The sequence below is a fragment of the Pseudomonadota bacterium genome (genome assembly GCA_016719885.1).
Lineage (GTDB): Bacteria > Pseudomonadota > Gammaproteobacteria.
On the sequence record JADJYF010000006.1, the window covers coordinates 57229 to 114899 of the forward strand.

The following is a 57671-nucleotide window of genomic DNA, read 5'->3' on the forward strand; positions in this document are numbered from 1 at the left end:
TTGTCGGTGATGTCCAGGCCACGCTGCAGGTTGCGGTCGTGGGTGGTGATGCCGGTCGGGCAGGTGTTCTTGTTGCATTGAAGCGCCTGGATGCAGCCGAGCGCGAACATGAAGCCGCGCGCCGAGGTCACGAAATCGGCGCCCATGCAGATGGCCCACGCCACTTCACTGGGCGTGACCAGCTTGCCGCTGGCAATGATCTTGGTGCGTTCGCGCAGGCCATAGCCCTGCAGCTTGTCGACCACCAGCGGCAGGCTTTCCCTGAGCGGCAGGCCGACATTGTCGATGAGGCTCATGGGCGCGGCGCCGGTGCCGCCGTCACCGCTGTCGACGGTGATGAAATCCGGTGCGCTGTCGAGACCGCGCCGCCAAATCTCCTTGAAGAGTTTTTCCAGCCAGCGATCCGAACCGAATACCGCCTTGAAACCGGTCGGCTTGCCGGTCACGCGCCGCACGTGGGCAATCATGTCGAGCAGCGCGCCTTCGTTGACTATTTCCGGATGACGATTGGGACTCAGCGACGGCTCGCCGACTTCGATGCCGCGGATCATCGCGATCTCCGGCGTCACTTTCACGCCCGGCAATATGCCGCCCTTGCCGGGCTTGGCGCCCTGGCTCATCTTGATCTCGAACATGCGCACTTGTTCATGGGCGGCGATGGCGCGCAGGCGCTCGTCGCTCAAATGACCTTCGGCGTCGCGCACGCCGTACTTGGCGGTACCGATTTGGAACACGATGTCGGCGCCGCCTTCGAGGTGATAAGGCGACAGCCCGCCTTCGCCGGTGTTCATCCACACCCCGGCCTTGCGCGCGCCCTGCGACAGGGCCAGCACCGCGGGCCGCGAGATGGCGCCGTAGCTCATGCCGGAAATATTGAAAATGGAACTCGTGTGATACGGCGTGCGGCAGCCGGGCCCGATGGTCACGCTGCAGGGCGTGGCGGCATCTTCTTCGAGTGTCGGGTAGGGCGTGTTGACGAAAATGACGGTGCCGACGGTGCGCAGATCGCGCGTCGAGCCAAAGGCCACGGTACTGTCCACGCCCTTGGCCGAGCGATAGACCCAGGAGCGTTCCGCGCGATTGAAGGGCATCTCCTCCCTGTCCATGGCGAAGAAATACTGGCGGAAGAATTCACCAAGCGACTCGAACACGTAGCGCAGTCGTCCGATGACCGGGTAGTTGCGCCGCACCGCGTGGGTGGTCTGGGTGACGTCGATGACGTAGAGCGCCGCGACGGTAACCACGCCGAGGCCGAGACACAGCACGAACAGCGCGGCGAGGCCGTTGACGACCGTGAGCAGGGTAGACGAATCCATGGCAGCAGCCCTCGCAGGCGAAGTGCGACCGGCGCGGCCGTGAGGTCGCGCGCCCCGGGTGAGCGCGGCGTGCAGATGCGGCCGAGGGACCAACCAGCGCAGCGCTACCCGAGTCGATAACGACCGCGCGGAGGAAAAGCTTGAATGCGAGGGCGGGAGGCCCGCGTCACGGCACGCGGGCTGGCGGTCTGCGCGGGCGGGCGGCGCGCCGCGATGGGCGTCACCCGACCACGGCGATGAAGCTACTTGCCGGCCGGGGGCGCGGCCTTCTGCGCATCGGCGGCCTTGGCCTGGGCTTCGTCCTTGCTGGCGTCGGCCTTGCCGGTGTCCATGTTGGCGCCGCACTTCATTTCACCGCCGCTGGCGCCGCAGCCTTTCTCCGCCTGGTCGGCGGCGAGGCGCATGCTGCCCTGGTACTCGACGAGCGCAAAGGGATTGTCGTTGGCCTCGGCAAGCGGTGCGGCGGCGAGCGTCGCGGCAAACGCGGTGGCGGCGGCGGTGAAAGGAAGCTTCTTGTCCATGCGTGTCTCCAGACGTGGCGTAGGGGTGCGATGCGGTGAAGTATGCGATTGGCGCAATGCCGTCGCAAGCGCGCCTAGGCGCGCGGCCGCATGTGCGGGAACAGCAGCACGTCGCGTATCGACGGCGAATCGGTCAACAGCATCACCAGGCGATCGATGCCTATGCCCTCGCCGGCGGTCGGCGGCATGCCGTACTCGAGCGCCGTGACATAGTCTTCGTCGTAAGGCATCGCTTCCTGGTCGCCCGAGGCCTTGGCCGCGACCTGCGCGCGAAAGCGCTCGGCCTGGTCGTCGGGATCGTTCAACTCCGAGAAGCCGTTGGCTATCTCGCGCCCCGCGACGAAGAATTCGAAACGGTCGGTGACGAACGGGTCGTCGTCGTTGCACCGCGCCAAGGGCGAAACCTCGGCCGGGTACTGGGTGATGAACAAGGGTCCGTCGAGCTTGGGCTCGGCGGTCTTCTCGAAGATCTCCACCAGCACCTTGCCGCGGCCATAGCCCGCTTCGAGCGGCACGTTGAGGCGCGCGGCAACGGCGCGCGCGCCTGCATCGGTCGCGAGTTCCGCGGCATCGACCTCGGGATTGAAGGCCAGGATTGCCTCCATCACCGTCATGCGCGGGAACGGCTGGCCGAAGTCGTAAGTCTTGCCCTGGTACTCGACCACGCTGCTGCCCAACACCGCCAGCGTCAGTTCGCGCAGCATCTGTTCGGTGAGATCGATCAGATCCCGGTAGTCGGCATAGGCCGCGTAGAACTCGAGCATGGTGAACTCGGGATTGTGGCGCGGCGACAAGCCCTCGTTGCGGAAATTGCGGTTGATCTCGAACACGCGTTCGATGCCGCCCACCACCAGGCGTTTCAAATACAGCTCTGGCGCGATGCGCAGGAACAAGTCCATGTCGAGACTGTTGTGGTGGGTGATGAAGGGCCGCGCCGCGGCGCCACCCGCCATCACCTGCATCATCGGCGTCTCGACTTCGAGATAGCCACGCTCGGAGAGAAAGCGGCGGATGAATTCCACCACCGCACTGCGTATGCGGAACACGCGGCGCGTGTCGTCGTTCATGATGAGGTCGAGATAACGCTGGCGATAGCGCGCCTCGAGATCGGTCAGGCCATGCCACTTGTCCGGCAAAGGCCGCAGCGACTTGGTCAACAGGCGCAGGCCGTCGACCATCACCGACAGCTCGCCTTTCTGGGTGCGGAACACCACGCCCTCGGCGCCGACGATGTCACCGAGATCCCATTTCTTGAACTCGTCGTAGACGCCTTCCGGCAGCGCATCGCGCTTGACGAACAGTTGTATCGAGCCGCTCATGTCCTTGACGTGGGCGAACGAGGTCTTCCCCTGCACGCGCTGCGTCATCATGCGCCCGGCAATCGTGACCCGGTGCGCCTGCGCTTCCAACTCGGCCGCGCTGGCCTCGGCAAAACGCGCGTGCAGTTCGCCGGCCAGCGCATCGCGGCGGAAATCGTTGCGATAGGCGTTGCCGCTGGCACGCAACTGCTCGAGCTTGGCGCGGCGCTGAGCGATGAGCGCCGCTTCGGTACCGGATTCTTCGTGGTCGGACATCTAGTGTGCTGCCCCGTGATGAACTTCGATGATTGGCGCGGCTATCGAGCCGTCAGGCAAGGCGCGCGGAGGAGTAATAGCGGCGCTATTGCGACGACAAGTAACGCCGCATGGCGGTTCGAAAGCAAGCCAATCGCGAAGATTCATTGCGGGACAGCGCACTGGCCTTACAGTCCCATTTTCAGACTTGCTTCGATGAACATGTCGAGGTTGCCGTCCAACACCGCCTGCGGGTTGCCGGTCTCGACGTCGGTGCGCAGATCCTTGATGCGCGATTGATCGAGCACGTAGGAGCGGATCTGGTGGCCCCAGCCGATGTCGGACTTGCTGTCCTCGATGGCCTGCTGCGCTTCCTGGCGCTTGAGCAGTTCCTGCTCGTAGAGTTTGGCGCGCAGCATCTTCATGGCCTGGTCGCGGTTCTTGTGCTGCGAACGTTCGTTCTGACACTGCACCACGGTGTTGGTCGGAATGTGCGTGATGCGCACCGCCGAATCGGTCTTGTTGACGTGCTGACCACCGGCGCCGCTGGCACGGTAGGTATCGGTGCGCAGATCCGCCGGGTTGATGTCGATTTCGATGTTGTCATCGATTTCCGGCGACACGAACACCGATGAGAACGAGGTGTGCCGGCGGTTGCCCGAATCGAACGGCGACTTGCGCACCAGGCGATGCACGCCGGTCTCGGTGCGCAGCCAGCCGAAGGCATATTCGCCGGTGAACTTCACGGTCGCGCTCTTGATGCCGGCCACTTCGCCGGACGAGACTTCCAGCAGTTCCGGATTGAAGCCGCGCCGCTCACCCCAGCGCAAGTACATGCGCAGCAGCATCTCGGCCCAGTCCTGCGCCTCGGTGCCACCGGAGCCGGCCTGGATGTCGAGGAAGGCGTTGTTGGGATCCATTTCGCCGGCGAACATGCGCCGGAATTCGAGATCGGCGAGCTGCGCCTCGGCCTCGGCCACGTCCTTCTGCACCGAGGTGACGGTCTCGAGGTCGTCTTCCTCGGCCGCGAGATCGAGCAGGTCGGTGGCGTCGACCAGGCGCTTGGAGAGCTTGTCGAGCGTCACCACCACGCGTTCCAGGGCCACGCGTTCGCGCCCCAGTTCCTGCGCGTGCTCGGGGTTGTCCCAGACCTTGGGTTCGGCCAGCAGGCGCTCGACTTCTACCAGGCGTTCCGCTTTTTCAGCGTAGTCAAAGATACCCCCGTAACGCTTCGATGCGGGACTGCATGTCTTTGATGGCGTTATAGGTGGGATTGAGTTCCATGACGACCTTGGGTAGCTGTTGAAAGGAGCGCGCGATTGTACCGGCTGGGCCGCGCAAAGCCCAAGCGCCCTCACACCGCGCTGGCGTAATCGACCACCAGCTGCACGGTTTCGATGCCGCCGTAATCGTTGACGTCGAGCTTGTAGACCGCGTGGATGTGCTCGGCCTTGGCGAACCACGGCTCGCCGGCCGCGCCGAAGGCGATGGCCGCCACCGTGCCGCGCGCGCCGCGCGGCGACAGCACCAGGCGCGCGTGCTTGCCGCCGACCACGCGCCGGTCCTCGACGCGGAACACGCCCTCGAAGCGCGGCTCGGGAAAACCCTGGCCCCAAGGTGCGACGGACGCCAGCTCCTTGGCCAGCGCCAGGGTGAATTCGCCCGCCGCCAGCTCGCCGTCGGTATCGATGCGCCGCTCGCGGGTTTCGGCGTCCAGCAATTCGTTGACCTGCGCGGTGAAAGCAGCGCGGAAGGCCGGCAGCGCGTCACGCGACAGCGACAGGCCGGCGGCCATCGCATGGCCGCCGAACTTGCTCAGCAAGTCAGGATGGCGCGCGGCGACCGCATCCAGCGCATCGCGGATGTGCACGCCGGGGATCGAGCGCGCCGAGCCCTTCAGCGTGTCGGCGTCGGCCGGCGCGAAGGCGATGGTCGGGCGATGGAAACGATCCTTGACGCGCGCGGCGACGATGCCGATCACGCCCTGGTGCCAGTCTTCGTCGAACACGCAGAACGCGGCCGGCAGGGCCTGGCCGAGCGCGCGCTTGAGTTCAGCCTCGATGCTGTCGAACGCGGTCTCGCGCATCACGTCCTCGAGTTCGCGCCGTTCGCGGTTGAGCGCATCGAGTTGCTCGGCGATGGCGGCGCAGCGATCCGCATCGTCACTCAGCAGGCATTCGATGCCGAGCGACATGTCCGACAGTCGGCCGGCCGCATTCAGGCGCGGGCCGACCGCGAAGCCGAGATCGCTGGGCGTGAGGCGCGCGCGGTTGCGGCCGCCGACCGCGATCAAGGCGCTGATGCCGGCCTGGCATTGGCCGGCGCGGATGCGCGCCAGGCCTTGCGCCACCAGGCGGCGGTTGTTTTCGTCCAGCGGCACCACGTCGGCCACCGTGCCGAGCGCAACCAGGTCGAGCAAGCTCGCGAGATTGGGTTCGGCGATGCCGCGCGCGGCGAACCAGCCCTGTTCACGCAGATGGGCGCGCAACGCCGTCATCACGTAGAAGATGACGCCGACGCCGGCCAGCGCCTTGCTCGGGAAGGCGTCCTCGGGCAGGTTGGGATTGACCAGCGCGTCGGCCAGCGGCCGCGCGGCGCCGGGCAGATGATGATCGGTGATCAGCACCTTGATGCCGTGCTCGCGCGCGCGCGCCACGCCGTCGAAACTGGAGATGCCGTTGTCGACGGTGATGATCAACTCGGGCTGCTGACGCGCGGCGAGTTCGACGATTTCGGCGGTGAGCCCGTAGCCGTATTCGAAGCGGTTCGGCACCAGGTAAGCGACATCGGCCGCGCCCATCGCGCGCAAGGCACGCAAGGCCAGCGCGGTGCTGGTGGCGCCGTCGGCGTCGAAATCGCCCACCACCAGCATGCGCCCGCCGCGCTGCATGACCTCGGCGATGAGGCGCACGGCAGCGCCGGTGCCGCCGAGTTCGGTGGCCGGCAACAGGCCTTTCAAGGACGTATCGAGCAGGGCCGGCGAGGTGATGCCGCGCGCGGCCAGCACACGGCGCGTGACGGTGTGCAACTCCGCCGGCAGGAACGCATCGGCCGCCACCGCGCGCGTGACGATACGCGGGCGCGGCAAGGCGCCGCCCGACGCCGCATCAGTTCGCGGAGCGCTCATCCTGCCCGCAGCACTTCTTGAATTTCTTGCCGCTGCCGCAGGCGCACAGCGCATTGCGCGGCGTCTTGGCGTCGGCGTTCACCAGCGGCGTGGGCGCCGCGAAATCGACCGCACGTGGATCGGGCCCGGCCTCGCGCTCGGCACGGAAATGCATGTCTATCGCCTGCACCGCCACCATCACCGCATCGAGCGCTGCGTCGAGATCCGGGAATTCCTCCTCGATGTCCTCGTCATCGCCCATGCCCAGCACCTGCAGCGGCACGAACCATTCGGGCTGTTCTTCCATCAAGGCCGCCCAGGTGTCGCGATCGAAGGACGTGCCGAGCAGGAAACCCGCGCACCATTCCGACACGCCCCACTGCGCGCCGCGCAGGAACACCGGCAACAGCGCCGGCGTGGGCTTGGTGATTTCGTCGGCAAGGTGATGGTAGTGGCGGGTGATGAGCGACAGGATCTGGCTCGACTGCGCGTCGTCGGCATAGCGCGGCTTCCTGCGCGCGTTCTCCATGTCCCAGATGCGCGCCAGCCACATCGATGGTTTCACCAGCCGCGGAGACAACAGGAGGGCGGTGAGGTAGCCGTCGAGCACGCCGACGTCCATCGATGTCTCTTCCAGCGCCGGCATGGCGAGAAATTCATCGAGCGTGTCGAGCTCGATACTGGTCAGGGGCTGGGGTGCTGGATGCATGTCATGGAACTCGATTCGTAAGCGGGGCGTGTTGAGCGGGCGACTTCACTTGTGGCTTCCCTTGTGAGGCTGAAGCCTGACCCACAAGCAGGAGGACAAATTCCGCCATCTGTCCAATGTGGGTCAGACTTAGTCGCATTGCACACGCGCACCACAAAAAAATTGTTCAGCGCCAATCGAGTGCAAGGCTTGCTGCGCGCGACACGCAAAGTGCTGTCCCCTACCGCGCCTCGCCCTCGCGCATGCGGCGCAGCGCATCGAGGAACACCGTGGCGCGACGCCACAGGCGCCATCGCGCGCCGCGCGTCAGCGACAGTTCAGCGCCCTCGGCATGGATGACGACCTCGGCGAGGCGGCCGCGTGACAAGGCCGCGCTCGCCGGCGCCAGGATTTCGTCGGCAAAGCGCGCCACGTCGCACTGCTCGAACCCGGTGTGATCGAGCAGCAGCACATCGCCGCAAGCGTCGTGCAGCACTTCTTCGAGGCCCTTGGCCGCACGCTGATGGGTGAGGCCCGCGCGGTGCGCGAGCGCGGCCAGGAAATCATCGTCGCCGAGCACCGCGCCGCGCGTGCCGCGCGCGATGGCCGGCGCGCTACCGCCGCCCCAGAACCACACGCTGTTGATCGGCGCGCGTCCCGCCGCGCCGCGCGCGTCGTTGGCCGGTGCGCCGTACAGCACCATCTGCGCTTCGGTCATGACGCGGTTCAGCGCGCCGGCACGACGCAGGGCGCTCAAGCTGTCCTCCACCGCCGAACCGCGCAATGCGCGCGGCGAGGCGAGTTCCAGCGCTTGCGGCGCCGCCGCGCGCAGGTACCAGCGCGACGGCGAGTGGCCACGTTCGAATCGCAGCGCCTGCCCGGCAAAGCCGGCATTGAGATGGGCCAGCAGCGCATCGCTCTCGTCGGCGGCGAGGCCGACACTGTCGGTGTCGAACAGGGTGACGCGGGTGGCGTCGGCGCGCAGGTGTACAGGATCGGCGCGCAGCCAGTGCGCATCGCCGTCATGCGCGGCGAAGTCTAGCGCGGCGCTGATGTCGGCCAGTCCTTCGAAGGACGACAGCCCGAACCACGCCAGCATGGCGGTGTCGACATCGGTGCGCGGCATCGCACGCAGTTCGCCGCGCGCCAGCACGCTTGAGACGGCCTGCGTCGGTGCGTCTTCGGGCGCGCGCAGCAGGTGTTCGATGAGATGGGGAGCGAGGATGTCGAGACGCGCACTCATGGCATCGGCCCGGCAACGCCGGCAGCGCGCCTGCGCGCCGTGCCGGTCATTGCGCTGGACAGCGGCCCGCGCAACGGGCGCGCGGTCTCACAGGTGGTCGAGGATGGCGCGCTTGACCGCGTCGCTCTCGGCCGGGATCTCGATGACGCCGCCGGCGCTCTGCTTGATGGCGGTGTCGGGATCCTTCAAGCCATGACCGGTCAGCGTACAGGTCACGACGCTGCCTTCCCTGATGCGGCCGCTTTCGATGTCGCGCAAGGCGCCGCCCAGCGCAATCGCCGATGCGGGCTCGCAGAAGATGCCTTCCTGCTCGGCGAGCTCACGCTGGATCTTGAGGATCTCTTCGTCGGTCATGCTCTTGAATTCGCCGCCCGACTCACGCGCCGCGGCCCACGCCAGGTCCCAGGACTGCGGGTTGCCGATGCGGATGGCGGTGGCGACCGTTTCCGGCAGTTCAATGGGATGACCGGCGATGAACGGCGCCGAGCCGGCCGCCTGGTAACCGAGCATCACCGGCCGGCTGTCGGTCACGGCCGGACGTTCGAACTTGCACTGGTCATCGCACCACGCGCAGGCGGCGGTGGCCGGTTTGACGCCGGCGTATTCGGAAAAGCCCGTCCAGTAGGCGCTGATGTTGCCGGCGTTGCCGACCGGAATGCAGTGGTAGTCCGGTGCGCGACCGAGCGCGTCGACGATTTCGAAGGCGGCGGTCTTCTGGCCCTGCAGGCGATAGGGATTGATGGAGTTGACGATGGTCACCGGCGCGACATCGGCCATTTCCTTGACGATGCGCATGCCGTCATCAAAGTTGCCCTTGATCTGGATGACCACCGAGCCCTGGATCATGGCCTGCGCCAGCTTGCCGAGCGCAATCTTGCCTTCCGGAATCAGCACGAAGCAGCGAATGCCGGCGCGCGCCGCATAGGCCGCCGCCGACGCCGAGGTGTTGCCGGTCGAGGCGCAGATGATGGCCTGCGCGCCTTCGCTGACCGCCTGGGTCACGGCCATGGTCATGCCGCGATCCTTGAACGAACCGGTCGGGTTCAGGCCTTCGAACTTGACGTAGATCTCGCAGCCGCGGCCACGCTTGTTCGAAATGTTCTCGAGCTTGATGAGCGGCGTGTTGCCTTCGCACAGGCTGATGACGCGGGTGGACGGGGTGACCGGCAGGCGGTCGCGATAGCGTTCGATGAGACCCGAGTAACGCGCGCTCACGCGAATTCCTCCATGCGGATGCGGGTGATGTTGGCACCGATGCCGGGCAGGCGCGCGATGCGCTCGACCGCCGCGTTCATGGCGGCCTCGCCGACCCGGTGCGTGAGAATGATGATCGGGACCGTGGCGTCGCCATCGGCGGCCTCGGGCTGACGTATCGCTTCGATGCTGATGCGCAAGTCCGCGAGTATGCGCGTGATGTCGGCCAGCACGCCCGGTTGATCGATCGCCGCCAGGCGCAGGTAGTAGGCGCTCTCGATGTCCGCCATCGGCAATATCGGCGCGGCGGACAGGCTGTCGGCGCGGAACGCGAGATGCGGCACGCGATTGTTGGGGTCGACCGTCAGCGCGCGCACCACGTCGACGATGTCGGCCACCACCGACGAGGCGGTCGGATCGGCGCCGGCGCCGGCGCCGGACAACAGCATGGGTCCGACCGCGTCGCCGCGGATGAGGATGCCGTTCATCACGCCGTTGACGTGCGCCAGCATCACGCGGCGCGGCACCAGCGTCGGATGCACGCGCAGTTCTATGCCCTCGGCGGCGCGCTTGGCGAAGCCCAGGTGCTTGATGCGGTAGCCCAAGGCCTCGGCGTAGCGCACGTCATCGAGCGTGACGTTGCGTATGCCCTCGATATGGATCTTGTCGAACTGCAGCGGGATGCCGAAGGCGATGGACGCGAGGATGGTGAGCTTGTGGGCGGCATCGACGCCATCGATGTCGAAGGACGGATCGGCTTCCGCGTAACCCAGCGCCTGCGCCTCCGCCAGCACCTCGGCGAAATCCGCCGAGCGCTCGCTCATGGCGGTCAGCATGTAGTTGCAGGTGCCGTTGATGATGCCGGCCAGCCACTCGACGGTGTTGCCGGCCAAGGCTTCGCGCAGGGTCTTGATGACCGGGATGCCGCCGGCCACCGCCGCTTCGAAAGCCACCGTCAGGCCCTGGGCCTGCGCGCGTGCGAATACTTCGTTGCCGTGCAGGGCGATCAGCGCCTTGTTGGCGGTGACCACGTCCTTGCCGTTGTCCAGCGCACGCATCACCAGCTCGCGCGCCGGATCGGTGCCGCCGATCAGTTCGACCACGATCTCTATGCTCGGATCGTCGACCACCGAAAACGGATCGGTGGTCAGGCGTATGCCCTGCGTGTCTATCGGCCGCTGCTTGTCGAGGTCACGCGCCGAGGCCGCCACCACTTCGATGTTGCGGCCGGCGCGGCGCGCGATCTCGTCGCGGTTGCGCGCCAGCACGTTGAGCGTGCCGCAGCCGACGGTGCCGAGTCCCAGCACACCGATCTTGACCGGCGGTAATTGCACACGACGTCGCGCCATGACTCAGCCTCCCACACCCACGCCGTTGCGCAGCATGTCCTTGATGCCCCGGATCGCCTGGCGCGAGCGATGGGCGTTTTCAATGAGCGCGAAACGCACATGGTCGTCGCCGTATTCACCGAAGCCGATGCCCGGCGAGACCGCGACCTTGGCTTCGGCCAGCAGCAGCTTGGAAAACTCCAGCGAGCCCATGGCGCGCCACGGTTCCGGGATCTGCGCCCACACGAACATCGTGCCGCGCGGTTTCTCCACGTCCCACCCGGCCGACTGCAAACCTTCGCACAGCACGTCGCGGCGCTGCTGGTACATGTCGCGGATCTCGCTCACGCAGTCCTGCGGGCCTTCGAGCGCGGCGATGGCGGCGACCTGGATGGGCGTGAACATGCCGTAGTCGAGATAGGACTTCAGGCGCGCGAGGGCGTAGACGAGATCGGGATTGCCGACCATGAAACCGATGCGCCAGCCCGGCATGTTGTAGCTCTTGGACAGCGTGAAGAATTCCACGCACACGTCCTTGGCGCCCGGCACCTGCATGATGGACGGCGCCTTGTAGCCGTCGAACACGAGGTCGGCATAGGCCAGATCGTGCACCACGTAGATGTTGTGCTCGCGCGCCACCGCCACCACGTGCTCGAAGAATTCGAGATCGACGCACTGCGCGGTCGGGTTGCTCGGAAAATTGAGCAACAGCATCTTGGGCTTGGGCCAGGAATTCTTGATGGCGCTGTCGAGTTCGTGAAAGAAATCCACGCCCGGGCCGATCGGCACGTGGCGGATGTCGGCGCCGGCGATCACGAAGCCGTAGGGGTGGATCGGGTAGGCCGGATTCGGCACCAGCACCGCATCGCCGCGATCGACCGTCGCCATGGCGAGATGAGCAAGGCCTTCCTTGGAACCGATGGTGACGATGGCTTCCTTGTCGGGGTCGATGTCGACGTCGTAGCGCGTCTTGTACCAGTTGCAGATCGCAAGCCGCAGGCGCGGAATGCCACGCGACACCGAGTAGCGATGGGTGTCGCCGCGCTGCGCCGCTTCGACCATCTTGTCGACGATGTGCTTGGGCGTGGGCTGGTCGGGATTGCCCATGCTGAAGTCGATGATGTCTTCGCCCCGGCGGCGTGCCGCCATCTTCAGATCGCCCACGACATTGAAGACATAGGGCGGCAGGCGGTCGATGCGGGAAAATCCAGTGCTCACGGCGGTATTCGCTGACATGCGGTGGGATTGCAAGAGCCGGCAAAGCTAACTGCTTGACCGGACAGTGTCAAACGGATTACACCGCGCCTCGATAGGGAAATTTGTGTAAGAGTCCGCGTTCGCCGGTGACGGCGGCTGCGCCGGGTCGAGGTCCTGCGCTACCATGCCTCGCTCGTTACGCCGTCACTCTATTAGAACGGGAGAACCCGCAAGGCGATGGAAATGCCCTGCCCCGCCCATCGCCCCCTGGCCGGGCCCCGCCGAGCGGGGCCGACATGCTGATGCCGATGTCTATCCTCCGCGCGCGAGAGCGCGCTCCGCATCGACGCGAGGATGTCGACGAAGCCGTTGTCGAACTGCTGTTCGCCAATGCCCGTAACGGCGAAATCATCACCGCCACGGTCGCCACCCTGCTCGCCGCGAGCCAATGGACCAGCCTTGGCGGCGCGCGCGCCGGCGGTTGGCTGGTGACCATGCTCCTGATCGTGCTGGCACGCGGCGCCCTGCGACGCGCCTACCAGGCACGCGCGGTTCAGCCCGGCGACGACCAGGCCTGGGGGCGCGCCTTCACCCTCGGCGCGCTGGCGACCGGCATCGTGTGGGGCATGGCCGGACAGCTGCTGATGTTTTCGCCCGCGCTCGAGCACTCGTTCCTCATCATCCTCGTGATCGCCGGCATGACCTCGGCCGGCGTGCCCTATCTCGCGCCCTTGCCGCTGGCCTTCCACCTGTACGCGGCCGCCGCGATCCTGCCGACGGCGCTGCGCTTCCTCATGGGCGGCACGCCGCTGTACCTCAGCATCGGCGTGTTGATGCTGGTATACCTGCTCGGCATCCAGCGCAGCGCGCACCTGTTCGGCCGCTGGCTGCGCGAAGCGCGGCGCCTCGCCCGCGACCAGGCGAGCAAGGCCCAGGAACTGGAAATCATGGCGCGCGAACTGGCCGCGGCCCACGACCGCGCCCAGGCGGAAACCGCGCGCCGCCTGGAACTGGAACGCGGCCGTGCCGATCACGAAGCGCAAATCAACGCCTCGCTGGCGACGGTGGTCGACGAACGCACCGCCGAGCTGCGCGAAACCCTGGCCGCCATGACCGCCACCCGCGAGCAGCTCGACAGCGCGCTGGTGGCGGGGCGCATGGCGTTGTTCGAGGTCGACACCCGCACGCGCGCGGTGACGCTGTCGGATCACTGGTCGCAGATGCTCGGCGGCCCGCCGCGCGCCACCGCGACCAGCATGCAAGAGCTCATGCAACTCACGCATCCCGACGATCGTCCGGCCATCCGCCGCGCCTATCGCGACGCGCTGCGCGGCGCGAGCAGCGGCTACGTGGTCGATCACCGGGTGCGCGATCTGTTCGGCCGCTGGCTGTGGATAGAGAGCCGCGCGCGGGTGGTGTCGCGCAGCGACAGCGGGCGCGGCCTGGCGCTGGTCGGCACCAATTGCGACATCTCGGCGCGCAAGGAACATGAAAGCCGCCTGCGTCACCAGGCCTACCACGATCCCCTCACCGGCCTCGCCAACCGCGCCTTCCTGCGCGAACGCCTGCAGGAAATGATCTACCGCGCCGAGCGCAACAACCACGTGCTGGCGGTGCTGTGCCTGGACCTCGATCATTTCAAGGTCATCAACGATTCCAACGGTCACGCGGCCGGCGATCAACTGCTGCGCGCGGCGGCCGCGCGCCTTTCCAACTCGGTGCGCCAGGGCGACGTGGTGGTGAGACTCGGCGGCGACGAATTCGCGGTGCTGCTGGAAGGCCCGCTGCACACCGATGCCATCGCCGCCATCGCGCGCAAGATCCTGGCGCGCATCAGCAGCCCGATCACGGTCGACGACAACGAACACACCCTGTCCACCAGCATCGGCGTGAGCTGCTTCCCGACCGACGGACGCACACCCGACGAACTGCTGACGCGCGCGGATCTGGCGATGTACAGCGCCAAGGAATCCGGCCGCAACGATTTCCGCTTCTTCACCGCCGAACTGCACGATCAAATCCAGGAGAAGGCGCAGCTGATGGCGGGCCTGCAGGGCCCTTACCTGACGCACCAGCTGTGGCTGGCCTACCAGCCGCGCGTCGATTCGGTGGGTGGCGAGGTGCTGGGCGTGGAAGCGCTGTTGCGCTGGTCGCACCCGGAGCTCGGCGAGATCTCGCCCGAGCGCTTCGTGCCGCTGGCCGAACAGACCGGCATCATCGTGCAGCTCGGCGAATGGGCGCTGCGCACCGCTTGCGCGCAGTTTCGCGCCTGGCTCGACGAAGGGTTCGCGCTCGAGCGCGTGGCGGTGAACCTGTCCATGCGCCAATTGCTCGAGCCGGACCTGGTCGAGCGGATCATCGCCATACTCGGCGAGTTCCGCCTCGACCCCGCGCATCTCGAACTCGAGATCACCGAGAGCATGGCGATGCAGCATCCCGATGCGGTGCTGGAAACGCTGTCGCGCCTCGACCAGCGCGGTGTGCGCATCGGGCTCGATGATTTTGGCACGGGCTATTCGTCGCTCGCCTATCTCAAGCGCTTCCCCATCGACGATCTCAAGATCGACCGGGCCTTCGTGCGCGGCGTGCCGCATGACGCCGAGGACGTCGCCATCGCCCGCGCGATCCTGGCGCTGGCGCGCAGCCTCGACCTCACGCCGGTCGCCGAAGGCGTGGAGACCGCCGAACAACGCGATTTCCTCAAGGCCGAGGGTTGCCGCGAAATGCAGGGTTACCTGTACGGCGAACCGCAGTCGGCGCTGACGCTGAATTTGCGCAGGAGCAAGGGCGCGGCCTCGGCCGCTTAGACAGCGTCAACGACACGCTCCCTACCGAAGCGCCAGCCGCGTTTATACTGGCGCGGACCACACCTGAGTGCCGCCCATGACCGACCACGCCCTCGCGCTTGCCCGGCAGCAATTGCTGACCCCCACCGGCGTCGAAATCCCCGATCTGGAACGGGTGCTGGCGGACCTCTGCGGCCGCCAGGTCGACCTGGCCGACGTCTACCTGGAATTCACGCGCAGCGAGTCGTGGAGTCTCGAGGACGGCATCGTCAAGGAGGGCGTGCACAGCATTCGGCAGGGCGCGGGCGTACGCGCCGTCAGCGGCGAACAGACCGGCTTTGCGTACTCGGACGATCTCACCGTGCCGGCGCTGCTCGAGGCCGCACGCACCGCGCGCGCCATCACGCGCCAGGGCCAGGCACGCGACGTGCGCGTCGCGACCCGCGACAACGCACCGGCGCTGTATGCCGCGCTCGACCCGCTGCTCGAGGTGGAGGCGGCCGACAAGCTGGCGCTGATGCGCAGCCTCGACGCGCGTTTGCGCGCCGCCGACCCGTGCGTGCGCGAAGTGATGGTCAGCCTGTCGGGGCAATACAGCGCGATGATGGTGGCGACCTCGGACGGCACGCTGGCCGCCGACCTGCGGCCGTTGGTCAGGCTCAACGTCACGGTCATCGTCGAACGCAACGGCCGGCGCGAGACCGCCAGCCACGGCGGCGGCGGCCGCACCGGTTACCTCGCCCTGTTCGGCGACGGCCGCCCCGAACACATCGCCGACGAAGCCTTGCGCCAGGCGCTGGTCAGTCTCGACGCCGTCGACGCGCCGGCCGGTGAAATGACGGTGGTGCTGGGCTCGGGATGGCCCGGCATCCTGCTGCACGAAGCCATCGGTCACGGCCTCGAAGGCGATTTCAATCGCAAGGGCACCTCGGCATTCGCGAACCGCATCGGCGCCGCGGTCGCCTCGCCGCTATGTACGGTGGTCGACGATGCCACCTTGCCGCTGCGCCGCGGTTCACTGAATGTCGATGACGAAGGCGTGCCGGGGCAACGCACGGTGCTGATCGAGAACGGACGCCTGTGCGGCTACATGCAGGACCGCCACAACGCCGGCCTCATGCAAGTCCCGACCACCGGCAACGGCCGCCGCCAGTCCTACGCGCACCGGCCCATGCCGCGCATGACCAACACCTACATGCTGGCCGGCGAGAGCGCGCCGGCCGACATCATCAAGAGCGTCAAGCGCGGCCTGTATGCCGTGAGTTTCGGCGGCGGCCAGGTCGACATCACCAACGGCAAGTTCGTGTTCAGCGCCGCCGAGGCCTATCTCATCGAGGACGGCAAGGTGACCGCGCCGGTCAAGGGCGCGACCCTGATCGGCAATGGTCCCGACGTGCTGACGCGGGTGTCGATGGTCGGCAACGACCTGGCCCTCGACAACGGCATCGGCACCTGCGGCAAGGACGGCCAGTCGGTGCCGGTGGGCGTCGGTCAACCGACCTTGAAAGTCGATAGCTTGACGGTGGGCGGTACGCGGACCTGAGGGCGTCTGAATGTGCGAATGAATTCGCACCTACAGGGCGACAGCCTGTCGATGCATGCCGGTACTCGCTCGCACATGGTAGGTGCGAATTCATTCGCACATCGAGACGACATAAACACAACAATCCAGGGGAACCCCATGAATCTCACCCAACGCGGCATCTTCCTGTTCAGCGAAGGCATGAGCGCCGGCGAACTCGCCGGCGCCGCGCAACACATCGAACGTCTCGGTTATGGCGCGGTGTGGTTTCCCGAGGCGGTCGGCCGCGAACCGGTGCTGGCGGCGAGTTGGGTGCTGGCCAATACCAGCAGGCTCATCGCCGCCACCGGCATCGTCAACATCTACAGTCGCGACCCGATGGCCTGCGCGATGATGCAGCAGACCTTGACCGAACAATCGCGCGGACGCTTCCTGCTCGGCCTCGGCGTGTCGCACACGCTGTTCGTCAACCTGCGTGGCCACGACTATGGCAAGCCGCTGGCAACCATGCGCAGCTATGTCGACAACATCGCGGCCTGCCACAAGATGATTGCGATCAAGACCAATCTCGCCGTCGAAGGCATGAGCGAACAGCCGCTGTCACGCGCCGAGGATGGCACGCTGTGCGCGCCGGTTGGCGAGATGCCAGTCATCCTCGCCGCGCTCGGACCCAAGATGACGGCGCTGTCGGGCGACATCTCACAGGGTTCCCACCCGGCCAACACCACACCGGAACACACCGCCGCCGCGCGCGCCATCCTGGGCCCCAAGCCGTGGCTCGCGCCCATGCAGCGCGTGTGCCTGACCAAGGACGCCAGCACCGCGCGACGCGTCGGCCGCCAGCTGCTGGCGCTGTACCTCGGCCTGCCCAACTATCTCAACATGTGGCGCGATTACGGTTACACCGATGCCGACTTCGAGCACGGCGGCAGCGACCGGCTGATCGACGCCATGCTGGCCTGGGGTGACGAAAAGACCGTGTGGTCGCGGGTGCAGGCGCATCTCGATGCCGGCGCCAGCCATGTGCCGCTGGTGCCGATCAATCCGAACAACCCGTCCCTGCCGTGCTGGCGGGCGATCGAGGCGTTCGCGCCCTAGGGCTCATGGCAGGTGCGAATTGATTGCAGATTGAAATCGACGCGACGGACGATGCGTTTTTGCAGGTGCGAATGAATTCGACCTACAGGTCAAAATCTTTCGAATTCCGGATGCGGCAACCTGCCGCCATGCACATGCATGGCGCCGAACTCCGCGCAGCGATGCAGGGTCGGCACCGCCTTGCCGGGATTGAGCAGGCCTTTCGGATCGAAGGCTCGCTTGAGCGCGAAGAAACTCTCGAGCTCCGCGCTCGAGAACTGCAGGCACATCTCGTTCAGCTTCTCGACGCCGACCCCGTGTTCACCGGTCACGGTACCGCCCACCGCCACGCATAACGCCAGGATGCGACTGCCGAGTTCGGCGGCGCGTTTCATTTCGTCGTCGCTGTTGGCATCGAAGGCAATCAAGGGATGCAGGTTGCCGTCACCGGCATGGAACACGTTGGCGACCGGCAAGGCGAACTCGCGCGACAGCGCGCTGATATCGCGTAATACGGCAGCGAGGTGTTTGCGCGGAATGGTGCCGTCCATGCAGAAATAATCGGGCGCGATACGGCCGATGGCCGGGAACGCCGACTTGCGGCCCAGCCAGAAGCGCAGGCGTTCGGCCTCGTCGCGCGACACGCGCAGTTCACTCGCGCCGGCCTTGGCCAGCACCGCGCTGACGGCCTCGATCTGCGCGGCGACATCGACCGCGTTGCCGTCGACCTCGCACAGCAGCATGGCCTCGGCGGCGAGCGGGTAGCCGGCGTGGCAATAGGCCTCGGCCACTTCGATGGCGAGCTTGTCCATCATTTCGAGGCCGGCCGGCGTGAGGCCGGCGGCGATGATGTCCGCCACCGCGCCGCCGGCCGCCTCGACGCTGTCGAAGGCCGCCAGCACCACGCGCGCGAGCTGCGGGCGCGGCAGGAGCTTGACCGTCACCTGCATGACGATGCCGAGCAGGCCTTCCGAGCCGTGCACCAGGGCCAGCAGATCCAGTCCCGGCGCGTCGAGGCCGCGCCCGCCCAGCGTCATCCACTCGCCTTCCATGGTGAGGAGCTCGACTTCGATGACGTTATGCACCGTCAGGCCGTATTTCAGGCAGTGCACGCCGCCGGAATTCTCGGCGACGTTGCCGCCGATGGTGCAGGCGATCTGCGAGGACGGATCGGGCGCGTAATAGAGGCCGTACTGGGCAACGGCCTCGCTGATGGCGAGGTTGCGCACGCCGGGTTCGACGGTCGCGGTGCGATTGGCGGTATCGATGTCGAGAATGCGATTGAAGCGCGCGAGCGACATCAGGCAGCCGTCGACCAGCGGCAGCGCGCCGCCCGACAGCCCGGTGCCGGCGCCGCGCGTGACCAGCGGCACGCCGTACTCTGCACACAGCTTCACCACCGCTTCGACCTGGGCGCGGGTTTCCGGCACCACCACCACGCGCGGCATGGCGTGGTAGGCCGACAGCGCGTCGCACTCGTAGGGGCGCTTGGCTTCGTCACTGGTCAGAAGCGCGCCCGGCGGCAGAGTGTCGGCGAGGCGCGCTTCGAATGTCATGACACGAGATCAGGACGTGAACTTGTAATCGGACGGGATCACGATCACGCCGTTGGGCGTCATGGTGAAACGCTTGGCGTCGCGCGCCTTGTCGAAACCGATCTGCTCGTTGGCCGGCACCTGCACCTGGCGGTCGAGTATGCAGCGTCGGAGCTGCGCGCCCTCGCCGACCTTGACGTCGGAGAACAGGATCGAGTCCTCGACCGTCGCGCCGTCGTCGATGTAGACGCGGTTGCCGAGCACGCTGTGGTTGACGCCGCCGCCGGCGATGACCGTGCCGCCCGACACGATGGAATTCACGCAGATGCCCTCGTTGCAGGAGCGGCCGGGCACGGTGCGCGCCGGCGGGCGCTGGGTCTGGTAGGTGCGGATCTGCCAGTTGGCCTGGTAGAGGTCGAGCGGCGGCTCGAGCTCCAGCAAGTCCATGTTGGCCTCGTAGTAGTCGTCCAGATCGTCGAGCCGCCGCCAGTAGCGATCCTGGGTCACGCGGCCCGAGGTGCCGCCGAACCGGTAGGCCACCACGCGCTTGAACAACTGCATGTTGGCGCCGATGAGGGTCGACAGCGGCGCCTCGATGGGCGAGCGGCCGTCGAGCAGCTTGAGGAGTTCCACCAGCTTCTTGCGATTGAACACGAATACCCGCATCGGCCATACGAGGTTGTCGTCCGGCCCCGGCACCGTCGATTCGGTGCGCACGCCCGTGACGTCGATACCCTCGACTTCCAGCGCGACCGGAAAAGTCGCGCCGTAGGCATTGACCGCCGGCACGCCGGCGATGGTGACGTCGGCGCCATGCTCGGCGTGGAAGGCCAGCACCGCGGCGTAGTCCATGCGGTAGATCTGCTCGCCGGACACCAGGATGATGGTTTCTTCCTTGGCGCCGTCCAGCAGGTAGAGATTCTTGTACAGGGCGTCGGCGACGCCGGCGTAGGTCGATACCGCGCTGTTGATCGGCGGTGTGACCGGCATGATGTATTCGCCGAGATCGGTATTGAATATCGACCAGCCGTCGCGAATGTGGTTTTGCAGGGACAGCGAGTTGTACTGGGTCAGCACCATGATGCGCCGCAGCCCCGAGTGCAGGCAGTTGGTCAGGGCGAAATCGATGATGCGGTAGGTGCCGCCGAAAGGCATGGCGGCAATCGCGCGACGCGCGGTCAGCGGCTCCAGCACCTTGCCATCGCCGATGGCGAGGATCATGGCCAGCGTGTCGTTGAGGTCGGAGATGAGCATAGCTTGAGCCCTGCGTAGGGCCGCGCATTATACGCGGCGCGCCTGCCGTGAGAAGGGTTAGCGGCCGTGCACCGCAATGGCGCCAGGACGCCCGCCCCGGGGTCCCGGGGTCGGCCCGGGCGGCGCTGGTGGCTGGTCGCGGGCCGTCGCTATAATGGCTGAACCGCCACACGCGGCACTGTTGCACCCACCGGCATCCTCGCTCTACGCATGGCGGAAGAATTCCTAGTCAACATCACGCCGCAGGAGACGCGGGTCGCCGTCATCGAAAACGGCGTGCTGCAGGAGCTGGCCATCGAACGTACCCGCAGTCGCGGGCTGGTCGGCAACATCTACCTCGGGCGCATCAGCCGCGTGCTGCCGGGCATGGGCGCGGCCTTTCTCGACATCGGCCTGGAACGCACCGCCTTCCTGCACGTCTCGGACATCGCCGCCGCCAGCCGGCGCGCCGAGGAAACCGGCCTCGAGGTGTCCATCGAACAGGCCGTGCGCGAGGGCGAGACGCTGGTCGTGCAGGTCACCAAGGATCCGCTGGGCTCCAAGGGCGCGCGCCTCACCACCTACATCAGCGTGCCGTCACGCTACCTGGTGTTCATGCCGGGCTCGAGCACGGTCGGCATTTCGCAGCGCATCGAGGACGACGGCGAACGCCAGCGTCTGCGCGACATCATCGTGTCCCTGCAGCCCGGGCTGCGGCCGGCCGACGATCTCGCCGAGACCGCCGATCTCACGCGCCTCACCGACAGCAGCGCCTACGCCGGCGGCTACATCGCGCGCACCGCCGCCGAGGGCGTGTCGCGCACCGAACTAGCCGCCGACATGGCGTTCCTGAATCGCCTGTGGCTGTCCATCCAGGAACGGCTGGCGACGGCGCGCGCGCCGGCCTGCGTGCACGAAGACCTGCCGCTGGTGTTGCGCACCATCCGCGACGTGGCGGTGGCCTCGGTGGAGAAGATCCGCATCGACTCCAAGGAGAACTATCTCAAGGTCTGCGAGTTCGCCGCCGAGTTCACGCCGGAACTGGTGGCGCGCATCGAGCACTACCCCGGCGAGCGCCCGATCCTCGACCTGTATTCGACCGAGGACGAAATCCATCGCGCCCTCATGCGCAAGGTCGAGCTGAAATCCGGCGGTCACCTCGTCATCGACCAGACCGAAGCGCTCACCACCATCGACGTCAACACCGGTGGCTTCGTCGGTGGGCGCAATTTCGATGACACCATCTACAAGACCAACCTCGAGGCAGCGCAGGCCATCGCGCGCCAGCTGCGGCTGCGCAACCTCGGCGGCATCATCATCATCGACTTCATCGACATGGTCGAAGTCGAGCACCAGCGCCAGGTGCTGCGCGCGCTTGAGAAGAGCCTGGAACGCGATCACTCCAAGATCACCGTCAGTGAGCTGACTTCGCTCGGGCTGGTGCAGATCACGCGCAAGCGTACGCGCGAGAGCCTCGAGCACGTCTTGTGCGAAACCTGCCCGACCTGCGCCGGCCGCGGTTCGATCAAGACCGCCGAATCGGTGTGTTTCGAAATCTTCCGCGAGATCCTGCGCGAGGCGCGCCAGTTCGAGGCGCAGAGCCTGCTGGTGGTGGCTTCCCAGGAAGTGGTCGATCGTCTGCACGACGAGGAATCGACCAGCATCGCCGAACTCGAGGAATTCATCGGCACGCCGATTCGCTTCCAGGTGGAAACCGCTTACACGCAGGAACAGTACGACGTCGTACTGCTGTAGTCGGTGCATGCGACGTCTGCTCGAGCGAATCCTCTCCCTGCTGTGGACCAGCGTCGCGGTGCTGTTGATCGGCGGCGCCGCGCTGGTGACCCTGGTGCGCATGTTGCTGCCGCAGCTCGGCGAACAGCGCGCCGCCGTCGAAACCTGGCTGACCGACATCGTCGGGCGCCCGGTCGAAGTCGGCGCCATCAGCGCCAACTGGAGTGGTTGGGCGCCGCGTCTCACCTTTGACCGGCTGGTCATTCTCGACGAGCGGCGCCAGGCCGAGCTCATCCATTTCGAACGCGCCGATGTCGACATCGCGCTGCTCGAATCGCTGCAAACACGCGAGCTGAAACCGACGCGCCTCATCGTCACCGGCGTGGCGATGAACCTGGTGCGCGATCTGAATGGCCAGTTTTCGGTGGTCGGCATGCCACCGCCCCATTCGCCGGTGATGCGCTGGCTGCTGGAGCAGAGCAACTTCGCGGTGCGCCAGGCCGATCTGACGGTGAACGATCAGCGTGCCCAGGCCAGTTACGCCCTGTCGGGCCTGCGCCTGACCATCCAGAGTCGTGGCCGCAACAAGACCATCACCGCCTATGCCGACCTGCCGGACATGATCGGTCGCCACGCGACGCTCGAGATCCACACCCGCGGCAACCCGCTGGACGTGCATTGGGAAGGCAACATCGACGCGCGCCTGGACGGCATCAACAGCGACTACCTGCTGCGCCAGGCCGACTGGCATGGACCGCGTCCCGAGCAGGCGCCCGTCAACCTGGTGGCGTGGTCGACGTGGCGCGACGGCGCGCTCAGGCACAGCGATTTCGAACTCGCCATCGAGCGCTCGCGCGACGATCAGGGCCATGTGCTGGAAGCGCGCGGCCAGCTGCAGAAGCGCGACGACAGTTGGCGCCTGGCGCTGGCGGACATCGCGCTGCCCGGCGTGGCGGGCGCCAAGGGCAATGGCCGTTTGTCGGCGGCGTGGCGCAGCGGCCCCGGCATTGCGCCGCGCCTCGCCGTGCGCGCCGCCGCACTGCCGCTCGAGCCCATCGCCGCACTGGTCACGCGCATGAGCGCGCCGGGCACGCTGCGCGACGCACTGTTGCGCGCCCAGCCACGCGGTCGCCTGGCGCGACTGGACGCGCTGTGGTTGCCGCGTGGCGAAGCGCCTCCGCGCTTCTACGTGGCGGCCAAGGTCGCGGCGCTGGCCATGCAGGACGCCGCACAGCCACGCGCCATCGATGGCCTGTCGTTCGAGATCAAAGCCAACGGCGGCGGCGGCCACGTCGAATTCGATGACAGCGTCTTCACCGTCACCGACGACCGGCGCCTGGCCGCGCCGCTGGACATCGAACGGATGGAAGGCGCGCTGTCGTGGCGCAAGCGCGGCGAGTCGCCCCTCACCGCGCGCGCGCACGGGCTGCGTGCGCGGGTGGCCGGCCACCGCCTGGGCCTCGATGGCGACCTCGAATACAGCCCCGGCAGCGCGCCGCGGGTCGATGTCAGCGCGCGCTTCGCGGCCGATGACGCCACGCGCCTCCAGGCCCTGCTGCCCATCCACCTGATGCCCGGCCATGGCGAGGAGTGGGCGCGCCACCTGGTCGACAGCGGTCACGTCGAGCGTGGACGCGTGATCATCAAGGGCCCGCTCGATCGCTTTCCGTTCAGCGACAAGAGCGGTGAGTTCAGCGCCACGTTCTCGGTGCGCGATGCGACGCTGCACTACGCACCACACTGGCCGCCGGCCGTGAACGTGGACGGCGAAGTGGCTGTGCGCGGCGCCGCGCTGGCCATCGACATCACCCGCGGCACCATCAGCGGCGCGGACATCACCGGCGCGCATCTCGCCCTGCCCGACATGGGCGTGCGTGAACGCATGCTCGAGGTCAAGGGCGTGGCGCGCGGCCGCGCGGCGCATGCCATCGAGCTGGTGCGCAACAGCCCGCTCAAGAACGGCCGCGCCGCGCGCCTGACCGAGCTCGACATCAGCGGCGACGTCGTCGTGCCCCTCGACATGCGTCTCGGCCTCTACCCCGACGGTCCGCACGAAGTGCGGGGCGAAGCGCGTTTCAATGGCAATCGCATCACCGAACTCAAACAGAACCTGGTGCTGGACGAAGTGGTGGGGTCCGTGGCCTTCACCCACCACGACTGGCACGGCGAGGGTCTGCGCGCCATTTTCGACGGCACACCGGTCGATCTCGACATCAACGGCGCACTGCACGACCCGCATTACGACAGTGAATTCCACATGGCCGGCATCTCGTCGGCGCAGGGGCTTGGCGCCTACCTCGAAAAATACACGCCGCCGGTGCATGCCTGGTTGGCGCGCCATCGGAAGCTCGATGCCCTGTCGGGGCAGGTGGCGTGGCGGGCGGCGCTGAAAGTCCCGAGCAGCGCCGGCCTCGTCGCCGGCGCGCCGCAGCGTCTCACCATCGACAGCACGCTGGCCGGTTTGACGGTCGAGCTGCCGTGGCCGCTGGGCAAGAGCGCTGACGCGCTGCGTCCCCTGCATATCGAGACCGCGATACACGATCACGTGGCGGTCGCCACGCGCATCGACATGAGCGACATGTTGAGCGTCGAACTCGACGCCGCGCGTGACGCGGCGGGCCGCGCGCGCCTGACCCGCGCGGAACTGGTGTTCGGCAGCCTCGCGCCGCAGTTCAAGGGCACGCCGGGCCTCAGCATCGCCGGCTACATTGCGCTGCTGCCGCTCACCGAGTGGACGCACTTCGCGCAGGCCATGCCGGCCGACGGCGACGACTACCTGGACGCACTGCCGCTGACGCTCGACGTGCAGGTGAGCGAATTGCGCATGCTGGGCCGCAAGTTCAAGGACACGCGCATCAATGGCACACGCGAGACCGAGCGCTGGAATCTCACGGCCAGCGGCCCCGATGTCAGCGGTCGCATCGAGATCCCGCGCGACGCGGCGCACGGCGTATTGCGCCTCGACCTCGATCACCTGCACCTGCGGCGCGCCCTGAAAGCAGCGCCGGCCGGCAGCGCGCCGGAACTCGACCCGCGCCGACTGCCGGCCTTCGAAATGCACTGCGCGCAATTCCGCTACGGCAAGATTGAACTCGGCCAGGCCGATGTCTACACCAGCCGCCATGCCAGCGGCCTGACCCTCGACAAGCTGCATTTCAGCGACGAGAACTTCAGCATCGTCGCGAGCGGCGACTGGCAGGTCGAAGGTGAGCAGCACCACAGCAAGTTCGACATCGCGGTCGAGGCCAAGGCGCTGGGCAAGCTGTTGTCGCGCTTCGGCTACCGGGTCGGCAACATCAAGCACGGCAGCACCGCCATCGACATCCAGGCGCACTGGAACGGCACGCCGGCTGATTTCGCGCTGGCGCGCATCAACGGTAGTTTCGAACTCAACGTCGGCAATGGCCGTTTTCTCGACATCGATCCCGGCACCGGTCGCCTGTTCGGCCTGTTGAGCCTGCAGGCCTTGCCGCGGCGCCTGACGCTCGACTTCGAGGACCTGTTCGACAAGGGCCTGGTGTTCGACCGCATCGCCGGCGTGTTCCAGTTGCAGGACGGCAATGCCTATACCAACAGCCTTCTGATCGAAGGCCCGTCGGCGCGCTTCGACATCGCCGGGCGCACCGGTCTTGCCGCCAAGGACTACGATCAGCACATCGTGGTGACGCCGGCCTTGTCCAACAGCCTGCCGCTGGCCGGCGCGCTGTTCGGGCCCATCGGCGCGGGCGCCGGCGCCGCCTACTTCATCGGCTCGAAGATGTTCAAATCCATACCCGAGCAGATGAACAAGTTCTTGAGCCGCAAGTACACCATCACCGGCTCGTGGGACAATCCGGTGGTCAAGCGCATCTGATTTTCTTCATCCGAGTCCATAGCCATGCACTACCACACCGACATCTGGCGCCCGCACGTGGTGGCCGCCACCGTCGTCGAGCGCGACGGCCGTTTCCTGTTCGTCGAGGAAAGTATCGAGGGACGCACCGTCATCAACCAGCCGGCGGGACACCTCGATCACGGTGAAACGCTGCCGGTCGCGGCGGCGCGTGAAACGCTGGAGGAAACCGGCTGGACGGTGCGCATCGATCATCTGATCGGCATCTACCTGCTGGCGACCGAAGTGCCGGGCAAAACCTTCCTGCGCTTCTGCTTTGCCGGCACCGCCTTGAGCCACGACCCGACGCGCAAGCTCGACAAGGAAATCATCCAGCCCCATTGGTTCACGCGCGAGGAGGCGGCGGCGCGCGGCACGCAGTTGCGCAGCCCGCTGGTGCTGCGCGCGGTGGATGATTACCTCGCCGGCCAGCGTCATCCCCTGTCCATGCTGCACGACTTTCTTTGATGGCCGCGGCGCCGCCCGACTGGCTGCCGCGCGACATCCTCGCCGGCAACGGCGATCCGCACGTGGTGGTGGCGCTGTCGGGCGGCGTCGATTCCTCGGTCGCCATCCTGCGCATCCGCGAGGCGGGGCTGCGCTGCTCGGCGCTGTTCATGAAGAACTGGAACGAGCCCACCGAGGACGGCCATTGCCGCTGGGAGCAGGACGTCGACGATTGCCTCGAGGTGTGCGAAAAGCTCGACGTGCCGCTCAATACCATCGATCTCTCGAAGGCCTACTGGGACGGCGTGTTCGAGGATTTCCTTGCCGAGTACCGGCGCGGACGCACGCCCAATCCCGACGTGCTGTGCAATCGCGAAATCAAGTTCAAGGCCTTCCTCGAGGCGGCGCGCAAGCTCGGCGGCGACCTCATCGCCACCGGCCACTACGTGCGCAGCGACCATGTAGCCGGACTTTGGCGTTTGAAGACCGGCGTCGACGCCAACAAGGACCAGAGCTATTTCCTCTACACGCTCGGCCAGGCGCAGCTCGGCCGCTCGCTGTTCCCGGTCGGCGACCTGCCCAAGCGCGAAGTGCGGGCGATGGCGCGCGCCGCCGGCCTCGTCACCCACGAGAAGAAGGACTCGACCGGCATCTGCTTCATCGGCGAGCGGCGCTTCCGCGAATTCCTGGCCCAGTACGTGCCGGCCCAGCCCGGTCCGGTGGTGACCGAGGACGGCCGCGTCATCGGCCAGCACCACGGCGCGGTGTACTACACCCTGGGCCAGCGCCAGGGTTTGGGCATAGGCGGGGTGCGCGGCGCTATCGAGGCGCCGTGGTTCGTGGCGGCCAAGGATCTGGAGCACAACGTGCTGACGGTGGTGCAGGGTCACGATCACCCGGCCCTGCTGAGCCAGGCCCTGCTCGCCACCGACCTCTCGTGGGTGGCGGGCGAGGCGCCGCCCCTGCCCTATGCCTGCACCGCCAAGACGCGCTATCGCCAGCGCGCGCAGGCCTGCACGGTGCTGGCGCGACACGGCGACCGCCTGCTGGTGGAATTCGCCGCCCCGCAGCGCGCCGCCACCCCCGGCCAGTCGGTGGTGTTCTACCAGGACGAGGTCTGCATCGGCGGCGGCATCATCGCCGAGGTCGCCAAACACGCCAAAAACCTACAACTGTGACGCCGAATTGCCGATAATACCGCGCTTGATTTGCGCCCCGACCCCTCTCATAGCTGCACGGAGACATCATGAACAACTCTTTCGACGCCCGCACGGAACTCAAAGTCGGCGATAAGAAATACGAGATCTACAGCTGCGCGCGCCTGGCCGCCAAGTACCCCATCGACAAGCTGCCCTTCGCCCAGAAAATCCTGCTCGAGAACCTGCTGCGCACCGAAGACGGCGTGAACGTCACGCGCGACGACATCGAGGCGCTTGCCAAGTGGGACGCCAAGGCCACGCCCGACAAGGAAATCGCCTTCACCCCGGCGCGCGTGCTGATGCAGGACTTCACCGGTGTGCCGGCGGTGGTCGACCTGGCGGCGATGCGCGACGCGATGTCGGCGCTCGGCGGCGACCCCAACAAGATCAACCCGCTGTCGCCGGCGGAACTCGTCATCGACCACTCCGTGCAGGTCGACGTGTTCGGCACCAAGAGCTCGGCCGAGGAAAACGCCAAGATAGAATTCGACCGCAACCAGGAGCGCTATGGCTTCCTGCGCTGGGGCCAGGAAGCATTCTCCAATTTCGTGGTGGTGCCGCCGGACACCGGCATCGTGCACCAGGTCAACCTCGAATACCTGGCCCGCACCGTCATGGCGCGTGAGAACGGCGGCGTGCTGCAGGCCTATCCCGACACCGTGGTCGGCACCGATTCCCACACCACCATGATCAACGGCCTCGGCGTCCTGGGCTGGGGCGTGGGCGGTATCGAAGCCGAGGCCGCCATGCTCGGCCAGCCGGTCACCATGCTCATTCCGCAGACCGTCGGCTTCAAGCTGACCGGCAAGCTGACCGAAGGCACCACCGCCACCGATCTCGTGCTGCGCGTGACCGAGATGCTGCGCAAGAAGGGCGTGGTCGGCAAGTTCGTCGAATTCTTCGGCCCGGGTCTCGACCAGCTGCCGCTGGCCGACCGCGCGACGCTCGCCAACATGGCGCCGGAATACGGCGCGACCTGCGGCATCTTCCCCATCGACGCCGAGACCATCGCGTTCCTGAAGCTCTCGGGCCGCAGCGACGAGCAGGTGGCCCTCGCCGAAGCCTATGCCAAGGCCACGGGGCTGTGGCGTGATGCCTCGACCCCGGAAGCGGTCTACTCCGACACCCTCGAGCTCGACATGGGCAGCGTGGTGCCGGCCCTGGCCGGTCCCAAGCGTCCGCAGGACCGCATCGATCTCACCGCCGTCAAGGCCGCTTATCTCAAGCAGCTCGAAATCGACACCGCGGCACGCGCCGCCGGTGGCGCCGCCACCGTCGCCATCAACGGCCAGAACGTCGAAGTGAAGGACGGCGCGGTGGTGATTGCCGCCATCACCTCCTGCACCAACACCTCCAACCCGTCGGTGATGGTCGGCGCCGGCATCCTCGCCAAGAAGGCCAACGAGCTCGGTTTGAAGGTCAAGCCGTGGGTAAAGACCAGCCTCGCCCCCGGCTCGCTGGTGGTGTCGGCCTATCTCGACAAGGCCGGCCTCTCGCCGCACCTCGACGCGCTCGGTTTCAACACCGTCGGCTACGGCTGCACCACCTGCATCGGCAACTCGGGTCCGCTGCCGGCGCCGGTCAGCGATGCCATTCGCCAGGGTGATCTCGTGGCCTGCTCGGTGCTGTCGGGCAACCGCAACTTCGAAGGCCGCGTGCACGCCGAAGTGAAGATGAACTTCCTCGCCTCGCCGCCGCTGGTCGTGGCCTATGCCATCGCCGGCACCATGAACATCGACCTGCAGACCGATTCGCTGGGCAAGGGCCGGGACGGCAAGGACGTTTACCTGAAGGACATCTGGCCAAGCACCGCGGAAGTCGCCAACGCGATTGCCAGCACCATCGATTCGAAGATGTTCGGCTCGAGCTATGCCAACGTCTACGCGGGTGATGCGCGCTGGGCCGGCATCCAGGTCGCCAAGTCCAACCGCTACGGCTGGGATGATTCCTCGACCTACGTGAAGAACCCGCCCTACTTCGTCAACATGCCGCGCACGCCGGGCGCCATCCAGCCCATCAACAAGGCGCGCGCGCTGGCCAAGCTCGGCGATTCGATCACCACCGATCACATCTCGCCGGCCGGCAACATCAAGAAGGACAGCCCGGCAGGTAAATACCTCATCGCCAACGGCGTGCAGCCGGTCGACTTCAATTCCTACGGCTCGCGCCGTGGCAACCACGAAGTGATGATGCGCGGCACCTTCGCCAACATCCGCCTGAAGAACCTCATGGTGCCGGGCGTCGAAGGCGGCGTGACCAAGCACCTGCCGAGCGGCGAGCAGATGTCTATCTACGACGCCTCGATGCGCTACCAGGGCGACGGCGTGCCGCTGGTGATCCTGGCCGGCAAGGAATACGGCACCGGTTCCTCGCGCGACTGGGCGGCCAAGGGCACCTACCTGCTCGGCGTGCGCGCGGTGATCGCCGAATCCTTCGAGCGTATTCACCGTTCCAACCTGGTCGGCATGGGCGTGCTGCCCCTGACCTACAAGGATGGCCAGAGCGCCGAGTCGCTGGGGCTCACCGGCAGCGAAGTGTTCACCCTCGAAGGCCTTGCGGCCGGCGCGCGTGAACTGACCATCGTCGCCGATGCCGGCGACGGCAAGGTCACGCGCTTCCCGGTCACCGTGCGCGTCGATACGCCCAAGGAATGGGAGTACTACCAGCACGGCGGCATCCTGCAGTACGTGCTGCGTCAGCTCGCCGCGGCCTAAGCCCTTTCGTCCCGGAGCGCGCAATGCGCTCCGGGAAGTTTGGTGTGCGAATGAATTCGCACCTACACGGCGCGCTTCCCCATCGCCCTTCCCGGTAGGTGCGAATTCATTCGCACATTGCATCGCACTCCGCGTTTAAGCCAGATCAACTCCCTCGCTCACGCCGCTTGCGCAACTTGCGCGCCATCCTCCATTCTCGTCATCATCCCTTTGTAGCGTGCGGAGAAGCCTCGTGAAAAAACCGCTGCCCCAGCTCAAGACCGCGATGACGCCGTTCCCCTATTCCATCGACATCGAGGCCGACTGCGATGCGGCGCGCGCGCTCTTGGTCGAACATGATTTCCATCATCTGCCGGTGACGGAAGGCGGGCAGCTGGTCGGCATGCTGACCGCCGGCAAGCTCGCCGCTGGTGGCGCCTGCGAACTGCGCGGCCTGTGCGAGCACGAACCCTACATCGTCGACATCAACGAGCGCCTGTCCGAGGTACTGACCGGCATGGCGCGGCTGCGTGTCGACGCGGCAATCGTCGTCAAGCACGGCAAGCTCGCCGGCGTGTTCACCGCCGCCGATGCCTGTCGCGTGTTTGCCGAGCTGCTGGATGTGCTGGAGCCGCCGCCGGGCGACGGCGACGAGGCGGCCTGAGCTTCCCGTTCGTAGCGGGTGGCCGGTGTGGCAGCCATCCGTAGGCGCTAGAATTCGCCGCCAGACTGACCACGACGGTGTGGCGCCAGCCTGCCGGAGACCTGCATATCATGGCGACCATCACCATCACGCCCACGCTAGTCATCGACGAAGCGGAAATCGAACTGACGGCGGTGCGCTCACAAGGCCCCGGCGGCCAGAACGTCAACAAGGTCGCCTCGGCGATCTCGCTGCGTTTCGACATCCCGCGCTCGTCGCTGCCGGAACGTTACAAGGCCGGCCTCATGGCGCTGGCCGACAAGCGCATCACGCGCGCCGGCGTGGTGACCATCAAGGCCCAGCGCTTTCGCACCCAGGAAGCCAATCGCGAAGACGCCGTGCAGCGCCTGGTGGATTTGATCGTGCGCGCCGGCACCCGCCAGAAGCCGCGTGTCGCGACCAAGCCGAGCAAGGCGGCGCGCGCCAAGCGCGTCGATGAAAAGAAACAGCGGGCGGGGGTGAAATCCCTGCGGCGCAAGCCGGCGGAAGAGTAAGGGCCGGCACGTCGCCAGGCGCCGGCGGCGATCATTCGCCCATGCGGTGCGAAGCGCCCAGGGTCTCAGATGCCGAGATTGCTCAAGGTCACCATCACGTCGTTGAGTATCGCCGTCACGCGCGGGTGTTCGACTTCGAAGGCTTCCACGCGACGCTTCAATTCGCCGGTGACGGTGGTGTCGTCGGCCGCCACCTGGCGCTCGATGTCATCGACCAGGGCCTGCAACTGCGGCGCCTCGACGCCGCGCTTTTCGAGTACGGCCAGTTCCTCGCGCAGCCGCGCCAGAAGTTGATCGAGATGTTCGCGACTCATGTTTTTCGCTCCGACGGGACGGTGACCCGAGTATAAGGCAGCGCGCGCACTTCACGCCGCCGACGCATCACATATCAATACCGCCGCACCCTGCAGTCGGCCGTGACGCAGATCATCCAGCGCGCGGTTGGCGTCGGCGAGGGGATAGGGCGTGACGCTGGCATGCACCGGCACCTCGCCCGCGATGCCGAGGAACTCGCGCGCATCGCTGCGCGTGAGATTGGCCACCGACACCAGTTCACGCTCGCCCCACAGCAGCGCGTAGGCAAAGCTCGGGATATCGCTCATGTGGATGCCGGCGCACACCACGCGCCCGCCCTTGCGCACGGCCGCGAGCGCCGTCGGCACCAGTGCGCCGACCGGCGCAAAGAGGATGGCCGCGTCCAGCGCGGCCGGCGGCATGTCTTGCGAAGCGCCGGCCCATGTCGCCCCCAGGCGTCGCGCAAAATCCTGCGCGTCGCTGTCACCCGCGCGCGTGAAGGCATAGACCTCGCGCTGCTGCCAGACCGCCACCTGGGCAACGAGGTGCGCCGCCGCACCGAAGCCGTACAGGCCGAGACGCGACGCGGCGCCGGCCATGCGCAGCGCGCGGTAGCCGATCAGCCCGGCGCACAGGAGCGGCGCCGCTTGCAGGTCGTCGAACGCCGACGGCAAGGGAAAGCAGTAGTCGGCATCGGCCACGCAGTACTCGGCATAGCCGCCATCAATCTGGCAACCGGTGAAGGCCGCCGCGTCACACAGGTTCTCGTGCGCATCACGGCAGAAATCGCACTGGCCGCAACTGTGGCCGAGCCACGGCACGCCGACCCGCGTGCCGAGCGCGGGTCCTTCGACCTCGGCGCCCAGCGCCGCCACGCGGCCGACGATTTCGTGGCCGGGGATGACCGGATAGCGGGCCTGCGGCAACTCGCCGTCGACCAGGTGCAGATCGGTGCGACACACGCCGCAGGCCGCGATCTTCACCAACACCTGGCGCGGCCCGGGACGCGGCACGGGCAGGCGTTCGCGGCGCAGCGCCGCGCCGGCGCCATGCGCGCGCATGGCCCACATCGTGTCAGGCAGGGTGTTCATCGAGGCCGGTGAACAACAGCTGCAAATCGTTCAGAAAGCGAAAGCCGAGCGCCGTCGGACGCAGCCGCTCGCCGTCTTCCTGCAGCCAGCCGCGCGCCAACGCGGTGGCGAGCGGGGTGTGCAAGACTCGCCACGGCAATCCGGTGCGGGCGCTGAACAGTCGCCGGTCGAAACCTTCGGCCAGGCGCAGCGCATTCAACATGAACTCGGTGGCGAGCGTCATGCCGTCGAGCGCTTCCTCGCTTTCGATCTGCAGGCCTTCGCGTGCCGCCTTCATGTAACGCTCGGGATGACGGATGCGCGCCGTGCGCCACACCCGGCCGGCGGCGTCGGTGCGCTTGCCGTGGGCGCCGGCGCCGATGCCGATGTAATCGCCGAACAACCAGTAATTGGTGTTGTGACGCGCGGCGCGCGCGGGCCGCGCGTGGGCCGAGATTTCGTATTGCCGGTAACCGCTCGCGGCCATCAGGGCGAGACCGGCATCGTAGTCATCGCACACGGCGTCGTGCTCGGGCAGCGGCGGCGGCTTGTGCGCGAACGCGGTGCCCTCCTCCAGCGTGAGCTGATACCAGGACAGGTGCTCGGGCGCGAATGCGATGGCCTGCGAGAGATCATCGAGCGCGTCGCCCGGCGCGGCATCGGGCAGGCCGAACATGAGATCGAGATTGAGGTTCTGACAGCCGGCCTCGCGCGCCATGCCGACAGCGGCGCGCGCTTCATCGGCGCCGTGAATGCGCCCCAGGCGCCGCAGGTGCGCGGCGTTGAAACTCTGTACGCCTAAGGACAGGCGATTGACGCCGGCCGCGATGTAATCGCGAAAGCGGGCGGTCTCGGCGGTGCCGGGATTGGCCTCCAGCGTCACCTCGACGTCGTCGACGAAGCGTGTCCGTGCGCGCAGCCCATCGAGCAGCCGCGCGATCGCCGCGCCGCTGAACAGGCTCGGCGTACCGCCGCCCAGGAACACGCTGCCAACCAGGGGCGCCGGCCGCTGCAGGAGATCGAACTCGAGATCGCGCAACAGCGCCTCGACATAGACGGATTCGGCGACAGCACCGCGCGCCTCGTAGGAATTGAAATCACAGTAGGGGCACTTGCGCACGCACCACGGCAGGTGCACGTACAGGCCTATCGCGGCATCCGTCATCGCCAACCGTCGGCCGCCTGCAGCAGCGCGCGCAGGCTGCGCAGCGCCTGGCCACGATGACTCAGGCGATTCTTGAGCGCCGGCGCGAGTTCGGCCGACGAGCAACCGTGCCCAGGCACCAGGAAAATCGGATCGTAGCCAAAGCCCCCCTCCCCGCGCGGCGCGCGCAGCAGTTGCCCGCGCCAGGTGCCGGTGGCGATCACCGGCAGGGGGTCGTCGGCATCGCGCATCGCCACCATCACGCATACGAAACGGCAGCCACGTTCGGCGTCGGGCAGGTGGGCGGTCGTGCCGAGCAGTTTGACCAGGTTCGCCTCGTCGCTCGCGCCTTCGCCGGCATAGCGCGCCGAGATCACGCCCGGCGCGCCGCCGAGGGCATCGACCGCGATGCCGGAATCATCGGCCAGCGCCGGCCGCCCGCTGGCGCGCGCCGCGTGGCGCGCCTTGATGATGGCGTTCTCGACGAAAGTGGTACCGGTCTCGGCGACGCTGTCGACGTTGAAGTCGCTCTGCGCCCGCACCCGCATCGGCAAGCCGTCGAGCATGGCGGCAATCTCGCGCAGCTTGCCGACATTGCCGCTCGCCAAGACCAGTTCCATGGTCATGCCGCGCGCGCCGCGTCCTGCAGCTCGAACAGCTCGGCGATGCCGCCGGCGGCGAGATCGAGCATCGCGTTCATTTCCTCGCGGCGGAACGCATGACCTTCGGCCGTGCCTTGGATCTCGATGAAATGACCGGCGTTGTTCATGACGATGTTCATGTCGGTTTCGGCATTCGAATCCTCGGCGTAATCGAGATCCAGCACCGGCACGCCGTTGTAGATGCCGACCGACACCGAGGCCACCGCGCCGTGCAAGGGGTTGACCTTGATGCGGCCGGCCTTCAGCAGCGTGTCGACGGCATCGGCGAGCGCCACGTAGGCGCCGGTGATCGACGCGGTGCGCGTGCCGCCATCGGCCTGCAGCACATCGCAATCGAGGGTGATGGTGTTTTCACCGAGCGCCGCGAGATCCACCACCGCGCGCAGTGAGCGGCCAATCAGGCGCTGGATTTCGAGCGTGCGGCCGCCCTGGTGACCAGAGGTCGCTTCGCGGCGCATGCGCGAGTTGGTCGAGCGCGGCAACATGCCGTACTCGGCCGTCACCCAGCCACGGCCAGTGCCTTTCAGAAACGGCGGCACGCGCGTTTCTATGCTGGCGGTGCACAGCACGCGCGTGTCGCCGAACTCGACCAGCACCGAGCCTTCGGCATGGCGGGTGAAACCGCGGGTGAAACGAACATCGCGCATTTGATTGGCCTGGCGGCCGCTGGGACGAATTGCCATCGAGTCTTCCATTCAAGGGTGATGCCGGCATTATAGGCCGCCGGCCCGTGGCTGGCTTTGCCGCTCGCGGGGCTGCCGTTAAGATGCCGCGAGTCGCCGCATTTTCATCCACACAGCCGGAGCCGCCACGATGCCCTTAAGCATGACTTCCTTCGCACGTGTCGAATTCGACGCGGACTATGGTCGCGGCGCCTGGGAGCTGCGTTCGGTCAACCATCGCTTCGCCGAAGTGTTCGTGCGCCTGCCCGACGACTTTCGCAGCCTCGAGGGCGCGGTGCGCGAGCGCATCGGCGCCGCCGTCAAGCGCGGCAAGGTCGATTGCAGCCTGCGTTTCGACACCGCCCGCACCCAGTTCAAGGCCTTGAGGGTCAACGAGCGCGCGGCCGGTGAGGTGGTGCGCGCCGCGCAGCGCATCGCCGAGATGCTCGGCGAGGATGTCAGCATCGATCCGCTGGATGTGTTGCGCTGGCCGGGCGTCACCGAGGTCGAGGAAGTCGACCTCGACGCCACCGCCAAGCTCGTGCTCAACACCCTCGACGATGCGCTCGACCAGTTCCTCGACGGACGCAAGCGCGAGGGCGACAAGTTGAAGGCCATGATGCTGTCGCGCCTCGCCGGCGTGCGCGATCAAATCGTGGTACTGGAAACCCGTGTGCCGGAGATCATCGAATCCATCCGCGATCGCTACCAGCAGCGCATGCGCGATCTGGCCGAGGGCGTCGACGAGGCGCGCGTCGAACAGGAAAGCGCGCTGCTGCTGCAACGCCTGGATGTTGCCGAGGAACTCGATCGCCTCGGCGCCCATGTCGAGGAAGTGGCGCGCGTGCTGGATCTCGACGAGCCGGTCGGCCGTCGGCTCGACTTCCTCATGCAGGAGCTGAACCGCGAGGCCAACGGGGGCGGCGCCGGCGCGGGGGGAGGGGAGGGCGCGGGAGGGGGGGGCCCGGGAGTACGCGCGCGGCGTTACTCGCGGGCCGGCTCGGAAGCCCGGGGGCCCCGCCAGGGCGCACAGCGCGCTCAGGCGGGCAACGCCCCGGCACCGCCCCGGCGCCGGCACGGTGAGGCGGCGGTGGACCCTGCATGACGCAGGCCGTCGAAGAAGAAGCGCAGCGGGGCGGCCGGGCGGCGGCCCGCCCCCACCCAGGTGGAATTGGAATGAAAATACGGCAGGCTCGCCATGTCGAGTAGCTGGAGCCCGTCATCGAGCTGCAGCAAGCGGATCTGGCCTTCGTCGCTCTGGGTCTCGTAACCGGATTGCCAACCGCCGAAATGGGCCAGCAAGGCGCCGCTGTCGATGACCTCGGCGAGGAAGCCCGCTGCCAGCAGGCTGACATCCTGCTGCAGCGTGTAGTGCGAGTTGGCGATGGAGAACGCGTAGTTGTTGCCTTCGAAGGGCGCAGGGTCAGAGTGGCGCAGGTCAGGCGCGCCCGTCGTGCTCCAGCCGTTATAGCCGTCTTCGAAGCCCGCATTGGTCAGCAGATTGGCGGCCTGGCTCGAAGACATGGCGCCAAACAACATCAGCATCAGTGTCGCCAGCAGGGTGCGGTGCATGTCGCGTACCTCGGTATCGTGGGTGAATCCTGACAGCACTCACCGGCGAGGCGCCGCGGTCGTGCGCCGGACGGGCGCCCCCGGCGGGGGCGCCGCGGCGCCCCGCCGCCGCCGGCCGGCCCCCCCCCCCCCGGATCACATCCGGCGCGTTGATCAACGCCGGCTTGCCGCTCGCGAACGCGCGCTCGAGCGCGGGACGGATCTCCTCCGGCCGTTCGCAGTATTCACCGTGACCGCCCATGGCGGTGACTATCTGGTCGTAGCGCGTGAAGTTGAGCTTGGTCGCGACGATGCGCTCGGCGCCGTAGGTCGCGGCCTGCGGCCGCACCATCTGGCCCCACGCGCCGTCGTTGCCCATGATGCCGACTATCGGCAGGTTGAAGCGCACCGCGGTGTCATATTCGAAGCCGTTGAGACCGAAGGCGCCGTCGCCGTAGATGATCAACACGCGCTTGTCCGGGCAGGCCAACTGCGCGGCCAGCGCGAACGGCATGCCGACGCCGAGGGTGCCCAGCGGACCGGGATCCATCCAGCCGTTCTCGGCCGGCACCGGCAGCACCTTGGAAGCCTGGGCGACGATATCACCGCCATCACCGATGATGACGAGATCCTGGCCGGCGACGAAGTCGCGGATCTCGCGACACAGGCGCAAGGGATCGATGGGCACTTCGTCGGAATTGAGTTCGGTGGCGAATTTCGCCTCGAGTTCGGCTTCACGCGATACCAGCTGGTCGCGCCACGCGCTGAAATCGAGACCGCCGCTCGCAGTCACCGTGGTGCGCATGGCATCGAAGGTCGCGGCGAGGTTGCCGACCACCGCCGCGGTCGGTGAACGGTTGGTGCCGATCAGGGTGTCTTTGATGTCGAGCTGGATGATCTTGGCATTGGCCGGGATGGTCTTGCCGTAACCGAGGCGGAAATCGAGCAGTACACCGGCGCATACGAACACGTCGCAGTTCGCCATCGCTTCCTTGCGCACGCGGTTCAGGAGTTCCGGCGTGCCCGGCCGCACCATGCCGCGCCCCATGCCGTTGACGAAGGTCGGGATGTGGGTCTGTTCGATGAAGCCCTGCACGGCCGCCGCCGCGTTCGACCACTTGGCGCTGGTGCCGACCATCATCACCGGGCGTTCGGCCTTGGCCAGGATCGCCAGCGCCTCGTCGACGTCGGACTGCGCCGGCACGCGCAGCGGTGGCGCGGTGCGTATGCTCGGCATGCGCACTTCGCTCCACTCGACCTCGTTCATCATCACGTCCATCGGGATCTCGAGGAACGCGGGTCCCGGATTGCCGGACACCGCGTGACGGATGCCGAGTTCGATGAATTCCGGAATGCGGCGCGTGTCGAGGCAGGCATCGGCCCACTTGGTGATGGGCTTCATCACCGCCACGTGATCCATTTCCTGCAGCGAGCCGCGCCTGAGGTTGTTGAGCGGCCCCTGGCCGCCGATCACGAGTATCGGGCTGTTGGCGCGCCACGCATTGGCGACGCCGGTCACGCCGTCGGTGACGCCGGGGCCGGCGGTCAACACCGCGCAGCCGATACGGCCGGGCTTGAGCCGGCTCCAGGCATCGGCGGCATGCACCGCCGCCTGTTCATGACGAACGTCGATGACCTCGATGCCTTCGTCGATACAACCGTCGTAGATGGCCATCACGTGGCCACCGCTCAAGGTGAAGATGCACTCGACACCCGCCTGCTTGAGCGCGCGCGCTGCCAACCTGCCGCCATGTACGCCCACGGTCCTGTCTCCCTTTGGATGATCGAAAAAGCGATGCTAGCACGGGCCCCTGGCCGCGACGGCCACGGCCGCGACACTCTGCTAGGCTAGCGCTGCGCCCACACCGGCCTGCGCGATGACAGCGGACCAAGCAACGGAGGCAATCCCCATGGCGGCACTGTCCGGCTTACGCATCCTCGACCTCACCCAGTGGGAGGCCGGCACGTCCTGCACCCAGGCGCTCGCGTGGCTGGGCGCCGAGGTGGTCAAGGTCGAACCGCCCGAGGGCGGCGATCCGGGTCGCGCCATGGCCCGCGACCTGTGGCAGGACTCGGAATACTTCCTCAACTGGAACTCCAACAAGCGCAGCGTCACGCTCAACCTGCGCGAAGCGCGCGGCCGCGAACTGCTGCTGGCGATGGTGCCGCGCTTCGACGTGCTGGTGGAGAACTTCGGCCCCGGCGTCGTCGAAAAGCTGAAGCTCGGCTACGACGTCATCAAGGCCGTGCATCCCGGCATCATCTATGCGCAGATCAAGGGCTTCGGCCTGAGCGGCCCCTACGCCGGCTACAAGTGCTTCGACATGGTCGCGCAGGCCGCCGCCGGCGCCTTGTCCATCACCGGCGACCCGCAGGGGCCCGCCCATGCGCCCGGGCCCGACCATCGGCGATTCCGGCACCGGCGTGCAGATGGCGCTGGCCATCACGGCGGCCTACGCGCAGAAGCTCCGCGAAGGCATCGGCCAGCACATCGAGCTGTCCATGCAGGAGGCGGTGACCTATTACATGCGCACCATGATCGCGCTCGGCGCCAAGGGCGGCGACTCGGTGGCGCCGCGCCTCGGCAACGAGCTCGAGCCGACCATCAATCTCTATGCCTGCAAGCCGTTCGGCGCCAACGATCACGTGTATCTCATGAGCGTGATGGAGAACCATTGGCAGGCGCTGTGCACCGCCATGGGCCAGGGCGAACTGGCGCGCGACGCGCGCTTCGCCGACGTCGCCGCGCGCAAACGCCACGCGGCGGAATTGAAACCCATCATCGCGGCGTGGATGGCCGCGCACACCAAGCACGAGGCCATGCACGCGCTGTGCGCGGCCGGCATTCCGGCCAGCGCGGTGTTCGACACCCGCGACCTGTTCTCCGATCCGCACCTCGCGGCGCGCGACTTCATCAAGCACGTGCAGGACGAGGACGGTGAACAGCAGGCGACGCTGCTCGGCTGGCCGGCGCGCATGTCGGCCAGCAGCGTGCCGATCACGCTGGCGCCGACGCTTGGCGAGCACACCCGCGAAGTGCTCGGCGCCGAGCTCGGACTCGACGAGGCCGCGCTCGACGCGCTCGCGGCGGCGCATATCATTGCGTGACGGGGCGCTGGGATGGGCGCTGGCAATACAGGACGCGATCGCGTCGCACCGGCCGGCGTTGAACGGGGAGATGGCAGGGGCAGGGAAGCGACGCGGTCGATGCGCGTCATGCTCAAGAAAGCCGTCGAGTTTCCGTTAACAAGTCAGCGGAAAACCGCGCCCCGTGCAGCCCGTCGGCTGGCGCGGACGTTCAGCTATAGAAACCAGACCGAACCGTGAATCTCCAAGCCCCCGCTTCTCGCCATCGACAGCGCCCGAGCCCGCCAGGCGCGCGCCTGGCGCCCCTCCTCCTGTGCCTGACAGGCGCTGTCGGCGCGGCCAGCCATGCCGCTTCCGACGACGACCTCACGGCCATGAGTCTCGAACAGCTGATGGACGTCAAAGTCGTGGGCGCGGCGAAGTACGAGCAGCCGCTCAACCAGGCGGCGGCCGCGGTCAGCGTCATCACGCGCGGCGAGATCAAAGCCTTTGGCTGGCGCACGCTGGCCGAGGCCCTGGCCAGCCTGCCGGGCGTGTATACCACCTACGATTACCAGTACAGCTACCTCGGCACGCGCGGCATGGGCGCGCCGGGCGATCTCACCGCGCGCGTGCTGATCGCCGTCAATGGCAATCGCCTCAACGATCCTGTCTATGACGGCGGCACCGTCGGTCGCGAACTGCCGATAGATATCGATCTCATCGAACGCATCGAATTCATTCCCGGACCGGGCGGCGCGGTCTATGGCCAGAACGCCATGTTCGGCGTGGTCAACATCATCACGCGCAGCGGCGAGGAGACCAACGGCGCCGAGCTGTCCGCCGCCTGGCAGGACCCGCAGGACGCCTTCGAGGGTCGCGCCACCTGGGGCAAACGCCTGGCGAACGGCCTCGACGTGCTGGTGTCGGCCTCCGGCCTGCGCGCGAACGGTGACGATCATTTCTTCGATTTCGGCGCCACCGGCGTGTCGGGTGTCGCCACCGGTCTCGACGGTGAAAGCGACCAGCAGTATTTCGCGCGGCTCGCGCGCGGCGCGTGGTCGGGGGACTTCATGTTCGGCAAGCGCCGCAAGGCCGACCCGACCGCGTCGTTCTTCGCCGACCCCTTGGTGCCCGGCGACTTCGCCGGTGACGAATATGCGGTGGGCCAGGTGCAGTATGCCGACAGCTTCGCCGCCGACAGCCTCAAGGTGACGGGGCGCGTGTTCGGCGGCCGCTACCGCTACACCAGCATCCTGAGTTTCGGCACGCCGGTGTCCTATCCGGCCTTCGGCGACTGGATAGGCAGTGAATGGCGGGCGGTGTCCACCGCGTTCGCACACCATCGCCTGATGATCGGCGTCGAGGGTCAGCAGAACCTGCGCGCTGACCAGGCCGCCGACGACCTCGTCGTGCCCGCCAACAATTTCCGCATCCCCAACTCGAACTACCGGGTCGGCATCTACGTGCAGGACGAATGGCAGCTCACCGCGCAGCTCGCCGCGACGCTCGGCCTGCGCGTCGATCACGACAGCCGCAGCGACACCTCGCCCAGCCCGCGCGCGGCGCTGATCTGGCAGCCGCTGGACAACACCACGTTCAAGCTGCTCGCCGGTCGGGCGCATCGCGCGCCCAATGCCTACGAACGCGACTATGCCGATCCCGCCTCGCAGCTGCCCAACCCGAATCTGAAAGACGAACGCATCGACACGCTGGAAATCGTCGTCGATCAGCGCCTCGGCAAGGATTTGTCCTTGCGCGCCTCGCTCTACCAGTGGTTGATGTACGACATCATCAGCCTCAGCACTGAGCCGGTCAGCGGTTTCGCCCAATACATTTCAGGACACACCATCAAGGCCAATGGCCTCGAACTGTCGGCCGACAAGCAGTGGGCTTATGGCGCCCGCCTGCGCGGCAGCGTGTCGCTGCAGGATGCCCATTACACCGATGGCCCGGACGTGCTCAATTCGCCCAAGCTCCTGTTCAAACTCAATCTCAGCACACCGCTGCCGTGGTGGGGGCTGCGCACCGGCTATGAACTGCAGACCGACAGCAGCCGCTTGAGCCTCGATGGCAGCCGTCTCGGCGGCTACGCCATCTCGAACCTCCACCTCGGCACCGATGCCCTCGGCCACGGCGTCGACGTTTCGTTCACGGTCAGGAACCTGTTCGACAAGCACTATGCCCACCCCGGCGCCGAGTCGAACTGGCAGAACGCCCTGGAGCAGGACGGCCGCTCGTTCCGCATCCAGGCGGGACTGCGCTTCTGAGCAAGCTTGCGACCAGCACGGGCCGGGCGCGCGGTGCGCGGCGGGCCGCCGTGCTGATGTGCCGCGCGCTCGGCCGGCCGCTGTCCTTGCTGCTGTGCCTGCTGCTGGGCGCCGGCGCACGCGCCGACGAATTGCCCGAATACCGCGTCAAAGCGGCCTTCCTCTACAACTTCATGGTGTTCACGGAATGGCCGGACAATGCCGCGCCCGACATGACGCTGTGTATTGTCGGCGACGATCCCTTCGGCGCCGCAATCGATGGCCTGGCCGGCAAGCGGGTCGCCGACAAGCCCATCAGCATCGAACGCGTGGCGGCCGATGCGGCGCTGTCGCGCTGCCGGGTGGTGTTCATCACCGCGTCCGCCATCGACGGCCTCGATGGCCTGCTCGCCGGTCTTGGCGACCAGGCGGTGCTGACGGTGGCCGACAGCGCCGGCGCCATGCAGCGCGGCGTGCAGCTCAACATGCGACTCACCCACAGCAAGGTCACTTTCGAAGCCAATCTCGACGCGGCGCGCCGCCATCGCCTGCAGCTCAGTTCCAAACTCCTGCGACTCGCGACCGAGGTGCAGCGATGACGCCACGCATCGAGCTCGGCACACTGCAAAGCCGCGTCAATCACGCCGCCACCGGTGTCGCGGTCGGTATCGTCGCGCTGGTATGCATGGCGAGCAGTTTCTTCATCGGCGTGTTCAACGTCGAGAAGGCCATCCACGCGCAGGCCGAGGTGCTGTCGGTCAACATCGCCGCCGCCCTCGCCTTTGGCGACACCGCCGCGGCCAACGAAATGCTGACCTCGCTCCGCAAGGTGCCGGACCTGCGGCTTGCGGCCCTGTACGACGCCAAGGGTGAGCTGTTCGCGAATTTCCACGTTGGCGAGCAGGCGCCGGCCGCGCGCGAGCCCGACGCTGACGCGCGCGCCGCGTGGCTGACCTCGCTGGCCGTGGTGCGGCCGGTGGTGACCGCCAACGGCGAGCGCGGCTCGCTGTTGCTGGAAGTCGGCATGCAGGACCTTTACCAGCAGACCGCCTGGCAGATGGCGACCACGGTGTTGGCGGGACTGCTGGCGTTTTTCGTCAGCCGCGGACAGCTGCGGCGCCTGGAGCAGGCCATATCGTCGCCACTCGGCGCGATCAGCGAGCTGATGACGGATTTTTCCCGTCACGGCGACCGTGGCGCGCGCGCCCTGCGCAGTCACATCACCGAACTCGACAGCCTCGGCCAGGGCTTCAATGCCATGGTCGAGCAGTTGGAAGAGCGCGATCTGCGCCTCGCCGAGCATCGCGCCGAACTCGAACGCGAAATGGCGGCGCGCACCGTGCAGCTGCGCATCGCCGAGGAAGCGACCGCCCTCGCCGAAGCCGCCAATCGCGCCAAGAGCGAGTTCCTCGCCGCCATGAGCCACGAAGTGCGCACGCCCATGAACGGCGTGCTGGGCATGAACGAACTGCTGCTCGACAGCGGTCTCGGGCCCCAACAGCGCGCCTGGGCGGAAGCCGTGCAGACCTCCGGGCAACACCTGCTCGGCGTCATCAACGACATTCTCGATTTCTCCAAGATCGAATCAGGACAGCTCGCGCTGGAAAGCGTGGATTTCAACCTGGTCGAAACCGTCGAGCAGGCGCTGGCCATGTTCGCGCAGCCGGCCGCCGCCAAAGGGCTGGAAATCGCCGTCGAATTCGTGCCGCCCAACGCGCCGCTGGCGCTGCGTGGCGATTCGTTCCGACTGCGCCAGGTGCTGGTCAACCTGCTCAGCAATGCCATCAAGTTCACCGCCCACGGCGAAGTGGTGGTGCGTGTGACGGTGCTCGAGCAGACCCCCGCCCTGGCGCGGCTGCAGATCCGCGTGTGCGATACCGGCATCGGCATCGCGGTCGAGAATCGCGAGCGCATCTTCGAACATTTCGCCCAGGCCGACAGTTCGACCACGCGCAAATACGGCGGCACCGGGCTGGGGCTCGCGATCAGTCGGCGCCTGCTCGAATTGATGCAGGGCCGCATCCGTGTCGAAGGCGCACCGGGCCAGGGCTCGACTTTCATCATCGATCTCGAGCTGCCGCGCGCCGCGCAGGCGGTGCCGGCCAAGCGCGACAGCGCACCTCTGCGCGGCGTGCGCGTGCTGGTGGTCGATGACAACGCCACCAATCGCGAGATCCTGCAGCGGCAGCTCGAGGGCTGGCGGCTCGAGGTGAGCTGCGCCGCCGATGGCCTGCGCGCGCTCGGCGCGCTGCTCGAAGCGGCCGACGATCAGCGGCCCTTTGACCTGGCGATACTCGACAGCCGCATGCCGGGCATGAACGGCCTGGAACTGGCGGAACGCATCCAGGCCTACGACACGCTGCGCGCGACGCGCCTGGTGATGCTCAGTTCCACCGATGCCAGCGTGCCGGAAAGCACGCGTGCCGAGGCCGGCATTGCCAGCTTCGTCACCAAGCCGGCACGCCGCGACGACCTGCTGCGCGCCATGCTCACCGCGCTCGCGCCGGCCGCCGGCACGCCGGCGCCGAAGCCGCGCGCGGCCGACCCCGCGCGCGCATTGCGCGGGCGCGTGCTGCTGGTCGAGGACAACCCCGTCAACCAGGAAGTGGCGGCGGCGATGCTCGCCAAGCTCGGACTCGAATGGCAGTTGGCCGGCGATGGCGCCCAGGCCCTCGAGCGTGTGCGCCAAGAGGATTTCGACCTCGTACTCATGGATTGCCAGATGCCCGTCATGGACGGCTACGAGGCAACCGCCGCCATCCGTGCGCTGCCCGACGCACGTGGGGCGCGCCTGCCGATCGTGGCGGTGACCGCCAACGCCATGCCCGGCGAAGCGCAGAACTGCCTGGCGGCGGGCATGGACGCCTACCTGACCAAGCCGTTGTTCCTGGATTCCCTGCACACCACGCTGGCGCATTGGCTGCCCGCCGGCACCGCGAACGCGGCCACTCCGACGCCGGCACCAACGCCGCGCGCCACGGCGGCGAGCCCCGACACCGAGGTCATCAACCGCCGGACCATCGCGACCCTGCACGAACTCGACGAACCCGGCAGCACGTCCTTGGTGACACAGCTCGTGACCTCGTTCCTCGCCACCGTCGAACTCAACTTTGAACGCATGGCGGCCGCTATTGCAGACGGCAACGCAAAAACACTCGGGCAGATCGCGCATTCACAGAAGTCGAGTGCGGCCACGCTTGGTGCCGAGGCTTACGCGCGTTGTTGCCGCGATCTCGAAAAATGCGGACGGGAAGACCAGCTGGATGTCGCCCAGACGCTGCTTGACCCGGCACGGTTCGAACTCCAACGGGCAGTACAGGCGTTGCGGGAAATGCTGAAGGAAGCCGCATGACGGACATGCGCCACAACATCCTTGTCGTCGATGACGAGGTGGATGCGTGCCTGGTGATGCGGGCCGCGCTGCGCAAGGCCGGCTTCGAGGTCGGCGTGGTGCATGACGGCGAGGCCGCACTGGCCGAGTTCCACGCCGGCAAGTACGACCTCGTCATGCTCGACGTCGACATGCCCGGCATGAGCGGCTACGAAGTGTGCGCGCGCCTGCGTGCCGAAGCGGGTCCGCTGCTGCCGATCGTGATGGTGACCGGCATGGACGACGTGCAGTCGGTGCAGACGGCCTACCAGCAGGGCGCCACCGACTTCATTCCCAAACCCATCAACTGGGGCCTCATCGGCCATCGCGTGCTGTACCTGTTGCGTGCCTACCAGACCTTGGTCGAGCTGCGCGCCGCCGAAGCGCGCAACGAGGCGGTGCTCGGCGCCATTCCCGACCAACTGTTCGAACTCACCGACGACGGCCGTTGCCTGAATTTCCGCACCGCCGCCAATGACCCCATGGCCGGCCTCGGCGGCGCCATCATCGGCAAGCGCTTCGACGAATTCATGCCCGGGCCGGTGGCGCGGGTGTGGACGCTGGCCCTGCGCGACGCCGCGGCGCGGGGTTCCTCGAGCGGCCAGCAATACGAACTGGAAACCGCCGGCGGCACGCTGTGGTTCGAGATGTCGGTCTCGCACAAGACCGACAAGAGCGCCGACGGCGGCCGCTTCGTCGTGTTGTCGCGCAACGTCACCGAGCGCAAGGAGACCGAGATCCGCATCGAGCGGCTCGCCTACTTCGACAACCTGACCGGGCTTGCCAACCGCCATTCCTTTCTCGAACGGGTCGACCGCGAGGTGCAAAGGGCACGTCGTCGTCGCAACCAGTTGGCGGTGTTGTTCATGGATCTGGACGGCTTCAAGAACGTCAACGACACCATGGGCCACGCCGCCGGCGACCAGATCCTCAAGCGCGCGGCCGAGCGCCTGCAGATTGGCCTGCGCCCGTCGGATGTCGTATCGCGTCCGGTGGCGGACGGTCCCGCGTCGGCCAAGGGCGCCAACGGCGGCATCGAGATCGCGCGCCTCGGCGGTGACGAATTCACCGCGCTGGTGATGGACATGGACCGCCCCGAAGACGCGCTGGCGGTGGCGCAGCGCATCGGCGAGATCATGCGCCGGCCGTTCGCGCTCGAAGGCCGCGAGGTGGTGCTGACCGCCAGCATCGGCATCGCGCTGTTTCCGACCGACGGCGAAGACGCCGCGACCTTGCTCAAGCATGCCGATACCGCGATGTACCAGGCCAAGGGCTCGGGGCGCGACAACGCGCAGATGTACAACGCCGCGCTCACCACCGACGTGCTGGCGCGCATGGAACTCGAGGCCAGCCTGCGTAGCGCGGTGACGCGCAATGAATTCTTCCTAACCTACCAGCCGCAGATCGATACGCAGAGCGGCACGCTGTGCGCGGTCGAAGCCTTGCTACGCTGGAATCACCCGCAGCGCGGGCTCATCTCTCCCATGGAATTCATTCCGCTCGCGGAGCAGCGCGGGCTCATCGACCAGATTGGCCAGTGGGCGCTGCACAGCGCCTGTGAACAGGCAGCGCGCTGGGCTCGATGCGGCTCACCCTTGCGCGTGGCGGTCAACCTGTCGCCCCTGCAGTTCCGCAATCCCGACATCACGCAGACCGTGCTCGCGATCCTGGCTGACACCGGGCTCGCGCCGCAGTGGCTGGAACTGGAAGTGACGGAAGGTGCGCTCATGGAGAATTCCGCCTCGGCGCGTGCCGCCCTCGAGCTGTTGCGCGACAACGGCGTGCGCATCGCACTGGACGATTTCGGCACCGGCTACTCGTCGCTTGCCTACCTGACGCGCATGCCCATCTACAACATCAAGATCGACAAGTGCTTCGTCAACGGCCTCATGGGCGGTGGCGAAAACGAGGCGATCATCCGCGCGGTGCTGGCCATGGCCCACAGCCTCGGCATGCGCGTCACGGCCGAAGGGGTCGAGACACGCGAACAGGCGCAAATGCTGAAATTGCTCGGTTGCGACACGCTGCAGGGCTATTACTTCAGCCGCCCGGTGCTGGCGGACAACATCCCGGCCTTGCTTTCCAAGACCTGGGACATTGCCGGCGGTACGCCAGCGCCGCTGGAACGGGCTTACGCGCGACCGCTGGCCACGGCCCGCTAGTTTCGCCCTGCTCGCGGCGGGCCGCGGCCCACCGCCTTCACCCTCGCATCCACATTCACCAAGGCACACGCACCGCATGCGTGCGGCTAGTCATGCCTGTGCGTGACGGCTCCGCATGCGCGAGTTGTTGTTGAACGGAAACCAGCACACTCGACGGCCGCCATGAGCGCGGGTGCGAACGAAATCGCACCCGCCGCATGACTCGTCAGCCAATCACGAAATCCGTCGCCACCGCCGTGTGCGCGCCGCCGAGGCGGGCGAACTCGACCTGCGCCACGCCACCCAGACCGTCGGCATCGTAGAACAGCGAGCCGGAGGTGGTATCGAGGATGATGTGCTGGTTGCCGTTGCTGGCCACCGCGCCGGCGCCCGCCAGGAAATTGTCGGCATCCAGCACGCCATCGGTGGCCTGCAAAGCGGAGAAGATGTCGAGATTGAGTTGGAACAGGTCGGCGCCGCTGACGAAGTCGCTGATGGTATCGACATTGGTACTGTCACTGAGCGCGTTGTCGAACACGAAGGTGTCCGCTCCGGCGCCACCGGTGAGAGCGTCGTTGCCGTCGCCACCGGCGATGAAATCTTCGCCCGCGCCGCCGTCGATGCTGTCGTTGTGTGCGCTGCCGATGACGCTGTCGCCCGAGGCGCCCGTGCTGATGCTGACGCCCTGGTCTGCCAGCCCGGCGTCGACCTGGTCGATCTTGCTGCCGGTGACGATGCTTGTGGTGCCATCGCCGGCAATCACCGACAAGGTGCCATTGGCGGCGTCCGCCTGCAGGTTCTCGAAGTTGAGATAGGTACCGAAACCGCTCAACTGGTCGACGCCGTTGGAGAAGTCCAGTTGCCGCGAGCCGGCGCCCGCGCCGATGACCAGCGTGTCGAGATCGGTGCCGCCGTCGATGGTCACCGCCGCCAGGGTGGTGATGGCGAACGAATCGTTGCCGGCGCCGAGGTTGATGCTGTCGCCAGCGCTCACGCCGCCCAGCAGCGTGTCGTTGCCGCTGCCGAGCGTGACGATGTCGGCGCCGCCATGCAGGATGACGGTGAGGTCAGTGGTGTAGGCGCTGGCATCGACCGTCACCGCATCGTTGGCGCCGGCCTGGCTGATGTCGACCGTGGCCACACCGGCGGCCATGGCGTTGGCCGCCAGCACCACGCCCTGCGCATCGTCGCCGGCATCGACGCCGAAGCGGAACACCTCGACGCTGCTCATCTGGGCGAAATCGGCATCCGCCACGTCGGCATCGCTATCGAGGAGGAGCACATCGACGCCGCCGCCCGCCGCGATGGCGAGATTGCCGCTCAGCCGTGCGTCGGTGACATGGAACAGGTCCGCGCCGCTACCGGTGGTGATGTCGTCGTCATGCACACCGTCGTTGTCGGCGCCGATGGTGATGATGTTGTCGCCGTTACCGGCATCGACCACGCTGCCGCCGGTGCCGAGCACGATGGAGTCCGCGGCGCCATTGGTGACGATGGTCAGCGCATTGGCAAAACCGCTGGCGTCGATCGCGATCGCATCATCGCTGCCGGCAAAGCGTGCGTCGATGCGATTGACACCGGCCGCCGCGGCGAGACCCGCGACGGTGATGCTTTGCGCGTTGTCGGCCGCGTCGAAATCGAACATCACCTGTTCGAGAGCGGTCATCAGGGTGAAGTCGGCGTCGCTCACGGCGCTGTCCGACGCCAGGTTCAAGGCATCGATGCCGTTGCCGGCGGCGATCTCCAGATGACTGCTGAGCTGCGCCGCGAGCACGAAAACCTGGTCATGGCCGTCGCCGGCCGTGATGTGATCGTCGGTCACGCCGTCATTGGCCGCGCCCACGGTGATGACATCGTTGCCGTTGCCGCTGTCGACCACGCTGCCGCCGCTGCCGAGCGTGATGTCGTCATCGCCCGCGCCGGTGTTGATGGTCAGCGCGTTGCTGAACGTGGACAGGCGCAGCGCAAGGCTGTCGCCACTGTCGAGCGTGGTGCTGTCGATGGTGGTGAGGCCCATGGCCTCGGCATCGGCGCCGAGGAACACGAGTTGCGCATCGTCGGCCGCATTGCCACTCAGCTTCAGCACTTCGACGCCCGTCATGCCGGCGAATTCGCCGAACGCGATATCCGCATCGCTCGTCACCTCCAGCGTATCGACGCCGTTGCCCGCCGCCACGCCGAGCAGGCTGCCAAGCTTGCCGTCGTCGACCTTGATCAAGTCGTCGCCGCCGCCGGTCGTGACGCTGTCGGTCGCGGCGCCGACCGTGACGGTGTTGGCGCCGTTACCGGCATTGACCACGCTGCCACCGGCGCCGAGCACGATGATGTCATCGCCGCTGCTGGTGGTGAGGGTGAGCCCGGCGCTGAACGCCGCCGCGTCGACAGACACCGCGTCATTCGCACCGACGTCACTGGCGTCGATGGTGGTGAAGCCCGCGCCGAGCGCATTGCCGGCAAACTCCACGCTCTGCGCGTTGTCCGCCGCGTCGCCCTTCAGCACCAACACCTCCAGCGTGGTGATGCCGGCGAGATCCGCGTCGGCCAACGAGACATCGTCCGTCACCTCGAGCCGGTCCGTGCCGTCATCGCCGGACACCGTCAGGTGCGCGCTGAGCTGCGAATCGACGAGTTCCACCCGATCGCTGCTGGCGCCGAGATGGATGACGTCGTCGTGCACGCCGTCGTTGTCCGCGCCAACGGTCACATGGTCGACGCCCGCGTCGGCGTTGACGACGCTGCCGCCGGTGCCCAGCAACACCACTTCGCTGCCGGCGCCGCCGTCGATGGTCAAGGCATTGGCAAAGCCCGTGCTGTCGATATTGACGCTCTCGCCGCTGCCCACCAGCGTGGTGTCGAGATGGGTGAAGCCGGCCGCCGCCGCGTTGGCGGCCAGGGTCACGCTCTGCACGTGATCCGCGGCGTCGACGCCGAGTTTGAGTACTTCCATGGTGGTGACATTGGCGAGGTCGGCGTCGGCCACCGAGGCGTCGGTCGACACCAACAGGATATCGCCCGTGGTGTGCGCGCCGCCGTCGACGAACAAGGCCGCGCTCAATTCACTGTCTTCGACGTCGACGATATCGTCGCCGCCCGCACCCGCCACGACCTGGTCGCCGGCGCCGACATGTACGAGGTCGTCGCCGCCCGAACCGGTGATGGCCAGGCCGCTGATGGCATTGGCGATGAAATCGGTGGCGCTGACCAGGCTCACCTTCTCGACATTGACGACGCTGGCGCCCATCAGCACGGCGCCGCCGCCGGTCACGCTGAGGGTGTCGCCCGCGCCGGTGTCGGCGCCGCCGTCGATGTCGGCCGCGATGGTGGTGGCGGAGACATGGATGGTGTCGTCGCCCGCGCCGGTATCGATGTCGTCCTGGCTAGCGCCGGCCGTGACGGTGTCGTCGCCGAGGCCACTGGTGACCGTGCTGCCGGCGCTACCGAGGGTGATGACATCGTCGCCCGCACCGCTCGCGATCGACAGGCCCGCGCTGAAGGCGCTGGCATCGATGCTGATGCCATCGTCACTGCCGGCGGCGGTGGTATCGACCGCGAGCAGTCCGGCGCTGTGCGCGAGGCTGCCGAGCACGATGCTCTGGGCATCATCGCCGGCATCGGCGCTGAGCGTGAGCCGCTCGATGCCGCGCAGGTTGGTGAAATCGGCATCCGATACCGTGGCGTCGCTGATGACTTCCAAGGTGTCGGTGCCGAGACCGCCGATCACGCTGAGATTGGCGGTCAGTCGCGCGTCCGTGGTCTTGACCAGGTCGTTGCCGTCGCCGCTATCGATATCGTCGTTGTTGCTGCCGTCGTTGGCCGCGCCCACCGTGACGGTGTCCGCGCCGTCCAGGGTGGTGACGAACGTACCGCCGCTGCCGAGGATCACCACGTCGTCGCCGAGGCTGGTGGTGATGGTGAGGCCATGGCTGAAGGCACTGGCGTCGATGCTGAGCGCGTCGGTGCTGATGATGCCGATGCCGTCGACGGTGTGGATGCCCGCCGCTTCGGCATTGGCGCCGAGCACCACGCTCTGCGCGTCATCCGCGGCATCGACCGTCAAGGTCAGGACTTCGACGCTGGTCAGGCCCGCCAGGTCGGCGTCGGCCAGCGACGCATCGCTGGTGATCCTGATTTCATCGCGACCAGCGCCGGCGCTGAAGCTGAAGTTGGCACTGAGCTGCGCATCGGCGAGGTTCACCACGTCAGCGCCGGTGCCGGTGGTGATGTGATCGTCGTGCACACCGTCGTTGTCGGCGCCGACGAACACGGTGTTGTCACCACCGCCGGCATTGACCACGCTGCCGCCGCCACCGAGCGTGATGAGGTCATCACCGGCGGCGCTCTGGATGGTCAGTGCATTGGCGAAGGCGCTGGCGTCGACTGTCAAAACATCGCCGGCGCCGAGCGCGGTGGCGTTGAGCGTGGTCAGGCCGGCGCTTGCCGCGTGCGCCGCGAGCGTCACCGACTGCGCATCGTCGGCGGCGTTGCCGGACAGCTTCAGCACTTCGACGCTCGTCACCTGCGTCAGCGCGGCATCGAGTACCGCCGCGTCGTCGGTCACTTCCAGGGTATCGGTGCCGGCGCCGGCGCTGACCAGGAGCGCGTTGCTGAAACGCGCGTCGTCGGTCTTGATGAGATCGTTGCCGGCGCCGGTGGTGATCTCGTCGTCGTGCACGCCGTCGTTGGCGGCGCCCACCACGATGGTGTTGTTGCCGTCGCCGGCATGCACGATGCTGCCGCCGGCGCCCAGGGTGATGACATCGTTGGCCGCGCCGGTATCGATGCTGAGCGCATTGGCGAAGCCCTGCGCATCGATCACGATGACATCGTCGCCACCCGCCGAAGTCGCATCCACGCTGCCGATGCCGGCCGCCGCCGCCGCGCTGTCCAGGGTCAGGGTATGCAGGTTGCCGCCGGCGTCGGCGATGACTTCCAGTTTCTCGACGCGGGCGAGATGGGTGAAATCCGCGTCGACCACCGCGACGTCGCCGTTCAGGCGCAGCACGTCGAAGTCCTCACCGCCGTCGAGCACGAAATTCGCGGTGAAGTTGTCGCTGTCGATGTGGATGATGTCGTTGCCGGTGCCGGTATCGAGGTGATCGTCCAGCGTGCCGTCATTGACGGCGGCGCTGAACACCGTGTCGTTGCCATCGCCGCTATTGACGGTGCTGCCGCCGGCGCCGAGGAAGATGACATCGGTGCTGGCCGCCGAGACGATGCCGAGCGCGGCATTGAATCCGGCCGCGTTGATGGTGAGGCTGTCGTCGGCGCCTATGCCGAGCGCGTCGACCGTGGTGATGCCGGCGCCGACCGCGGCGCTGCCCAAGGTCAGGCTCTGATCATCGTCCGCCGCGTTGGCCACCAGCTTGAGGGTTTCCAGGGCGTCGACGCCGCCGAAGTCGACATCGACCAGCGCGGCGTCGGTGTTGACTTCCAGCGTGTCGCTGCCGGCGCCGGCGTCGAGCGTGAGATGGCTATTGACCTGGGCGCTGGTGGCCACGATGCGATCGGCGCCCGCGCCGGCGGTGATGACATCGTCGTGCACGCCGTCGTTGGCGGCGCCAAGCGTGATGTCGTTGTCGCCGTCGCCGGCGTCGACCACGCTGCCGCCGGCGCCGAGCACGATGACATCGTCACCGGCCGCGGTGTCGATGGCGAGCGCGTTGGCGAAGCCGCTGGCGTCAATGCCGATGGCGTCGTTCGGCGCCGACGCCGCTGGCGTCGACGTGGGTGAGCCCGGCGCTCGCCGCTTGCGCGCCGAGCACCACGCTCTGCGCGTTGTCGCCGGCGTCGGCCGACAAGCCCAGGACCTCGACGCTGACGAGTTGGCTGAAGTCGGCATCGACCACGCTCGCGTCGCTCGTCACCTCCACGGTGTCGAGGCCGGTGCCGGCGTTGATCGACAGCTGATCGGTCAACTGCGCATTGGTGCTGCGCACCCGGTCGTCGCCGCTGCCGGCGGTGATGGCATCGTCGGTCACGCCGTCGTTGACGGCGCCGACGGTGATGATGTTGTTGCCGTTGCCGGCATTTACCGTGCTGCCGCCGCCACCGAGTTCGATGACGTCGGCCGCCGCGCCGCTCGTGACGTTCAGGGCGTTGGCAAAGGCGCGCGCATCCAGGTGCAGCACGTCGTCACTGCCGCCGGGCGTGGCGTCGATGCTGGCCAGGCCACTGGCCGCCGCCGCGCTGCCGAGAGTGATTTCGTTGAGGTTGCCGCTCGCGTCGGCAATCAGCGCGATGGCTTCGACACTGGTGACCTGCGTGAAATCGGCGTCCACCACCGACACGTCGAGATTGATACGCAGGGTATCGTTGGCATTGCCGCCATCGAGCACCAGGTGCTCGGTGAACAGGGCGCTGTCGACCTGCACTGCATCGGCGCCGAGGCCGGTGCTGATCACGTCATGGGTGTCGGCATCGTTGGCCGCGCCCACCACCACCAGATCGTTGCCGTCGCCGCTGTCGACCACGCTGCCGCCGGCGCCCAGCGTGATGGCATCGGCGCCAGCCGCGGTGTTGATGGTCAAGGCGCCGCTGAATGCCTGGCTGTCGATGGTGAGGGCGTCGTCGCCGCCGGCGGCGGTGCCGTCGACGGTGGTGACGCCGGCCGCCAGCGCCGCCGTGCCGAGCGTGATGCCCTGGGCGTCGTCGCCCGCATCGGTCGTCAGCGCGAGGATTTCCACGCCTGCGAGACCCGCGAGGTCAGCGTCGACAATGTCGGCGTCGCTGGTGAGCTCGAGCGTATCGCTGCCGGCGCCCGCCGACACCGACAGGAAATGGGTGAGTTGCGCATCGCTGACCAGCACGCGGTCGTTGCCGCCCTGCGTGACGATGCTGTCGTCTTGGCTGCCGTCGTTGGCGCCACCGACGGTGATGACGTTGTTGCCTCCCCGCGCGTCGACCACGCTGCCGCCGCTGCCGAGCACGAGCTGGTCGTCGCCGGCGCCGGTATCGATGGCGAGCGCATTGTTGAAGGCGCTGGCATCGACGCTGATGTCGTCGTTGGTGGCGGTGTCGACCACCGCCACGCCGGTGAGGCCGGCGGCCATGGCGTTGGCGCCCAAGGTCACGGCCTGGGCGTCATCACCGGCATCGGCGCCGAGCAGCAGGCGCTCGACGCTGACGAGTCCGGCGAGATCCGCGTCGACCACGCTGGCGTCGCTCGTGACTTCCAGCGAGTCGCTGCCACCGCCGGCGGAGATGTCGAGGTTGCCCGTCAGTCGCGCATCGCTGACCAGGAAGTAATCGTCACCGCCGGCGCTGGTGATGTTGTCGTCTTGAATGCCGTCGTTGGCGGCGCCGACGGTGACGGTGTTGTCACCCGCGCCGGCATTGACGGTGCTGCCACCGGCGCCGAGCACGATGTGATCGGCGCCCGCACCGGTGTTGATGGCGAGGGCGGCGCTGAAGCCACTGGCGTCGATGGTGATGTCATCGTCGGCGCCGGCGGCGGTGGTGTCGATGGCGAGCAGGCCACCGGCTTCGGCAGCTGCGCCGACCGTCACGCTCTGCGCATCATCGGCGGCATCGGCCGCGAGCTGCAGGGTTTCGATGCTCACCACCTGGGCGAAATCGCCGTCGATCACGGTGGCATCGCTGGTGACGGCCAAGGTGTCGCCGCTGTTGGCGGCGCCACCGTCGACGCTCAAGGTGCCGGCCAGCACGGCGTCGCTGACCTTGATGACATCGTCGCCGCCCGCACCCGCGACCACCTGGTCGGCGGCGCCGACGGTGATGGTGTCGTCGCCGGCCGAACCGGTGATGCGCAGGCCGCCAAGTGCGTTGGCGGTGAAATCGGTGGCCACCGCCAGTGATACGTTCTCGATGCCGACCGCGGTCACGCTCATGCCCAGCGTGCCGCCGCCGAGCACGTTCAAGGTGTCGCCGGTGGCGGTGTTGGCGCCGGCGTCGATGGCCGAGTTCAGCGTCGCGGCGGTGACGTTGATGACGTCATCGCCGGCGCCGGTGGAAACATCGTCGTTGGCGGCGCTGACCGTGACATCGTCGTCACCGCTGCCGGTGACGATGACGCCGCCCGCGCTGCCGGTGATCACGGTCAGATCGACCGTGGCGTTGCCGGCCGCGAGATTTTCGAAATTGCGATAGCTGCCGGTCTCGGCGGCAATCTGATCGTTGGTGTTGGAAAAATCGATGCTCAGCGCGCTGCCGCCGGCGCCCACCACCAGCGTGTCGCTGTCGTCGCCACCATCGACCGACGAGCCCGCACCGTTCAAAGCCTGGTAGGTGAAGGTGTCGTCACCGCCTTCGAGATTGAGGGCATCGCCCGCGCTCACCACGCCGATGATGTCGTCGCTGCCGGCGCCGGCGTTGACGATGTCAGCGCCGGCGCCGAGCGTGATGATGTCAGCGAAGCCGGAGCCCAGCACCTGGTTGGCGCCGTCACCAAGATTGACCGTGACGCCCTGGGCCGCCGCGCTGGCGTCGAGGTTGTCGTTACCACTGCCCGCCACCACGGTGGTGGTGCGCGTATCGGCGGTGATGTTGTTGTTGCCGGCACCGCCATCAAGGCTCTCACCGCCGGACAGGGAGTCGTTGCCCGAGCCGGTACGGACCGTTGCGGTGTTCTCACCGCCAATCACCACCAAGGTCGCGCTCGAGGCCGAGCCGTCGAGGTTTTCAAAGCCGGTGTAAGAGCCGGTGCCGCCGACCTGGTCGCCGGCCGCCGACAAGTCGACGACGATCACGCCGCTGCCGCCCATCACCAGGGTATCGGCGCCGGCGCCGGCATCGACGCTGACGCTCTGGCTGCGGAATGTGATGGTGTCGTCGCCACTGCCGGTGGTCACGGCGGTGGTGGAGGCGCTCATCACGACGGTGATGGCGTCATCGACGCCCGCCGCACCAGCGGCCAGGTTCTCGAAATTGCTGTAGGTGCCGGTGCCGCCGGCCAGGATCTGTTGCTGGTTGGTGCGTGAGAAATCAAAGCTCATGGCGCCGCTGGTCGCGGTTACCGTGAGGGTGTCCACGCCGCCGCCGGTGCCGCCATCGACGGTGGCGGTCACCGCTGCATAGGTCGCGGTATCGGCGCCGCCTTCGTAATTAATGGTGTCGCCCGCGCCGAAATTGGTGACGGTATCGCTGCCGCCACCGGCATTGACCAGGTCCGCATCGTTGTCGACACCGACGTCGATGACATCGTTGCCGGCGCCGCCGGTGACGGTGTCGGCGCCGGTCCCGGCACTGACGTTTGCGCCACCGACCACGGCCGCCACGCTCAAGTCGTCCGCGCCGGCGCCGCCGCGCACTTCCTCGACCGTCGCGGTGGCGGTGAACGTTGCGCCGTTGACCACGCCGGTCAGATCGATCACTTCAAAGTTGTTGATGGTGCCGCCGATGGCACTGACGCCAGGTGCGCTGCTGGTCACCACCACGGTATCGCGCGCACCGCCGCCGTCGAGTACCGCACCGGCAAGTTGCGTATCAATGGCAGTGATGACGTCGATGCCGCTGCCACCGCTGACGTCCTGGCCATTGGCGCCCAGCGTGAAACTGTTGCCGCCATTGGCGAGCTGGTAGCTTTCGACCTCGGCCGCGCCGCTGACGCTGCCGGCATCGGTCAAGGTCACGGTGTTGGCGCCGGCCGCGCTGGCCAGCAATGCGTGCTGCGCGATGCTCATGCTGGCGTCGACGTTGCTGCCAAGCTGCAGCGTCTCGACGCTCGTCAAGGTGGCGGTGGAAATATTGGTGGCGGTGGTGTCGACCACCAGCGTGTCACTGCCGCCGCCCAGCGCCAGCGTGCCGCTGACGCTGGTCAAGGCGCCCGTGTGCACCACGTCCGCGCCACTGCCGCCCGTCACGTTCTGCGCCGCGGCGGCCAGCGTGAAGATGTTGCCGCCATCGGCCAGCTGGTAATTCTCGACCTGCGCGGCGCCGCTCGCCGTGCCGGCATCCGACAGGGTGACGGTATTGCTGCCGGCCGCGGTCGTGATCAGGGCGTTGTTGGTGATGCTGGTCGTCAGGTTGACGTTGTTGGCCAGGATCACCGCATCGATGTTGGTCAA

Annotated in this window: 37 protein-coding genes and 1 pseudogene (2 of these 38 only partly in view); 17 read left to right on the forward strand and 21 right to left on the reverse strand. The window is 67.2% G+C overall.

Features of this window, described 5'->3' with window-relative positions:
- The 10 genes from IPM80_07930 to alaC all read right to left on the reverse strand — a co-directional run.
- Positions 1–1316, reverse strand: the 5' portion of a protein-coding gene (locus tag IPM80_07930; GenBank protein MBK8958354.1) for an FMN-binding glutamate synthase family protein. It extends 205 nt beyond the left edge of the window; the window shows 1316 of its 1521 coding nt (coding positions 1–1316); it begins with the start codon at positions 1314–1316; its stop codon lies off the left edge, out of view.
- A gap of 242 nt (positions 1317–1558) precedes the next feature.
- Positions 1559–1837, reverse strand: a complete 279-nt coding sequence (locus IPM80_07935) for a hypothetical protein (protein ID MBK8958355.1) — start codon at positions 1835–1837, stop codon at positions 1559–1561.
- Between the two features lie 74 nt (positions 1838–1911).
- Positions 1912–3411: a lysine--tRNA ligase gene (gene lysS, locus IPM80_07940; GenBank protein ID MBK8958356.1), complete on the reverse strand. Its 1500-nt coding sequence runs from the start codon at positions 3409–3411 to the stop codon at positions 1912–1914.
- 167 nt (positions 3412–3578) lie between these two features.
- Positions 3579–4674, reverse strand: a protein-coding gene (prfB, locus tag IPM80_07945; GenBank protein ID MBK8958357.1) for a peptide chain release factor 2 whose coding sequence is annotated in 2 segments (ribosomal slippage) — positions 3579–4601 and positions 4603–4674 — 1095 coding nt in all. Because the reading frame shifts where the segments join, the coding sequence is not laid out codon by codon here.
- Between the two features lie 70 nt (positions 4675–4744).
- On the reverse strand, positions 4745–6517 hold the full coding sequence (gene recJ / locus IPM80_07950) for a single-stranded-DNA-specific exonuclease RecJ (GenBank protein ID MBK8958358.1): 1773 nt from the start codon (positions 6515–6517) through the stop codon (positions 4745–4747).
- Positions 6498–7205: a UPF0149 family protein gene (locus IPM80_07955; protein MBK8958359.1), complete on the reverse strand. Its 708-nt coding sequence runs from the start codon at positions 7203–7205 to the stop codon at positions 6498–6500. The genes recJ and IPM80_07955 overlap by 20 nt, the downstream gene beginning before the upstream one ends.
- A 220-nt stretch (positions 7206–7425) precedes the next feature.
- Positions 7426–8427 (reverse strand): hypothetical protein, encoded by a 1002-nt coding sequence (locus IPM80_07960; GenBank protein MBK8958360.1) that lies wholly within the window; start codon positions 8425–8427, stop codon positions 7426–7428.
- A gap of 87 nt (positions 8428–8514) precedes the next feature.
- Positions 8515–9648 carry a threonine synthase gene (locus IPM80_07965; protein MBK8958361.1) on the reverse strand — a complete coding sequence of 378 codons (1134 nt, stop codon included), beginning with the start codon at positions 9646–9648 and terminating at the stop codon, positions 8515–8517.
- The gene (locus tag IPM80_07970; GenBank protein ID MBK8958362.1) at positions 9639–10970 is read right to left on the reverse strand and encodes a homoserine dehydrogenase; all 1332 of its coding nucleotides are present in this window, start codon (positions 10968–10970) and stop codon (positions 9639–9641) included. Before IPM80_07970 ends, IPM80_07965 begins: the two co-directional genes overlap by 10 nt.
- Positions 10971–10973: 3 nt before the next feature.
- Positions 10974–12185: an alanine transaminase gene (gene alaC, locus IPM80_07975; GenBank protein ID MBK8958363.1), complete on the reverse strand. Its 1212-nt coding sequence runs from the start codon at positions 12183–12185 to the stop codon at positions 10974–10976.
- Between the two features lie 269 nt (positions 12186–12454).
- Here alaC and IPM80_07980 point away from each other — a divergent pair, with 269 nt between their 5' ends.
- From IPM80_07980 to IPM80_07990, 3 genes are all read left to right on the forward strand, one after another.
- Entirely contained in the window at positions 12455–14953 is a 2499-nt protein-coding gene (locus tag IPM80_07980) for an EAL domain-containing protein (protein ID MBK8958364.1), read from the forward strand.
- A 76-nt stretch (positions 14954–15029) separates the two neighbouring features.
- Positions 15030–16475 (forward strand): metalloprotease TldD, encoded by a 1446-nt coding sequence (tldD, locus tag IPM80_07985; GenBank protein ID MBK8958365.1) that lies wholly within the window; start codon positions 15030–15032, stop codon positions 16473–16475.
- A gap of 138 nt (positions 16476–16613) precedes the next feature.
- Positions 16614–17552: a TIGR03620 family F420-dependent LLM class oxidoreductase gene (locus IPM80_07990; GenBank protein MBK8958366.1), complete on the forward strand. Its 939-nt coding sequence runs from the start codon at positions 16614–16616 to the stop codon at positions 17550–17552.
- Positions 17553–17641: 89 nt separating this feature from the next.
- On the opposite strand, the gene IPM80_07995 is transcribed toward IPM80_07990, so the two are convergent.
- Complete coding sequence (locus tag IPM80_07995) at positions 17642–19087, reverse strand: FAD-binding protein (GenBank protein MBK8958367.1); 1446 nt, start codon at positions 19085–19087, stop codon at positions 17642–17644.
- 9 nt (positions 19088–19096) lie between these two features.
- Positions 19097–20320 carry a glucose-1-phosphate adenylyltransferase gene (gene glgC, locus IPM80_08000; protein MBK8958368.1) on the reverse strand — a complete coding sequence of 408 codons (1224 nt, stop codon included), beginning with the start codon at positions 20318–20320 and terminating at the stop codon, positions 19097–19099.
- Between the two features lie 210 nt (positions 20321–20530).
- On the opposite strand from glgC, the gene IPM80_08005 reads away from it, so the two are divergent.
- The 7 genes from IPM80_08005 to arfB all read left to right on the forward strand — a co-directional run bounded on the left by IPM80_08005 (position 20531) and on the right by arfB (position 31440).
- Positions 20531–22054: a ribonuclease E/G gene (locus tag IPM80_08005; protein ID MBK8958369.1), complete on the forward strand. Its 1524-nt coding sequence runs from the start codon at positions 20531–20533 to the stop codon at positions 22052–22054.
- A 7-nt stretch (positions 22055–22061) separates the two neighbouring features.
- Complete coding sequence (locus IPM80_08010) at positions 22062–25886, forward strand: TIGR02099 family protein (GenBank protein ID MBK8958370.1); 3825 nt, start codon at positions 22062–22064, stop codon at positions 25884–25886.
- A gap of 24 nt (positions 25887–25910) precedes the next feature.
- Positions 25911–26372 (forward strand): NUDIX hydrolase, encoded by a 462-nt coding sequence (locus IPM80_08015; protein MBK8958371.1) that lies wholly within the window; start codon positions 25911–25913, stop codon positions 26370–26372.
- Positions 26372–27529 (forward strand): tRNA 2-thiouridine(34) synthase MnmA, encoded by a 1158-nt coding sequence (gene mnmA, locus IPM80_08020; GenBank protein MBK8958372.1) that lies wholly within the window; start codon positions 26372–26374, stop codon positions 27527–27529. The genes IPM80_08015 and mnmA overlap by 1 nt, the downstream gene beginning before the upstream one ends.
- A 68-nt stretch (positions 27530–27597) precedes the next feature.
- The gene (gene acnA, locus IPM80_08025) at positions 27598–30264 is read left to right on the forward strand and encodes an aconitate hydratase AcnA (GenBank protein ID MBK8958373.1); all 2667 of its coding nucleotides are present in this window, start codon (positions 27598–27600) and stop codon (positions 30262–30264) included.
- A gap of 232 nt (positions 30265–30496) precedes the next feature.
- The gene (locus tag IPM80_08030) at positions 30497–30907 is read left to right on the forward strand and encodes a CBS domain-containing protein (protein ID MBK8958374.1); all 411 of its coding nucleotides are present in this window, start codon (positions 30497–30499) and stop codon (positions 30905–30907) included.
- Positions 30908–31017: 110 nt separating this feature from the next.
- Complete coding sequence (arfB, locus tag IPM80_08035) at positions 31018–31440, forward strand: aminoacyl-tRNA hydrolase (protein ID MBK8958375.1); 423 nt, start codon at positions 31018–31020, stop codon at positions 31438–31440.
- A 65-nt stretch (positions 31441–31505) separates the two neighbouring features.
- On the opposite strand, the gene IPM80_08040 is transcribed toward arfB, so the two are convergent.
- The 5 genes from IPM80_08040 to rph are packed head-to-tail and all read right to left on the reverse strand — an operon-like array spanning position 31506 to position 35287.
- Positions 31506–31754 carry a DUF4404 family protein gene (locus IPM80_08040; GenBank protein ID MBK8958376.1) on the reverse strand — a complete coding sequence of 83 codons (249 nt, stop codon included), beginning with the start codon at positions 31752–31754 and terminating at the stop codon, positions 31506–31508.
- A gap of 51 nt (positions 31755–31805) precedes the next feature.
- A complete protein-coding gene (locus IPM80_08045; protein MBK8958377.1) occupies positions 31806–32804 on the reverse strand; it encodes a zinc-dependent alcohol dehydrogenase family protein in 999 nt (332 codons plus the stop codon).
- 4 nt (positions 32805–32808) lie between these two features.
- Complete coding sequence (gene hemW / locus IPM80_08050; GenBank protein MBK8958378.1) at positions 32809–33969, reverse strand: radical SAM family heme chaperone HemW; 1161 nt, start codon at positions 33967–33969, stop codon at positions 32809–32811.
- Positions 33966–34574, reverse strand: a complete 609-nt coding sequence (gene rdgB, locus IPM80_08055; protein ID MBK8958379.1) for an RdgB/HAM1 family non-canonical purine NTP pyrophosphatase — start codon at positions 34572–34574, stop codon at positions 33966–33968. The genes hemW and rdgB overlap by 4 nt, the downstream gene beginning before the upstream one ends.
- Positions 34571–35287, reverse strand: coding sequence for a ribonuclease PH (gene rph / locus IPM80_08060; GenBank protein ID MBK8958380.1), 717 nt, complete (start codon positions 35285–35287; stop codon positions 34571–34573). The genes rdgB and rph overlap by 4 nt, the downstream gene beginning before the upstream one ends.
- Before the next feature lie 148 nt (positions 35288–35435).
- Between rph and IPM80_08065 the strand changes: the two genes are divergently transcribed.
- On the forward strand, positions 35436–36377 hold the full coding sequence (locus IPM80_08065; protein MBK8958381.1) for a YicC family protein: 942 nt from the start codon (positions 35436–35438) through the stop codon (positions 36375–36377).
- Here IPM80_08065 and IPM80_08070 read toward each other — a convergent pair.
- Complete coding sequence (locus IPM80_08070) at positions 36311–36844, reverse strand: hypothetical protein (GenBank protein MBK8958382.1); 534 nt, start codon at positions 36842–36844, stop codon at positions 36311–36313. The two genes, IPM80_08065 and IPM80_08070, sit on opposite strands and share 67 nt — an antisense overlap.
- Positions 36738–38579 (reverse strand): annotated as a pseudogene (locus tag IPM80_08075) (hypothetical protein). Before IPM80_08075 ends, IPM80_08070 begins: the two are co-directional and overlap by 107 nt.
- A gap of 154 nt (positions 38580–38733) precedes the next feature.
- Between IPM80_08075 and IPM80_08080 the strand changes: the two are divergent.
- The 6 genes from IPM80_08080 (at position 38734) to IPM80_08105 (ending at position 47670) form a co-directional block, all read left to right on the forward strand.
- Positions 38734–39765 (forward strand): CoA transferase, encoded by a 1032-nt coding sequence (locus IPM80_08080; protein ID MBK8958383.1) that lies wholly within the window; start codon positions 38734–38736, stop codon positions 39763–39765.
- A complete protein-coding gene (locus IPM80_08085) occupies positions 39683–39931 on the forward strand; it encodes a CoA transferase (GenBank protein MBK8958384.1) in 249 nt (82 codons plus the stop codon). The genes IPM80_08080 and IPM80_08085 overlap by 83 nt, the downstream gene beginning before the upstream one ends.
- A gap of 353 nt (positions 39932–40284) precedes the next feature.
- A complete protein-coding gene (locus IPM80_08090; protein ID MBK8958385.1) occupies positions 40285–42159 on the forward strand; it encodes a TonB-dependent receptor in 1875 nt (624 codons plus the stop codon).
- 50 nt (positions 42160–42209) lie between these two features.
- Positions 42210–42737: a YfiR family protein gene (locus IPM80_08095; protein MBK8958386.1), complete on the forward strand. Its 528-nt coding sequence runs from the start codon at positions 42210–42212 to the stop codon at positions 42735–42737.
- Positions 42734–45490, forward strand: coding sequence for a response regulator (locus IPM80_08100; GenBank protein ID MBK8958387.1), 2757 nt, complete (start codon positions 42734–42736; stop codon positions 45488–45490). The genes IPM80_08095 and IPM80_08100 overlap by 4 nt, the downstream gene beginning before the upstream one ends.
- Positions 45487–47670, forward strand: a complete 2184-nt coding sequence (locus IPM80_08105; protein ID MBK8958388.1) for an EAL domain-containing protein — start codon at positions 45487–45489, stop codon at positions 47668–47670. The genes IPM80_08100 and IPM80_08105 overlap by 4 nt, the downstream gene beginning before the upstream one ends.
- A gap of 205 nt (positions 47671–47875) precedes the next feature.
- Here IPM80_08105 and IPM80_08110 read toward each other — a convergent pair whose 3' ends face one another.
- Together IPM80_08110 and IPM80_08115 are read right to left on the reverse strand one after the other, a co-directional pair.
- On the reverse strand, positions 47876–53269 hold the full coding sequence (locus IPM80_08110; protein ID MBK8958389.1) for a hypothetical protein: 5394 nt from the start codon (positions 53267–53269) through the stop codon (positions 47876–47878).
- Positions 53270–53327: 58 nt separating this feature from the next.
- Positions 53328–57671, reverse strand: the final stretch of a protein-coding gene (locus tag IPM80_08115; protein ID MBK8958390.1) for a calcium-binding protein. Its footprint extends 5883 nt past the window's final position; only the last 4344 of its 10227 coding nucleotides appear in the window; its start codon lies beyond the right edge, outside the window; the stop codon is at positions 53328–53330.

Coding starts and splice junctions, on each gene's coding strand:
- alaC (MBK8958363.1), bottom strand. CDS start 12,185: ATGTCAGCGAATACCGCCGTGAGCACTGGATTTTCCCGCATCGACCGC.
- IPM80_08090 (MBK8958385.1), top strand. CDS start 40,285: ATGAGTCTCGAACAGCTGATGGACGTCAAAGTCGTGGGCGCGGCGAAG.
- glgC (MBK8958368.1), bottom strand. CDS start 20,320: ATGCTCATCTCCGACCTCAACGACACGCTGGCCATGATCCTCGCCATC.
- IPM80_07960 (MBK8958360.1), bottom strand. CDS start 8,427: ATGAGTGCGCGTCTCGACATCCTCGCTCCCCATCTCATCGAACACCTG.
- IPM80_07995 (MBK8958367.1), bottom strand. CDS start 19,087: ATGACATTCGAAGCGCGCCTCGCCGACACTCTGCCGCCGGGCGCGCTT.
- IPM80_08070 (MBK8958382.1), bottom strand. CDS start 36,844: ATGCACCGCACCCTGCTGGCGACACTGATGCTGATGTTGTTTGGCGCC.
- IPM80_07990 (MBK8958366.1), top strand. CDS start 16,614: ATGAATCTCACCCAACGCGGCATCTTCCTGTTCAGCGAAGGCATGAGC.
- IPM80_07970 (MBK8958362.1), bottom strand. CDS start 10,970: ATGGCGCGACGTCGTGTGCAATTACCGCCGGTCAAGATCGGTGTGCTG.
- recJ (MBK8958358.1), bottom strand. CDS start 6,517: ATGAGCGCTCCGCGAACTGATGCGGCGTCGGGCGGCGCCTTGCCGCGC.
- IPM80_08045 (MBK8958377.1), bottom strand. CDS start 32,804: ATGTGGGCCATGCGCGCGCATGGCGCCGGCGCGGCGCTGCGCCGCGAA.
- hemW (MBK8958378.1), bottom strand. CDS start 33,969: ATGACGGATGCCGCGATAGGCCTGTACGTGCACCTGCCGTGGTGCGTG.
- IPM80_08010 (MBK8958370.1), top strand. CDS start 22,062: ATGCGACGTCTGCTCGAGCGAATCCTCTCCCTGCTGTGGACCAGCGTC.
- tldD (MBK8958365.1), top strand. CDS start 15,030: ATGACCGACCACGCCCTCGCGCTTGCCCGGCAGCAATTGCTGACCCCC.
- lysS (MBK8958356.1), bottom strand. CDS start 3,411: ATGTCCGACCACGAAGAATCCGGTACCGAAGCGGCGCTCATCGCTCAG.
- IPM80_07955 (MBK8958359.1), bottom strand. CDS start 7,205: ATGCATCCAGCACCCCAGCCCCTGACCAGTATCGAGCTCGACACGCTC.
- IPM80_08080 (MBK8958383.1), top strand. CDS start 38,734: ATGGCGGCACTGTCCGGCTTACGCATCCTCGACCTCACCCAGTGGGAG.
- IPM80_08015 (MBK8958371.1), top strand. CDS start 25,911: ATGCACTACCACACCGACATCTGGCGCCCGCACGTGGTGGCCGCCACC.
- IPM80_08040 (MBK8958376.1), bottom strand. CDS start 31,754: ATGAGTCGCGAACATCTCGATCAACTTCTGGCGCGGCTGCGCGAGGAA.
- IPM80_08100 (MBK8958387.1), top strand. CDS start 42,734: ATGACGCCACGCATCGAGCTCGGCACACTGCAAAGCCGCGTCAATCAC.
- IPM80_07935 (MBK8958355.1), bottom strand. CDS start 1,837: ATGGACAAGAAGCTTCCTTTCACCGCCGCCGCCACCGCGTTTGCCGCG.
- IPM80_08005 (MBK8958369.1), top strand. CDS start 20,531: ATGGCGGAAGAATTCCTAGTCAACATCACGCCGCAGGAGACGCGGGTC.
- IPM80_08065 (MBK8958381.1), top strand. CDS start 35,436: ATGACTTCCTTCGCACGTGTCGAATTCGACGCGGACTATGGTCGCGGC.
- arfB (MBK8958375.1), top strand. CDS start 31,018: ATGGCGACCATCACCATCACGCCCACGCTAGTCATCGACGAAGCGGAA.
- acnA (MBK8958373.1), top strand. CDS start 27,598: ATGAACAACTCTTTCGACGCCCGCACGGAACTCAAAGTCGGCGATAAG.
- IPM80_08105 (MBK8958388.1), top strand. CDS start 45,487: ATGACGGACATGCGCCACAACATCCTTGTCGTCGATGACGAGGTGGAT.
- rdgB (MBK8958379.1), bottom strand. CDS start 34,574: ATGACCATGGAACTGGTCTTGGCGAGCGGCAATGTCGGCAAGCTGCGC.
- mnmA (MBK8958372.1), top strand. CDS start 26,372: ATGGCCGCGGCGCCGCCCGACTGGCTGCCGCGCGACATCCTCGCCGGC.
- IPM80_07980 (MBK8958364.1), top strand. CDS start 12,455: ATGTCTATCCTCCGCGCGCGAGAGCGCGCTCCGCATCGACGCGAGGAT.